At 42.4% G+C, this 56,310-nt stretch carries 71 protein-coding genes and 2 other annotated features (1 of these 73 only partly in view); of the genes, 1 reads left to right on the forward strand and 70 read right to left on the reverse strand.

Features of this window, described 5'->3' with window-relative positions; genetic code table 11:
• Window positions 1-245: 245 nt before the first annotated feature.
• Window positions 246-851: a KinB-signaling pathway activation protein gene (locus tag M3206_RS15510; RefSeq protein WP_251313445.1), complete on the reverse strand. Its 606-nt coding sequence runs from the start codon at window positions 849-851 to the stop codon at window positions 246-248.
• Between the two features lie 147 nt (window positions 852-998).
• On the opposite strand from M3206_RS15510, the gene gerD reads away from it, so the two are divergent.
• The gene (gene gerD, locus M3206_RS15515) at window positions 999-1,622 is read left to right on the forward strand and encodes a spore germination lipoprotein GerD (protein WP_251313446.1); all 624 of its coding nucleotides are present in this window, start codon (window positions 999-1,001) and stop codon (window positions 1,620-1,622) included.
• Between the two features lie 58 nt (window positions 1,623-1,680).
• Here the strand turns inward: gerD and M3206_RS15520 are convergent, their stop codons facing one another.
• From M3206_RS15520 to M3206_RS15860, 69 genes are all read right to left on the reverse strand, one after another.
• Window positions 1,681-2,724, reverse strand: coding sequence for an Mrp/NBP35 family ATP-binding protein (locus M3206_RS15520; RefSeq protein ID WP_251313447.1), 1,044 nt, complete (start codon window positions 2,722-2,724; stop codon window positions 1,681-1,683).
• Window positions 2,725-2,822: 98 nt separating this feature from the next.
• Entirely contained in the window at window positions 2,823-3,548 is a 726-nt protein-coding gene (cwlD, locus tag M3206_RS15525; RefSeq protein ID WP_251313448.1) for an N-acetylmuramoyl-L-alanine amidase CwlD, read from the reverse strand.
• 73 nt (window positions 3,549-3,621) lie between these two features.
• Entirely contained in the window at window positions 3,622-4,062 is a 441-nt protein-coding gene (locus M3206_RS15530; protein WP_251313449.1) for a DUF2521 family protein, read from the reverse strand.
• Between the two features lie 167 nt (window positions 4,063-4,229).
• Window positions 4,230-4,622, reverse strand: a complete 393-nt coding sequence (rpsI, locus tag M3206_RS15535; RefSeq protein WP_066237857.1) for a 30S ribosomal protein S9 — start codon at window positions 4,620-4,622, stop codon at window positions 4,230-4,232.
• A gap of 17 nt (window positions 4,623-4,639) precedes the next feature.
• Complete coding sequence (rplM, locus tag M3206_RS15540; RefSeq protein WP_066285587.1) at window positions 4,640-5,077, reverse strand: 50S ribosomal protein L13; 438 nt, start codon at window positions 5,075-5,077, stop codon at window positions 4,640-4,642.
• A gap of 150 nt (window positions 5,078-5,227) precedes the next feature.
• Complete coding sequence (gene truA, locus M3206_RS15545; protein WP_251313450.1) at window positions 5,228-5,980, reverse strand: tRNA pseudouridine(38-40) synthase TruA; 753 nt, start codon at window positions 5,978-5,980, stop codon at window positions 5,228-5,230.
• An 11-nt stretch (window positions 5,981-5,991) separates the two neighbouring features.
• Complete coding sequence (locus M3206_RS15550) at window positions 5,992-6,789, reverse strand: energy-coupling factor transporter transmembrane component T family protein (RefSeq protein WP_251313451.1); 798 nt, start codon at window positions 6,787-6,789, stop codon at window positions 5,992-5,994.
• Window position 6,790: 1 nt separating this feature from the next.
• Window positions 6,791-7,657: an energy-coupling factor ABC transporter ATP-binding protein gene (locus M3206_RS15555; protein ID WP_251313452.1), complete on the reverse strand. Its 867-nt coding sequence runs from the start codon at window positions 7,655-7,657 to the stop codon at window positions 6,791-6,793.
• Window positions 7,642-8,472: an energy-coupling factor ABC transporter ATP-binding protein gene (locus tag M3206_RS15560; protein WP_251313453.1), complete on the reverse strand. Its 831-nt coding sequence runs from the start codon at window positions 8,470-8,472 to the stop codon at window positions 7,642-7,644. The genes M3206_RS15555 and M3206_RS15560 overlap by 16 nt, the downstream gene beginning before the upstream one ends.
• A gap of 258 nt (window positions 8,473-8,730) precedes the next feature.
• Entirely contained in the window at window positions 8,731-9,093 is a 363-nt protein-coding gene (gene rplQ, locus M3206_RS15565) for a 50S ribosomal protein L17 (protein ID WP_251313454.1), read from the reverse strand.
• Between the two features lie 58 nt (window positions 9,094-9,151).
• Window positions 9,152-10,096 carry a DNA-directed RNA polymerase subunit alpha gene (locus M3206_RS15570; protein ID WP_251313455.1) on the reverse strand — a complete coding sequence of 315 codons (945 nt, stop codon included), beginning with the start codon at window positions 10,094-10,096 and terminating at the stop codon, window positions 9,152-9,154.
• Between the two features lie 143 nt (window positions 10,097-10,239).
• Window positions 10,240-10,635, reverse strand: coding sequence for a 30S ribosomal protein S11 (gene rpsK, locus M3206_RS15575; RefSeq protein WP_251313456.1), 396 nt, complete (start codon window positions 10,633-10,635; stop codon window positions 10,240-10,242).
• A gap of 20 nt (window positions 10,636-10,655) precedes the next feature.
• Window positions 10,656-11,021, reverse strand: a complete 366-nt coding sequence (gene rpsM / locus M3206_RS15580) for a 30S ribosomal protein S13 (RefSeq protein WP_077365532.1) — start codon at window positions 11,019-11,021, stop codon at window positions 10,656-10,658.
• A gap of 21 nt (window positions 11,022-11,042) precedes the next feature.
• Window positions 11,043-11,156: a 50S ribosomal protein L36 gene (rpmJ, locus tag M3206_RS15585; protein ID WP_007203526.1), complete on the reverse strand. Its 114-nt coding sequence runs from the start codon at window positions 11,154-11,156 to the stop codon at window positions 11,043-11,045.
• Window positions 11,157-11,191: 35 nt separating this feature from the next.
• Window positions 11,192-11,410 carry a translation initiation factor IF-1 gene (gene infA / locus M3206_RS15590; RefSeq protein ID WP_066237890.1) on the reverse strand — a complete coding sequence of 73 codons (219 nt, stop codon included), beginning with the start codon at window positions 11,408-11,410 and terminating at the stop codon, window positions 11,192-11,194.
• Window positions 11,403-11,726: a KOW domain-containing RNA-binding protein gene (locus M3206_RS15595; RefSeq protein WP_251313457.1), complete on the reverse strand. Its 324-nt coding sequence runs from the start codon at window positions 11,724-11,726 to the stop codon at window positions 11,403-11,405. The genes infA and M3206_RS15595 overlap by 8 nt, the downstream gene beginning before the upstream one ends.
• A gap of 15 nt (window positions 11,727-11,741) precedes the next feature.
• Window positions 11,742-12,488 carry a type I methionyl aminopeptidase gene (map, locus tag M3206_RS15600; RefSeq protein WP_251313458.1) on the reverse strand — a complete coding sequence of 249 codons (747 nt, stop codon included), beginning with the start codon at window positions 12,486-12,488 and terminating at the stop codon, window positions 11,742-11,744.
• Window positions 12,485-13,138 (reverse strand): adenylate kinase, encoded by a 654-nt coding sequence (locus M3206_RS15605; protein WP_251313459.1) that lies wholly within the window; start codon window positions 13,136-13,138, stop codon window positions 12,485-12,487. The genes map and M3206_RS15605 overlap by 4 nt, the downstream gene beginning before the upstream one ends.
• A gap of 69 nt (window positions 13,139-13,207) precedes the next feature.
• A complete protein-coding gene (gene secY, locus M3206_RS15610; RefSeq protein ID WP_251313460.1) occupies window positions 13,208-14,509 on the reverse strand; it encodes a preprotein translocase subunit SecY in 1,302 nt (433 codons plus the stop codon).
• On the reverse strand, window positions 14,509-14,949 hold the full coding sequence (rplO, locus tag M3206_RS15615) for a 50S ribosomal protein L15 (RefSeq protein ID WP_066285559.1): 441 nt from the start codon (window positions 14,947-14,949) through the stop codon (window positions 14,509-14,511). Before rplO ends, secY begins: the two co-directional genes overlap by 1 nt.
• A 30-nt stretch (window positions 14,950-14,979) precedes the next feature.
• Entirely contained in the window at window positions 14,980-15,168 is a 189-nt protein-coding gene (rpmD, locus tag M3206_RS15620; protein WP_251313461.1) for a 50S ribosomal protein L30, read from the reverse strand.
• 14 nt (window positions 15,169-15,182) lie between these two features.
• Window positions 15,183-15,683, reverse strand: a complete 501-nt coding sequence (rpsE, locus tag M3206_RS15625; RefSeq protein WP_251313496.1) for a 30S ribosomal protein S5 — start codon at window positions 15,681-15,683, stop codon at window positions 15,183-15,185.
• A gap of 14 nt (window positions 15,684-15,697) precedes the next feature.
• A complete protein-coding gene (gene rplR, locus M3206_RS15630; protein WP_077365526.1) occupies window positions 15,698-16,060 on the reverse strand; it encodes a 50S ribosomal protein L18 in 363 nt (120 codons plus the stop codon).
• A gap of 31 nt (window positions 16,061-16,091) precedes the next feature.
• Window positions 16,092-16,631, reverse strand: a complete 540-nt coding sequence (gene rplF / locus M3206_RS15635; RefSeq protein WP_251313462.1) for a 50S ribosomal protein L6 — start codon at window positions 16,629-16,631, stop codon at window positions 16,092-16,094.
• Window positions 16,632-16,655: 24 nt separating this feature from the next.
• Complete coding sequence (gene rpsH, locus M3206_RS15640) at window positions 16,656-17,054, reverse strand: 30S ribosomal protein S8 (RefSeq protein WP_066285549.1); 399 nt, start codon at window positions 17,052-17,054, stop codon at window positions 16,656-16,658.
• Between the two features lie 32 nt (window positions 17,055-17,086).
• On the reverse strand, window positions 17,087-17,272 hold the full coding sequence (gene rpsN, locus M3206_RS15645; protein ID WP_066237928.1) for a 30S ribosomal protein S14: 186 nt from the start codon (window positions 17,270-17,272) through the stop codon (window positions 17,087-17,089).
• 24 nt (window positions 17,273-17,296) lie between these two features.
• Window positions 17,297-17,836, reverse strand: coding sequence for a 50S ribosomal protein L5 (rplE, locus tag M3206_RS15650; RefSeq protein ID WP_251313463.1), 540 nt, complete (start codon window positions 17,834-17,836; stop codon window positions 17,297-17,299).
• Window positions 17,837-17,862: 26 nt separating this feature from the next.
• Window positions 17,863-18,174: a 50S ribosomal protein L24 gene (gene rplX, locus M3206_RS15655; RefSeq protein WP_066294477.1), complete on the reverse strand. Its 312-nt coding sequence runs from the start codon at window positions 18,172-18,174 to the stop codon at window positions 17,863-17,865.
• Between the two features lie 56 nt (window positions 18,175-18,230).
• On the reverse strand, window positions 18,231-18,599 hold the full coding sequence (rplN, locus tag M3206_RS15660; protein WP_066285543.1) for a 50S ribosomal protein L14: 369 nt from the start codon (window positions 18,597-18,599) through the stop codon (window positions 18,231-18,233).
• Window positions 18,600-18,644: 45 nt separating this feature from the next.
• Window positions 18,645-18,908: a 30S ribosomal protein S17 gene (gene rpsQ / locus M3206_RS15665; protein ID WP_251313464.1), complete on the reverse strand. Its 264-nt coding sequence runs from the start codon at window positions 18,906-18,908 to the stop codon at window positions 18,645-18,647.
• 22 nt (window positions 18,909-18,930) lie between these two features.
• Window positions 18,931-19,134 carry a 50S ribosomal protein L29 gene (rpmC, locus tag M3206_RS15670; protein WP_188404466.1) on the reverse strand — a complete coding sequence of 68 codons (204 nt, stop codon included), beginning with the start codon at window positions 19,132-19,134 and terminating at the stop codon, window positions 18,931-18,933.
• Window positions 19,124-19,558, reverse strand: coding sequence for a 50S ribosomal protein L16 (rplP, locus tag M3206_RS15675; RefSeq protein ID WP_066237943.1), 435 nt, complete (start codon window positions 19,556-19,558; stop codon window positions 19,124-19,126). Before rplP ends, rpmC begins: the two co-directional genes overlap by 11 nt.
• Before the next feature lie 2 nt (window positions 19,559-19,560).
• Window positions 19,561-20,220, reverse strand: a complete 660-nt coding sequence (rpsC, locus tag M3206_RS15680) for a 30S ribosomal protein S3 (protein WP_077365518.1) — start codon at window positions 20,218-20,220, stop codon at window positions 19,561-19,563.
• Between the two features lie 3 nt (window positions 20,221-20,223).
• Window positions 20,224-20,565 (reverse strand): 50S ribosomal protein L22, encoded by a 342-nt coding sequence (gene rplV / locus M3206_RS15685; RefSeq protein WP_066237948.1) that lies wholly within the window; start codon window positions 20,563-20,565, stop codon window positions 20,224-20,226.
• A 19-nt stretch (window positions 20,566-20,584) separates the two neighbouring features.
• Window positions 20,585-20,863, reverse strand: a complete 279-nt coding sequence (rpsS, locus tag M3206_RS15690) for a 30S ribosomal protein S19 (RefSeq protein WP_066285535.1) — start codon at window positions 20,861-20,863, stop codon at window positions 20,585-20,587.
• A gap of 57 nt (window positions 20,864-20,920) precedes the next feature.
• Window positions 20,921-21,751 carry a 50S ribosomal protein L2 gene (gene rplB, locus M3206_RS15695; RefSeq protein ID WP_251313465.1) on the reverse strand — a complete coding sequence of 277 codons (831 nt, stop codon included), beginning with the start codon at window positions 21,749-21,751 and terminating at the stop codon, window positions 20,921-20,923.
• A 28-nt stretch (window positions 21,752-21,779) separates the two neighbouring features.
• Window positions 21,780-22,067 carry a 50S ribosomal protein L23 gene (rplW, locus tag M3206_RS15700; protein WP_251313466.1) on the reverse strand — a complete coding sequence of 96 codons (288 nt, stop codon included), beginning with the start codon at window positions 22,065-22,067 and terminating at the stop codon, window positions 21,780-21,782.
• Window positions 22,067-22,690, reverse strand: coding sequence for a 50S ribosomal protein L4 (rplD, locus tag M3206_RS15705; protein WP_066285532.1), 624 nt, complete (start codon window positions 22,688-22,690; stop codon window positions 22,067-22,069). The genes rplW and rplD overlap by 1 nt, the downstream gene beginning before the upstream one ends.
• A 17-nt stretch (window positions 22,691-22,707) precedes the next feature.
• Window positions 22,708-23,346 (reverse strand): 50S ribosomal protein L3, encoded by a 639-nt coding sequence (gene rplC, locus M3206_RS15710; RefSeq protein ID WP_251313467.1) that lies wholly within the window; start codon window positions 23,344-23,346, stop codon window positions 22,708-22,710.
• A 53-nt stretch (window positions 23,347-23,399) separates the two neighbouring features.
• On the reverse strand, window positions 23,400-23,708 hold the full coding sequence (gene rpsJ / locus M3206_RS15715; protein ID WP_053356198.1) for a 30S ribosomal protein S10: 309 nt from the start codon (window positions 23,706-23,708) through the stop codon (window positions 23,400-23,402).
• Between the two features lie 746 nt (window positions 23,709-24,454).
• A complete protein-coding gene (gene tuf, locus M3206_RS15720) occupies window positions 24,455-25,645 on the reverse strand; it encodes an elongation factor Tu (RefSeq protein ID WP_251313468.1) in 1,191 nt (396 codons plus the stop codon).
• A gap of 116 nt (window positions 25,646-25,761) precedes the next feature.
• Entirely contained in the window at window positions 25,762-27,840 is a 2,079-nt protein-coding gene (fusA, locus tag M3206_RS15725) for an elongation factor G (protein ID WP_251313469.1), read from the reverse strand.
• Window positions 27,841-27,914: 74 nt separating this feature from the next.
• The gene (rpsG, locus tag M3206_RS15730) at window positions 27,915-28,385 is read right to left on the reverse strand and encodes a 30S ribosomal protein S7 (RefSeq protein WP_251313470.1); all 471 of its coding nucleotides are present in this window, start codon (window positions 28,383-28,385) and stop codon (window positions 27,915-27,917) included.
• A 57-nt stretch (window positions 28,386-28,442) separates the two neighbouring features.
• Window positions 28,443-28,865, reverse strand: coding sequence for a 30S ribosomal protein S12 (rpsL, locus tag M3206_RS15735; protein WP_066237979.1), 423 nt, complete (start codon window positions 28,863-28,865; stop codon window positions 28,443-28,445).
• Between the two features lie 115 nt (window positions 28,866-28,980).
• On the reverse strand, window positions 28,981-29,229 hold the full coding sequence (locus M3206_RS15740) for a 50S ribosomal protein L7ae-like protein (RefSeq protein WP_251313471.1): 249 nt from the start codon (window positions 29,227-29,229) through the stop codon (window positions 28,981-28,983).
• A gap of 84 nt (window positions 29,230-29,313) precedes the next feature.
• Window positions 29,314-32,937 carry a DNA-directed RNA polymerase subunit beta' gene (rpoC, locus tag M3206_RS15745; protein WP_251313472.1) on the reverse strand — a complete coding sequence of 1,208 codons (3,624 nt, stop codon included), beginning with the start codon at window positions 32,935-32,937 and terminating at the stop codon, window positions 29,314-29,316.
• 29 nt (window positions 32,938-32,966) lie between these two features.
• Complete coding sequence (rpoB, locus tag M3206_RS15750) at window positions 32,967-36,509, reverse strand: DNA-directed RNA polymerase subunit beta (protein WP_251313473.1); 3,543 nt, start codon at window positions 36,507-36,509, stop codon at window positions 32,967-32,969.
• Between the two features lie 291 nt (window positions 36,510-36,800).
• A complete protein-coding gene (locus M3206_RS15755; RefSeq protein WP_251313474.1) occupies window positions 36,801-37,403 on the reverse strand; it encodes a class I SAM-dependent methyltransferase in 603 nt (200 codons plus the stop codon).
• A gap of 119 nt (window positions 37,404-37,522) precedes the next feature.
• Window positions 37,523-37,888 carry a 50S ribosomal protein L7/L12 gene (rplL, locus tag M3206_RS15760; RefSeq protein WP_251313475.1) on the reverse strand — a complete coding sequence of 122 codons (366 nt, stop codon included), beginning with the start codon at window positions 37,886-37,888 and terminating at the stop codon, window positions 37,523-37,525.
• Window positions 37,889-37,935: 47 nt separating this feature from the next.
• Window positions 37,936-38,436: a 50S ribosomal protein L10 gene (gene rplJ, locus M3206_RS15765; protein ID WP_251313476.1), complete on the reverse strand. Its 501-nt coding sequence runs from the start codon at window positions 38,434-38,436 to the stop codon at window positions 37,936-37,938.
• Between the two features lie 40 nt (window positions 38,437-38,476).
• Window positions 38,477-38,631 (reverse strand) — a sequence feature (ribosomal protein L10 leader region).
• A gap of 45 nt (window positions 38,632-38,676) precedes the next feature.
• Window positions 38,677-39,378 carry a 50S ribosomal protein L1 gene (gene rplA / locus M3206_RS15770; protein WP_251313477.1) on the reverse strand — a complete coding sequence of 234 codons (702 nt, stop codon included), beginning with the start codon at window positions 39,376-39,378 and terminating at the stop codon, window positions 38,677-38,679.
• A 164-nt stretch (window positions 39,379-39,542) separates the two neighbouring features.
• The gene (gene rplK, locus M3206_RS15775) at window positions 39,543-39,968 is read right to left on the reverse strand and encodes a 50S ribosomal protein L11 (protein WP_066285502.1); all 426 of its coding nucleotides are present in this window, start codon (window positions 39,966-39,968) and stop codon (window positions 39,543-39,545) included.
• A gap of 167 nt (window positions 39,969-40,135) precedes the next feature.
• Window positions 40,136-40,672, reverse strand: a complete 537-nt coding sequence (gene nusG / locus M3206_RS15780) for a transcription termination/antitermination protein NusG (protein WP_251313478.1) — start codon at window positions 40,670-40,672, stop codon at window positions 40,136-40,138.
• A 76-nt stretch (window positions 40,673-40,748) separates the two neighbouring features.
• Window positions 40,749-40,955 (reverse strand): preprotein translocase subunit SecE, encoded by a 207-nt coding sequence (secE, locus tag M3206_RS15785; protein WP_251313479.1) that lies wholly within the window; start codon window positions 40,953-40,955, stop codon window positions 40,749-40,751.
• Window positions 40,956-41,010: 55 nt separating this feature from the next.
• Window positions 41,011-41,160, reverse strand: coding sequence for a 50S ribosomal protein L33 (rpmG, locus tag M3206_RS15790; RefSeq protein ID WP_077365486.1), 150 nt, complete (start codon window positions 41,158-41,160; stop codon window positions 41,011-41,013).
• Window positions 41,161-41,511: 351 nt separating this feature from the next.
• Complete coding sequence (sigH, locus tag M3206_RS15795; protein WP_066285495.1) at window positions 41,512-42,162, reverse strand: RNA polymerase sporulation sigma factor SigH; 651 nt, start codon at window positions 42,160-42,162, stop codon at window positions 41,512-41,514.
• A 79-nt stretch (window positions 42,163-42,241) separates the two neighbouring features.
• Window positions 42,242-42,715: an NYN domain-containing protein gene (locus M3206_RS15800; RefSeq protein WP_251313480.1), complete on the reverse strand. Its 474-nt coding sequence runs from the start codon at window positions 42,713-42,715 to the stop codon at window positions 42,242-42,244.
• Entirely contained in the window at window positions 42,712-43,476 is a 765-nt protein-coding gene (gene rlmB, locus M3206_RS15805) for a 23S rRNA (guanosine(2251)-2'-O)-methyltransferase RlmB (protein WP_251313481.1), read from the reverse strand. The genes M3206_RS15800 and rlmB overlap by 4 nt, the downstream gene beginning before the upstream one ends.
• 17 nt (window positions 43,477-43,493) lie before the next feature.
• The gene (locus M3206_RS15810) at window positions 43,494-43,892 is read right to left on the reverse strand and encodes a Mini-ribonuclease 3 (RefSeq protein ID WP_251313482.1); all 399 of its coding nucleotides are present in this window, start codon (window positions 43,890-43,892) and stop codon (window positions 43,494-43,496) included.
• Entirely contained in the window at window positions 43,893-45,296 is a 1,404-nt protein-coding gene (cysS, locus tag M3206_RS15815) for a cysteine--tRNA ligase (protein ID WP_251313483.1), read from the reverse strand.
• A complete protein-coding gene (gene cysE / locus M3206_RS15820) occupies window positions 45,293-45,943 on the reverse strand; it encodes a serine O-acetyltransferase (RefSeq protein WP_251313484.1) in 651 nt (216 codons plus the stop codon). Before cysE ends, cysS begins: the two co-directional genes overlap by 4 nt.
• A gap of 161 nt (window positions 45,944-46,104) precedes the next feature.
• Window positions 46,105-46,340: a binding site (T-box leader), on the reverse strand.
• Between the two features lie 57 nt (window positions 46,341-46,397).
• Complete coding sequence (gltX, locus tag M3206_RS15825; RefSeq protein WP_251313485.1) at window positions 46,398-47,867, reverse strand: glutamate--tRNA ligase; 1,470 nt, start codon at window positions 47,865-47,867, stop codon at window positions 46,398-46,400.
• 24 nt (window positions 47,868-47,891) lie between these two features.
• Window positions 47,892-48,365: a 2-C-methyl-D-erythritol 2,4-cyclodiphosphate synthase gene (gene ispF / locus M3206_RS15830; RefSeq protein WP_251313486.1), complete on the reverse strand. Its 474-nt coding sequence runs from the start codon at window positions 48,363-48,365 to the stop codon at window positions 47,892-47,894.
• Window positions 48,362-49,057: a 2-C-methyl-D-erythritol 4-phosphate cytidylyltransferase gene (ispD, locus tag M3206_RS15835; RefSeq protein WP_251313487.1), complete on the reverse strand. Its 696-nt coding sequence runs from the start codon at window positions 49,055-49,057 to the stop codon at window positions 48,362-48,364. The genes ispF and ispD overlap by 4 nt, the downstream gene beginning before the upstream one ends.
• A 19-nt stretch (window positions 49,058-49,076) precedes the next feature.
• Window positions 49,077-50,168, reverse strand: coding sequence for a PIN/TRAM domain-containing protein (locus tag M3206_RS15840; RefSeq protein ID WP_251313488.1), 1,092 nt, complete (start codon window positions 50,166-50,168; stop codon window positions 49,077-49,079).
• A gap of 72 nt (window positions 50,169-50,240) precedes the next feature.
• The gene (gene disA, locus M3206_RS15845; protein ID WP_251313489.1) at window positions 50,241-51,314 is read right to left on the reverse strand and encodes a DNA integrity scanning diadenylate cyclase DisA; all 1,074 of its coding nucleotides are present in this window, start codon (window positions 51,312-51,314) and stop codon (window positions 50,241-50,243) included.
• An 8-nt stretch (window positions 51,315-51,322) separates the two neighbouring features.
• Entirely contained in the window at window positions 51,323-52,696 is a 1,374-nt protein-coding gene (gene radA, locus M3206_RS15850) for a DNA repair protein RadA (RefSeq protein ID WP_251313490.1), read from the reverse strand.
• Window positions 52,697-52,980: 284 nt separating this feature from the next.
• Window positions 52,981-55,401: an ATP-dependent protease ATP-binding subunit ClpC gene (gene clpC / locus M3206_RS15855; RefSeq protein ID WP_251313491.1), complete on the reverse strand. Its 2,421-nt coding sequence runs from the start codon at window positions 55,399-55,401 to the stop codon at window positions 52,981-52,983.
• Window positions 55,402-55,416: 15 nt separating this feature from the next.
• On the reverse strand, window positions 55,417-56,310 hold the 3' portion of the coding sequence (locus tag M3206_RS15860) for a protein arginine kinase (protein WP_251313492.1). It continues 177 nt past the right edge of the window; only the last 894 of its 1,071 coding nucleotides appear in the window; the start codon falls outside the window, past its right edge; its stop codon occupies window positions 55,417-55,419.

Raw genomic sequence — 56,310 nt, forward strand, 5'->3', positions numbered from 1 at the left:
AACAGCCCACTTTGTTTCTTTTGAATAAACGTTTTTGCCCATGCAAAAACACCTCCGATTTTCACTTTTAATAAGTGTATCATTTCGAAGGTGTTTTATTGTGTCCCAAATACCTAGGTTAGTCTAAGGTAAAACAGATTTTTTATTTAATCTGTCTACCTAAAGGGGAGCATATCAATTCCGAGGTCATCTACTAGCTGCTTAAAAGGTCCTTTTTATAAACTGTCTATTTTATAGGGTGCAGTTCAAGATGCAATGGGCTTTTTCTGATTGTTCTTCTGCAGCAGTCTGTGCAGCATTAAGATCTGATACGTATTACATAACAGTAACGGAACGAATCCCATCCAAAGAGATAAAGAATTGTTTTCTTTTAGCACCGGCACCCATTCCAGAATGGTTACCACGGTAATAAAGAAAAGCGTTGGGATGAATGCTACGTTAGATGTCTGTTTTACTTTAAAATAGGCGATGATCAATCCATATACTAAAATCGCAAGTGGTATCAGGATATAATTCGTTATACTGTCGCCTTCTTTATAAAATGACGTATATCGTAAATAAAATAAATCAAACAATACGACAGCAATCAGAATAAGCTGCACACCATTCCAAAGGCGATGGCTCTTAAAGATTCCTAAGCCAAAACGATGAACAGTCAAATAAGCAAAAAAGCCCATCTGGCTGAAGACACTGAATAAGGACCCAAAGCCGATCAGTCCAAAAATGTATAATAACAGCTCAAAGGCCGTGCTGTTCTCAGGAAATTTCAAGATAAGCCCTACCGCGATGGCACTAACAATTCCGATTAAAAGTGTGGTTATAAATAAAAAGAGCCAACTTTTGATTTTCACGCTTGTTTTCCCCCTCTAACATGCTCCGTTACGATTGTACCAATGTCCTTTTTAAATTGCCAGTTTTCCTTTAAATAACCAGTATAAATAAATCCCAAAAATCAATCCTAATGTTATATAGCCCATTTGAAAGGAGGAGGAAACCAGTTGAAAAAGATATACATTTTCCTCATTTGTATCATTCTGGCCTCTCTTACGGGCTGTGCACAAAATGAAGCCCAGGGAAGTTCCCAGATGGATTATGAAACAACAAAGAAGATGTTTGTTGATTTACTAAAAACAGATGAAGGAAAAAAAGCAATTAAAGAAGTATTATCCGATAAAGAAATTCAGCAGGAAATGCTTATTGACCAAGAAGTTGTAAAAAAGACGATCGAGCAGCAGCTTCTTTCTGAAAAAGGAGAGAAGTTCTGGCAGAAGCTATTTAAGGACCCTAAGTTTACAGCGACATTTGCAAAAAGCATGAGAAAAGAACACGAAAAATTGATGAAAGATCTTATAAAAGATCCACAGTATCAAGCAGAAGTTATGAAGATTTTGCAAAATCCTCAAATGGCCGAAAAGCTTCTCGGTCTTGTAGATACTCAGCCTGTTCGAAAAGAAATGAAAAAAATTATGCTTGAAACGTTTGAAAGTCCAATTGTTCAGGCACGTGTTGAAGAAATGCTAAAAAAAGTAGCCCACGAAGAAATCGACCAATCCATTTCGAAAAAAGGAAAAGAAGCTTCTGGCGGCAGCCAGGAGGAACAGGAACAATCGAGCGCACAATAAAAGCCTCCCGTTTAGAGAGGCTTTTTTTAGGTTGTTTTTTTCAACCTCTTTTTATACTTTACTTTGTTTTTTCGATGATGGTCTTAGCCATACGGATGTAATGTTCGCCGATTGGATGAGTCTCTTCATACACACTTGGTGCAAAATCATCTTCATTGATTTCAGGCTGACCTAATGGAATCTGCCCAAGTAAAGGAACGTTCAATTCCTCCGCTAATCGCTTACCTCCATCTTTACCAAAAACATACTCTTTTTCGCCTGTGGACTGGCTTTGGAAATAAGCCATGTTCTCAACAATTCCAAGCACTTCATGATTTGTCTTAATCGCCATCGTTCCCGCTCTTGCGGCAACAAACGCGGCAGTAGCATGAGGTGTGGTTACGATTACTTCCTTACATTTTGGAATCATCTTATGAACGTCCAGCGCAACATCCCCTGTCCCAGGTGGCAGATCGAGAAGAACATAATCGAGATCTCCCCATTCTACTTCACTAAAGAAGTTCATCAGCATTTTTCCTAGCATCGGTCCGCGCCAAATGACCGGTGCATTATCCTCTACGAAAAACGCCATGGAAATAACTTTTACCCCAAAACGCTCCACAGGAAAGATTCGATCTCCTTTTACTTTAGGGCGTTCTGTGATTCCCATCATATCCGGGACACTGAATCCATAAATGTCTGCGTCGATCAATCCGACTTTCTTTCCTAACCTAGCAAGCGCTACAGCTAAGTTAACAGAAACGGTTGATTTCCCAACTCCGCCTTTACCACTCGCGATCGCGATAAACTGAGTCTTGCTGTTTTCAGACAGAAGAGTCTGCGGACTAGCTTGCTGTTGGGGCTGGCTTTCTGTCTGAACATCTTCTCTTTTTTCAAATCTTAAACCGACGGACTCAACGCCAGCGTTCTTAAGAACTTGTACGATCTGCTGCTGCAGCTGCATCTGCTCAGGTGTTCCTGTATGCGCTAAGCCAATTTTCAAACCTACATAGCCTTCTTTTATTTTTAGCTGACGGATACTTCCAGAGTCCACCATGCTTTTATGTAAATAAGGGTCTTGAATAGGACTTAACAGTTCGATCACTTTCTCTTCCGTAAGCACATAGACACATCCTTTACCTGTAAACTTCCCTTTCAGTATATCACAACCTTACTGTCACTCCCATGAAAGCGGTTTTTTAAATCCAATAAAAAAACCCCTTAATCATAAGGAGTTTTTGGAGGTGTTTCGTTTGTATAAAACCTGAGCATTCCTTGGTAGATGGAAGCAGCTACTTTTTGCTGGTATGATTTTGTCTTTAACAGTTCACGCTCAGTTGGATTCGATAAAAATCCGACTTCCACTAATGCACCCGGGACTTTTGCTGATCGAAGCAGGTAAAGTCCTTCAATCGATTTAGCAAACCTGTTCGTATTTTCTAGGTTCCGTTTAATCTCATCTTGAATAAATAGAGATACTGCTTCACCCTCTTCTTTTCCAGGATGATAAAAAACTTGAGCCCCTCTCCATCTAGAGGAAGGCAACGAATTTAAATGAATACTGATAAATAAGTCCGCATGACTTTCATTAATGATCTTTTTACGCGCTTTTAAATCTTCCCATTTTCGATGTCTTAACTTCTTCGTTCCTTTATCAGCCAAGTCTTTGTCTGTCTCACGGGTCATGATCACAAGTGCTCCCGCTTCCTGCAGATAATCCCTCAGCATGACAGAGATGTTTAAGGCGATCTCTTTCTCAAGTACTTCACCGTCACCAACGGCACCGCCATCTGCACCGCCATGTCCAGGATCAATGACGATAATTTTTCCGGATAACGGCAAATTCCATGCCCGCCATGAATCATTATCTAAAAAACGATAGGTGAAAATAAAGACAAGGACTGCGCAACCTAAAGCAAATGCGGCTCCCTTCACCCACTTTTTCATGTTTTGTCCCCCTATACAAGCCTTATATCACTATGTATATGGGACAAGAAAGCTGTTTATAACCGATTGGAAATTATTGCAGTTTCATCCTATAACGCTTTTCGCCATTTTTGTATCCTTCCATCCACCAAAGATGTACAAAGCTCTCACAGCAGAGGTGCAGGGATTCCATCATCATCTCAGTGCCCCAGCACCAGAACTGCCAATATTCAAAAAGTCCGTCTGCGATTGCTTTTTGTTTTTCATAAGCACGTTCTTTAATCTTCTCTAAGGTTTCACCATGGTACGCAAACCGGCTGTAACCTGCACCTAAAAGATAGGCGTCGATCGCCATATCAATACATGCGTCTTCGATATCATTTTGATAAAGAAGAGAGTATTGAAAAAACGGCTGGAACAAACGGTGAAATTCCTTCTTTATGTTAGCAAGCGACAAGTCGCGCAGTACCTTCCGCTCGAAATTTTCTTTTTTATAACGCTGTTTTTCTCTAAAGTTGTTTAATACAATAGCCATACTTTCTCCCCTTCCTGCGTTTTACCTCAACGCATTGTTTGTCTGTACCTTTATTTTTCTCAAAGGAAGGTGGAACGACACTGCATAAAAGATGGTAAGGGAAAAGCTGGCATAAAACAAAAACCCCGCTCTCCAAAGAGAACAGGGTTTTGATAAACGTATAAAGATTAACGTTTTGAGAACTGAGGTGCACGACGAGCGCCTTTAAGTCCGTACTTCTTACGCTCTTTCATACGAGCGTCACGAGTAAGGAATCCAGCTGCTTTAAGAGATCCGCGGTACTCAGGATCTGCTTCTAGAAGCGCACGAGAGATACCGTGACGGATAGCTCCTGCTTGTCCAGTGTATCCACCGCCATGAACAGTTACTAATACGTCATACTTATCAGTTGTTTCAGTTGTGTTAAGTGGTTGCTTAACGATAAGCTTTAATGTTTCTAATCCGAAAAATTCGTCTATGTCACGTCCGTTGATAACGATACGGCCTTCACCAGGAACTAATCGTACACGTGCTACGGAGTGCTTACGACGTCCAGTGCCATAATATTGTACTTGTGCCACGTAAATACCCTCCTTTTTTATCCGCGTAACTCGTAGTTTTCAGGTTTTTGTGCTTGATGATTGTGCTCAGCTCCAGCATATACGTGAAGCTTTTTGAACATTTGGCGACCAAGGCTATTCTTTGGAAGCATACCTTTGATTGCTAACTCAAGCATTTGAACCGGACGAGTTGTACGCATTTCTAATGCAGTTCTAGTACGAAGTCCACCTGGGTGTCCAGTGTGGCGGTAATAAATTTTGTCAGTCAATTTCTTACCTGTTAATTCAATCTTTTCTGCGTTGATGATGATCACGTGATCACCAGTGTCAACGTGTGGTGTATAAATAGGCTTATGCTTACCGCGAAGGATAGAAGCAACTTCACTGGATAGACGTCCAAGAGTCTTGCCTTCAGCGTCGATCACAAACCATTTACGTTCTACTTCAGAAGCTTTCGCCATGAAAGTCGTACGCATGTGTTTTCCCTCCTGTATCTTCAATCAATTTCAATTATATTCAATGTGAACATTTCCCAAAATATCTCCGGGGCATGTGGACGATATCTTTAGAAATACCAAATAATATCTTATAATACATGAACAACGATGTCAAGCGTATCCTAAATATTATTCAGGATTCTCTTGGTAATTAACTTGATGCAAGTAAAGTCCATGAGCAGGTGCCGTTTTTCCGGCTAACGCACGGTCTTTAGCTGCGATCATACCACTGATCTCATCAGGTGTTCTTTTGCCTTGTCCCACTTCTAAAAGAGTTCCGACGATGATCCTTACCATGTTGTACAAAAAGCCGCTGCCTTTGATTTTAAAGGTCAGAACCTCATCTTCCTCAAGCAGCTCTAACGAATAGATCGTTCTCACCTTATCTGCCACTTCTGAGCGGGCTGAAGAGAATGATGTAAAGTCGTGAGTTCCAATAAACGACACGCAAGCGCTTTGCATAGCCTGGATGTTTAAAGGATACGGATAATGATATAAATGGTTTCTTCTAAAGACATCTGGCTGTTTCCTTACGAGCAGCTTATAATGATACTCTTTGCTTTCTGCTGAGAACCGGGAATGAAATGAATTCGTTACCTCTTCTACACGTTTTATAACAATGTCATTCGGAAGCATAGCATTTAAAGCTTTAACCCAAGCATCACCAGGTATGTTCATTTCAGTATCAAAATGAAACACTTGTCCGACTGCATGCACACCCGCATCCGTCCGGCCAGAGGCTGAGATCTGGACAGCCTCTCCTTTATGCATCTTTTGGAGAACAGACTGAATCGTGCCTTGCACCGTTCTTCCGCTAGGCTGTATTTGGTATCCGGCAAAATCAGTTCCGTCATAAGCTACGGTTACTTTCATACGAGCCATGGTTTTCTCCTTTAACTGCGTAATAAGAATAGCGATAATGTCAGCAAGATCAAGAGAACGATAGCGAATGTATCCCGGTTATGCCACTCTAGAGCTCTTAACCTCGTTCTGCCTTCACCGCCGCGGTATCCTCTTGCTTCCATCGCGAGCGCCAGCTCTTCTGCCCGCTTAAACGAAGAGATAAACAAAGGAACCAGAAGCGGTACAAAAGCCTTTGCTCTTTCTTTTATCGGTCCACTCGTAAAATCAGCACCACGAGCCATCTGGGCCTTCATAATCTTCTCTGTCTCTTGTAAAAGCGTCGGTATAAAACGAAGCGATATTGACATCATCAGAGCAAACTCATGAACAGGCAGCTTCCACTTTTTCAATGGACCTAAAAGATGTTCGAGACCATCTGTTATATCAATCGGTGTCGTAGTTAAAGTCAGCAGCGAGGTCATCAAGACAAGTAATAAAAGTCTCATCGCAATAAAAATCCCTTGGATGACTCCCCCTTCATATATCTCTAACCAGCCCGCTTTATAGAGCACATCTCCTTCTTTTGTTAAAAAGACATGCAAAAGCATCGTAAATACGACAAGGATAAGGATAGGTTTAAGCCCTTTGTATAGATAACGTACTGGCACTTTGGATGCTGAGATCGTGACTGCTGTAAAAGCAATCAAGAGACCGTACGTAATCCAGTTGTTAGCCAAAAAGACGATGAACAGATAAAAGAATGCAGCGATCAGCTTTGAGCGTGAATCCATCCGGTGCAGAGGGGAAGACGCCGGGTAATACTGACCAATAATTACGTTTTGCAGCATACTAGCTCCCCCTCTTCTTGAGAGCTTGTCCAAGACTTTTAGCCAGTTCTTCGATCGTGAAATTCGAAAGTGACAGGTGCTGCCCTGACTTCTCATTCCACTTCAACAGAAATTGAACCGTTTCCGGTACATCCAATCCCGCCTCCTGAAGAGCTTTTCTCTCATTAAAAATTTCCCTTGGCTTTCCATGCAAGTAGAGTTCACCCTTATGCATGACAGCAATCTCATCTGCATACTTGGAGGCATCCTCCATGCTGTGAGTAACAAGCACGGTTGTTAACTTATTCTTTTGATGAAGATCATAAAAAAGTTCCATGATCTCTACACGTCCAGCAGGATCCAATCCTGCAGTGGGTTCATCAAGAATTAACACTTCTGGTTTCATAGCAAGCACTCCAGCGATTGCTACCCTTCTCATCTGGCCGCCACTGAGATCAAACGGAGATTTACTCAAAACCGTTTGCGGCAAACCTACCATCTCAATCACTCTTGAAGCTGTCTTCTTCGCTTCCTCTTCTGACATTCCAAAATTGCGGGGGCCGAACATGATGTCCTTTTCTACTGTTTCCTCAAAAAGCTGATGTTCTGGATATTGAAAGACGATTCCCGCTTTTTTGCGAAGCGGTTTTAGATCTTGCTTCTTTCCGCCAGCTTCTAAAATCGTTTCACCCATTCTTATCGAACCAGCTGAAGGTTTTAACAAACCATTCAAATGCTGAATGAGTGTCGACTTACCAGAACCCGTATGCCCGATGAGTGCGAGGAATGTTTCATGAGGTATATCCAAATTCACATCATGAAGGGCACGCCTTTCAAATGGCGTTCCTTGCATATAACGATGTTCGAGTTGCTTTATGCTAATTTCCATAATGCATCCACCAGCTCTTCCTGCGTTAGATATCCTCTATCCAGCTCGACTCCCTGACGGCGAAGAGCTTCGCTTAATTTTAGTGAAAACGGTAAATCCAGACCAGCAGACTTCAACAGATCACGCTGCTGAAAGATTGCATCTGGTACTCCTTCTGCTGCTTTTTCCCCCATTTTCATGACGACAACTCGGTCTGCACTTAGCGCTTCCTCTAAATCATGAGTGATTGAAATAACAGTTATGCCTTCGTTTTGGTTGAGTTCACGCACTGTCTCCATCACTTCAATTCTACCTATTGGATCAAGCATTGAAGTGGCTTCATCTAATACAATGACAGAAGGCTTCTGTGCTAGAATACCCGCAATCGCGACTCTCTGTTTTTGCCCACCAGATAATTGATGCGGTTCTTGATCTAAGAAAGCTTCCATGCCAACCCGTTGTACACTCTCATTGATTCGCTTGATCATCTCGTCACGAGGTACACCGAAGTTTTCAAGGCCGAACGCAATATCGTCCTTAACGCTTGTCCCTACAAACTGATTATCAGGGTTTTGAAAAACCATTCCTACCTGTCTGCGGATTTCCCAGATGTCATCCTCACGCGAAGTTACGTAGTCTGACACATTAACAGTTCCCTCATGAGGCAGCAACAGACCATTCAGCAATTTAGCCAAAGTAGACTTCCCTGAACCATTATGTCCAACAATTGAAAGCCACTCGCCTTTATATACATCTAAGCTCACGTTTTTCAGCGTAGCCGTCTCTTCTCCCGGATAAAAAAAGGTCACATCCTTAACCGATATAATGTTCTCCATGTGACGTCCTCCTCTAAGCTGCTGCAATTCTAAGCTGCTCTCTGCTCTTACTTAGTTTACTCTTACATTGATCATCCTAAGGGCAGGATTTTCTGGCCACAAACATTCTCCAAAAAGTTTGTTACTGTTTTAAAGGTTTTATTTCTACTTCCCTCTAGTTGATTGAACTCTTACTCATAATCAACAGTGAATTCACTCAAAATAAAAAAGGGCAAGATTGTCATCGAAGACTTGATCCCGCCCTTTAAGTAACGTTAATTATACTAATTCAATGATAACCATTGGTGCACCATCACCACGGCGAGGGCCGATTTTTGCGATGCGAGTGTAACCACCGTTACGCTCAGCATAGCGAGGTGCAAGATCACTGAAAAGTTTTTGAAGAGATCTTTGGCCAGACTCATTGTCTGCTACTTCGTTACGAAGGAACGATGCAGCCTGACGGCGAGCATGAAGGTCTCCACGCTTACCAAGCGTAATCATTTTTTCAGCAAATTTACGAACTTCTTTTGCACGTGCTTCTGTAGTTTCAATACGCTCGTTAATGATTAGATCAGTAGTTAAATCACGAAGCATTGCTTTACGAACCGCAGATACACGACCTAACTTTTGGTATCCCATGCTTGTATTCCCTCCTCTGCGCATTTCTCTCTCGTCTTGAAAAAGCGCGTATTACGAATTAATCGTCAGCGCGTAATGAAAGGCCAAGCTCATCTAGTTTCTCTTGAACTTCTTCAAGAGACTTCTTACCGAGGTTGCGTACTTTCATCATGTCTTCTTCAGACTTATTCGCAAGTTCTTGTACTGTATTAATGCCAGCACGCTTTAGGCAGTTGTAAGAACGAACAGAAAGATCAAGTTCTTCAATCGTCATCTCAAGAACTTTTTCTTTTTGATCTTCTTCTTTTTCCACCATAATTTCAGCGTTCTGAGCCTGATCTGTTAAGCCAACAAAAATGTTTAAATGTTCGCTAATGATCTTCGCACCAAGAGAAACTGCTTCCTCTGGACGAATGCTCCCATCTGTCCATACATCAAGCGTTAGCTTATCATAGTTTGTTACTTGTCCTACACGAGTGTTTTCAACTTGATAATTCACACGAGAAATAGGTGTGTAAATAGAATCAACAGGAATAACACCGATAGGCAGATCTTCGCGTTTATTGCCTTCTGCCTGAACATAACCACGACCACGTTTAGCATTAAGCTTCATTTGGAAATGAGCGCCTTTTGCAAGTGTTGCGATATGAAGTTCCGGATTAAGGATTTCAACATCGCTGTCATGAGTAATGTCACCAGCTGTTACGACACCATCGCCTTGTACGTCGATTTCAAGTGTCTTTTCTTCATCAGAGTAAATCTTCATTGCAAGTTTCTTCAAGTTTAAGATGATTGTAGTAACATCTTCAACTACACCTTCAACTGTTGAGAACTCATGCAATACGCCATTAATCTGAATAGATGTAACTGCTGCACCAGGTAGTGAGGACAACAAGATACGACGCAAGGAGTTGCCTAGTGTAGTCCCGTATCCACGTTCAAGTGGTTCAACAACAAACTTTCCGTATGTGGCATCGTCGCTGATTTCAACCGTCTCAATTCTTGGCTTTTCGATTTCGATCATTCAACTGAACCCTCCTTCAAACGTCGAATCTCGGCTGGATGATCCCAGCCGAAATTCCCCATAGGCATTCCGACTTATCTTTTACCAAAACTTTTACTATAACCATTATAGACAAGTTATGGAATTATATACCGTGTATATCGTTACACACGACGGCGTTTTGGCGGACGGCAACCGTTGTGAGGTACAGGAGTAACATCACGAATAGCTGTTACTTCTAAGCCTACCGCTTGAAGGGCACGGATTGCTGCTTCACGTCCAGCTCCAGGTCCTTTAACGGATACTTCCAACGTCTTCATACCATGTTCCATTGCAGTTTTACCAGCTGTTTCAGCTGCCATTTGTGCTGCGAACGGAGTAGACTTACGAGAACCTTTAAATCCAAGGTGACCAGCAGTCGCCCAAGAGATTGCGTTCCCGTGCGTGTCAGTAATCGTAATAATCGTGTTATTGAATGTAGAACGGATATGTGCTACGCCGACTTCAATATTCTTTTTGACACGACGTTTACGTGTATTAGTCTTACGTGCTTTTGCCATTTAGAGTTTACCTCCTTTACTTACTTTTTCTTATTCGCTACAGTACGACGAGGTCCTTTACGAGTACGGGAGTTGTTCTTCGTGTTTTGACCACGTACTGGTAACCCACGACGATGACGAACACCACGATATGCTCCGATCTCGATTAGACGCTTGATGTTTAATGAAACTTCACGGCGAAGGTCACCCTCCACTTTGTGTCCATCGATGACTTCGCGGATTTTATTTAATTCATCTTCAGTAAGATCACGAACTCGTGTATCTTCAGAAACACCAGCTTCAGCAAGAATTTGCTGTGCTTTTGTTTTACCGATACCGAAGATGTACGTTAATGAGATAACTACTCGCTTATCACGAGGAATATCTACACCTGCAACACGTGCCATAATTTTTGCACCTCCTGTATATTAACCTTGTTTTTGTTTATGTTTCGGATTCTCACAGATCACCATTACAGTGCCTCTGCGGCGAATCACTTTACACTTTTCACATATTGGCTTGACTGATGGTCTTACCTTCATTTTTTATAACCTCCTTATGTCACGGAGTACATTGATTATTTAAAACGATACGTTATACGACCACGTGATAAGTCATACGGAGACAATTCTACGGTTACTTTATCTCCTGGAAGAATTCGAATGTAGTGCATACGAATCTTACCAGAAACGTGCGCTAGAACTTTGTGTCCGTTTTCTAGTTCAACACGAAACATGGCGTTCGGTAAAGGTTCAATAACTGTACCTTCAACCTCGATAACATCATCTTTAGCCATCGACTTGATCTCCCTTCTTCAGAGCAATGACTTTCTCGTCGGAAAACTTCGCTACTGCATAACGCAATTTGCCATTGGTTACACGACCTGTTTCAAGAATGCTTTTAACAACTTCCGGAGAAATAAAATCTAGCAGCTCTATATGGTTCAGGTTTTTTCGCTTGGCGCGATCGAACTTGCGCTTGTCGCCATCGGCCACGAGAACAAAACGTTCATCGAGGATTCCGACTATAACACCCAGCCGATCTGCGTCTCTTCCTTTTAGTATCCGAACCAGCTGTCCTATATTCGGTACCGAATCAGATTCGCTTACCATCTCATCACCTTCACCTTAAATCTTTGTTAAGATTTCAAAGCCTTCCTCCGTAATGACAATTGTATGTTCAAAGTGAGCACACCATTTGCCATCCGTTGTGACAACCGTCCAGTTATCGGATAATGTTCGAACATAGCGAGTTCCCGCATTTATCATCGGTTCTATTGCTAGAACCATGCCCTTTTTCAGTACCGGTCCTTTACCAGGCGGTCCATAATGAGGAATTTGCGGGTCCTCATGCAAGTCCTGGCCTATCCCGTGTCCGACGTATTCGCGAACAACAGAAAAACCTTCACCCTCAGCATACTTCTGTATCTCATGAGAAATGTCAGTTAACCGGGCACCGGCTTTTGCTTTTTCGAGTCCTTTATACAAAGACTCTTCGGTTACATCCAGAAGTTTTTGAGCTTCCTCAGAAATCTCTCCAACTCCATAAGTCCAAGCGGAATCCCCATGATATCCGTTGTACTTCGCCCCAATATCTATAGAGATAATGTCGCCATGGTTCAGTACGCGTTTACCTGGTATTCCATGTACAAGTTCCTCATTCACTGAAGCACAGATGCTTCCGCTAAAACCATTATAGTTTTTAAATGAAGGGATTGCACCTTGGCTTCGGATAAACTTATCAGCAATTTTATCCAGTTCCTTAGTAGTTACGCCAGGTTTAATGTGTTTTTTTAACTCTTGATGAGTTAAGGCAACGATGCGACCTGCCTCCCGCATGATTTCAATCTCTCGCGGTGTTTTGCAGATAATCATTTCGCCAATCCCCCAATAAGTTGGTCAATGTCTTGAAAGACTTTGTCGATATCCTGATCACCATTAATGTTTTTCAGGTAACCTCTATCACCATAAAAATCAAGCAGTGGTTTAGCCTGCTTCATGTTTACATTTAAACGGTTTCGAACGGTCTCTTCATTATCATCTTGACGTTGAATAAGCGTACCGCCGTCTTTATCACATACTCCTTCAACCTTTGGTGGGTTGAATATTACATGATACGTGCTTCCGCATGTTTGGCAAATCCGACGACCTGTTAATCGCTGCATTAACTTATCCGAATCTACTGAAATGTTTAGAACATAATCAATTTCTCGGGAAAGCTCTTTAGTGATCTCTTCCAGGGCTTCCGCTTGGGCTACTGTCCGAGGGAATCCATCTAGTAAAAATCCTTTTTCGCAGTCCTTTTTAGAAAGTCGGTCACGTACGATGCCGATTGTAACTTCGTCAGGAACGAGGTTACCCGCATCCATGTACGATTTTGCCTCAAGTCCAAGAGGAGTCTCCTCTTTAATTGCTGCTCGGAACATATCTCCAGTAGAGATATGTGGAATTCCGTACTTCTCAACAATTCTTTCTGCTTGAGTACCCTTGCCTGCTCCGGGTAATCCCATTAAGACTAGATACATCTAATCCCTCCATAAATCACAATCGTCTTTTAAAACAGAGCATGCCGGGAAGAATAATCTTCCACGCCCTTATTTAATGAAGCCTTTGTAGTGCCGCTTGATCAGCTGGCTCTCAATTTGCTTCATGGTGTCTAATGCCACACCTACAACAATCAGCAAGCTTGTTCCACCAATTTGAATGGCTGGCGGAAGATTCAAACCTGGAATTGCTGTAAAGACAACTGGTAGGACTGCAATAGCAGCAAGGAATAGAGATCCAACAAACGTTAATCGATACAGAATTCTTGTAATATAAGTTTGAGTGTTAGTCCCTGGACGAATGCCAGGAATGTATCCACCCTGCTTCTTTAAGTTTTCCGCCATTTGCTCCGGATTCACCTGGATAAACGTATAGAAATACGAGAACCCGATGATTAGGAGCGCATATATAATCATTCCGACTGGTTTCGTGTAGTCAAACGTGTTGATAATCCAAGTCGTAACATCATTCTGTCCGAAGAAGCCAGCAACAGTTCTTGGCGTGATAATCAAGGAAATCGCGAAGATAACCGGGATAACACCTGCTGCGTTAACTTTGATCGGAAGATGAGTCGACTGGCCGCCAACAGGCTTTGTTCCAACGACCCGCTTTGCATACTGAATCGGGATTTTCCGAACACCTTGTTGAATAAAGATAACACCCATAATGATGAGTACAATCGCAAGTGCAAGTAGTACGATCGTAACGATGTGCATAAACATCTGATCGTTACCGCCTTTGAATTGCGTTGTGAAAAGCTGGTTAACTGCTGTAGGAATAGCTGCGACAATCCCCGCAAAAATTAGAACTGATATTCCGTTTCCAATCCCCTTGAGGGTAATCTGCTCACCTAACCACATTAAGAATGCAGTACCTGCAGTTAAAACTAACGCGATAAATAGATACGTAGTTGTGCTAGGGTTTTGAATAAGTCCTGGAAAAAGGTTGTTAAAACCGATAGACATACCGATTGCTTGGATAAAACCAAGCACGATCGTTCCATAACGTGTGAACTGAGCTAATTTCTTTCGCCCTACTTCACCCTGCTTACTCCATTCCGTAAATTTCGGTACAACGTCCATCTGCAAAAGCTGCACGATGATCGATGCTGTAATGTACGGCATGATACCCATAGCGAAAATGGAGAAGTTTTGTAACGCTCCACCGCCAAACGTATTTAAAAAACCAAAAATGTTAGCACTGTCGCCTGTACTGAATTTCAATACATCGCGATTTACACCAGGTACTGGTATGAATGTTCCTAGGCGGAACACGACCAGCATCGCAAGTGTAAACAATATTTTGTTTCTCAGATCACCCACACGCATAATGTTGGAGATTGTCTGGAACATTAGATCACCTCAGTTTTTCCGCCCGCTGCTTCAATTGCTTCTTTAGCAGAAACAGAGAATTTGTGCGCCTTAACTGTAAGCTTAACTTCTAACTTGCCATTACCCAATACTTTAATACCGTTTTTAAGATTGCTTACTACTCCTGTTTCAAGAAGAAGTTCAGGAGTTACCTCTGTGCCCTCTTCAAAACGAACAAGCTTCTCAAGATTTACAACTGCATACTCTTTACGAGTAGGGTTTGTGAATCCACGTTTCGGTAAACGACGTGCAAGTGGATTTTGTCCACCCTCGAATCCTGGTCTTACTCCACCGCCTGAACGAGAGTTTTGACCTTTGTGTCCACGACCACTTGTTTTACCATTTCCTGATCCGATACCGCGACCAACACGGTTGCGAACTTTACGGGATCCTTCTGATGGCTTCAACTCATGAAGTTTCATCTGAGCACCTCCTCATGATTTATTTATCTATTAAGCGTCTAATTCTTTCACTGTTAAAAGGTGAGACACCTTGTTAACCATACCGCGGATAGCCGCGTTATCTTCGTGTACAACTGTCTGGTGCATTTTGCGCAAACCTAGTGTCTTAACAACAACACGTTGTTTTTCCGGACGGCCGATAACACTACGAGTGAGGGTGATTTCTAATTTCTTAGCCATCTAAAGTTCCCTCCTTAACCTAAAAGCTCTTGTACTGATTTGCCACGAAGTTTCGCAACGTCTTCAGCACGCTTTAAATTTTTCAATCCTTCGATAGTTGCACGAACCATGTTGATTGGGTTGTTAGATCCAAGTGACTTAGAAAGAATGTCACCTACACCAGCAAGCTCCAATACAGCACGTACAGGTCCACCTGCAATTACCCCAGTACCTTCAGATGCAGGCTTTAAGAATACGTTACCTGCTCCAAAACGTCCAACTATTTGGTGAGGAATTGTTGTTTTTACGATCGGTACAGTTACTAAGTTCTTCTTAGCATCTTCAATCGCCTTACGGATCGCTTCTGGTACCTCTTGGGCTTTACCAGTACCGAATCCAACGTGACCGTTTTTGTCACCTACGACAACCACTGCAGCAAAGCGGAAACGACGTCCACCTTTTACTACCTTAGCTACACGGTTAACCGTAACGACGCGTTCTTCAAGTTCAAGTTTGTTAGGGTCGATACGCATCAGGTTCCCTCCTTCGATTAAAATTCTAACCCAGCTTCACGAGCTGCGTCTGCTAATGCTTTAATACGTCCGTGATATAAATATCCGCCTCGGTCAAAAACAACCGATTTGATTCCTTTTTCAACTGCGCGCTTAGCGATTTCTTGACCAATCGCTTTAGCAGCATCCACGTTTCCACCGTTTTCTACATTTACACCTTTATCAAGTGAAGATGCAGATACAATTGTTACACCAGCTTGATCATCGATCAATTGAGCATAGATGTGCTTTGTAGAACGGAATACGTTCAAACGAGGACGTTGTGCTGTTCCGCTTACAACGCGGCGAACACGAGCATGTCTTTTCTTACGAGCGACATTCTTATCTGCTTTCGTGATCATCCTTTGCACTCCTTTCCGCTACCTAACGGTCTTATTTACCAGTCTTACCTTCTTTACGGCGAACGAATTCACCTTCGTAACGAATACCTTTACCTTTGTAAGGTTCAGGTGAACGAACTGAACGGATGTTTGCAGCAACTTCACCTACACGTTGCTTGTCAATACCCTTAACAACTACCTTCGTGTTAGAAGGTACTTCGATGTCGATTCCTTGTTCAGGAACGATTTCAACTGGGTGTGAGTAACCAACGTTAAGTACAAGCTTGTTACCAGATTTGGAAGCACGATATCCAACCCCGATAATTTCAAGAGCTCTTTCATAACCGTTTGTTACACCGATAACCATGTTGTTTAATACGCTGCGAGTAGTACCATGCAATGCACGGTGCTCTTTGTGGTCGCTCGGGCGTTCCACAGTAATTTCGTTATCTTGAACATTAATTTTAATGTCAGCATTGAATTTGCGAGAAAGTTCACCTTTAGGGCCTTTTACAGAAACAGTGTTGTCATTAGCAACATTGATCGTAACGCCACCTGGGACTTCTATCGGTTTGTTACCTACGCGAGACATGATGACACCTCCATTCGCTATTTATTACCAAACGTACGCTAGTACTTCGCCGCCCATTTGTGATTGGCGAGCTTCTTTATCAGTCATAATGCCTTTAGATGTAGATACGATTGCAATTCCAAGTCCTCCAAGAACACGTGGAAGTTCACTTGATTTTGCATAAACACGTAAACCAGGCTTTGAGATACGCTTAAGACCTGAGATTACACGCTCATTGTTAGAACCGTACTTAAGGAAGATACGAATCATTCCTTGTTTGCTATCCTCTACATACTCCACATCGCGAACAAAACCTTCACGCTTTAGGATTTCTGCGATTTCTTTTTTCATATTAGAAGCAGGAAGCTCCAATTTATCGTGACGAACAGTGTTAGCGTTGCGGATGCGAGTAAGCATATCTGCAATTGGATCTGTCATAACCATTACTAGTTACCTCCTTCCCTTTTTTCAGGGTATTACCAGCTGGCTTTTTTAACGCCAGGAATTTGACCTTTGTAAGCAAGTTCTCTGAAACAAATACGGCACAATTTGAACTTGCGGATTACTGAATGAGGACGCCCGCAACGTTCACAGCGCGTGTACTCTTGCACTTGGAACTTTTGCTTGCGTTGTTGCTTAGCAATCATTGACTTCTTTGCCACGGGTAAACCTCCTTTGGCTAAAGGTTATTTTTGGAATGGCATTCCGACTTGTGTTAGAAGCTCACGAGCTTCTTCGTCAGTGTTCGCAGTCGTTACAATAACGATGTCCATTCCGCGAACTTTGTTTACTTTATCATAATCGATCTCAGGGAAGATCAACTGTTCTTTAACACCTAGTGTGTAGTTACCGCGACCGTCGAAAGATTTCTTAGAAACCCCACGGAAGTCACGAACACGTGGAAGTGAAACACTGATCAATTTATCAAGGAAATCATACATACGCTCTCCGCGAAGTGTAACTTTTGATCCGATCGGCATACCTTCACGAAGCTTAAATCCAGCGATGGACTTCTTAGCGCGAGTAATCACAGGCTTTTGACCAGCGATCGCTGTAAGTTCCTCTACTGCTGTATCTAAAACTTTAGAGTTGGAAACTGCTTCACCAACACCCATGTTGATAACGATTTTTTCGATCTTCGGTGCTTGCATTACTGAAGTGTAATTAAATTTTTCCATTAGAGATGGTAAGATCTCTTTTTTATATCGCTCTTGTAGACGGTTCATTATGTGTCCTCCTTTCACTCTGAGACTTATTTATCTAGGGTTTCACCAGATTTTTTGGCCACACGAACTTTTTTCCCATCAACTACATTGTAGCCTACACGAGTAGGGGCACCAGTTTTAGGGTCAAGAGGCATTACGTTAGAAGCATGAATTGGTGCTTCTTGGCTAAGGATTCCGCCTTGCGGGTTAGCCTGAGAAGGTTTTGCGTGTTTCTTAACAACGTTTACGCCTTCAACAAGCACTCGGTTAAGCTTCGGATAAGCTTCAAGGATCACCCCTTGTTTGCCTTTATCCTTGCCTGAAATTACTTGAACTTTATCGCCTTTTTTCACATGCAATGGCATTGTGAGTTGCACCTCCTTACAAGACAATAAGAGCCTTGCTAGTAAATATATTAAAGAACTTCTGGAGCAAGAGAAACGATTTTCATAAATTGCTTATCACGAAGTTCACGTGCTACAGGTCCGAAGATACGAGTTCCTCGAGGACCTTTATCATCCTTTACGATTACAGCCGCGTTCTCATCAAAGCGGATGTAAGATCCGTCATTACGGCGCATACCACGCTTAGAACGTACCACTACCGCTTTAACAACGTCACCTTTCTTAACAACGCCACCTGGTGTTGCGGACTTAACCGAACAAACGATAATGTCACCAATGTTAGCGTACTTACGACCAGAACCACCAAGAACTTTAATGCAAAGTAGCTCTTTCGCACCAGAGTTATCAGCTACTCTTAAACGGGATTCTTGTTGAATCATGCGAATGGACCTCCTTTCGGATATGAGTATAATCCGAACAATTTATTAAATAATTACTGCTTCTTGAACAACTTCTACTAAACGGAATCGCTTATCTTTAGAAAGCGGACGCGTTTCCATAATCTTAACGACGTCACCGATCTTAGCAGTGTTATTTTCATCATGCGCTTTTAACTTTTTAGAGTATTTAACGCGCTTGTTGTATAAAGAGTGTGTCTTGTATGTCTCTACAAGTACTGTAATCGTTTTGTCCATCTTGTCAGAAACAACACGACCAGTGTACACCTTGCGCTGGTTACGTTCACTCATTGTGCGAACCTCCTCTCAAGAATTAACCGTTAGTAATCCCAAGCTCTCTTTCACGTAAAACCGTTTTTGCACGGGCAATTGCTTTACGAACTTCACGAATGCGGGCCGGGTTTTCTAGTTGACCTGTCGCTAGTTGGAAACGAAGGTTAAAAAGCTCTTCTTTAAGTGCTTTTGCTTTTTGTTCAACTTCTGCAGTGGTCAGGTTACGAATTTCATTAGCCTTCATTTGTGTCACCACCCACTTCTTCGCGTTTAACAAACTTACATTTTACAGGAAGCTTGTGTGCTGCAAGACGCAACGCTTCGCGTGCCACTTCTTCAGAGACACCAGCGATTTCAAACATAACTTTTCCTGGCTTAACAACTGCTACCCATCCTTCAGGAGCACCTTTACCGGAACCCATTCGGACTTCTAGAGGCTTTGCAGTGTAAGGCTTAGAAGGGAAAATTTTGATCCATACTTTACCGCCACGCTTCATATAACGAGTCATCGCAATACGAGCAGCTTCGATCTGACGGTTAGTAATCCAGCTAGCTTCTAGAGCTTGTAAACCGAATTCTCCGAAATGAACTTCTGTACCGCCTTTAGCGTTCCCACGCATTTTACCGCGGTGTTCACGACGATATTTAACACGTTTTGGCAATAACATAATTATTTGCCTCCTTCCTCTTTTTTCGTTCCTCTTGTTGGAAGGACCTCACCACGATAAATCCAGATTTTAATTCCTAGCTTACCGTAAGTTGTGTCTGCTTCAGCAGTACCGTAGTCGATATCTGCACGAAGTGTGTGAAGAGGAACAGTACCTTCACTATAATGTTCAGAACGAGCGATATCAGCTCCGCCAAGACGGCCTGATACTTGAGTTTTGATACCTTTCGCACCCATACGCATTGCACGTTGGATCGCCTGCTTCATTGCACGACGGAAAGATACACGGTTTTCAAGTTGACGAGCGATGTTTTCAGCTACTAGCTTAGCATCAACGTCTGCTTGTTTGATTTCAAAGATATTAACATGAACTCGCTTGCCAGTCATATCGTTAAGAGCTTTACGAAGTGCTTCAACTTCAGATCCGCCTTTACCGATAACCATTCCTGGCTTAGCTGTTTTGATTGTGATATTTACACGATTAGCTGCACGTTCGATCTCGATACCAGATACAGCAGCATCTTTTAGACGCTTTTCAATATAAGAACGGATCTTAATGTCTTCATGTAAAAGATTAGCGTAATCCTTTTCTGCGTACCATTTAGAATCCCAGTCACGGATGACGCCAATACGTAGACCTGTTGGATTTACTTTTTGACCCACGTCTTAACCCTCCTTCTTTTCAGAAACAACGATTGTGATGTGGCTAGTACGTTTGTTGATACGGCTTGCACGACCCATAGCACGTGGACGGAATCTCTTAAGAGTAATTCCTTCATCAACGAACGCTTGCTTAATCACTAAGTTGTTCGGTTCCATTTCATAGTTGTGTTCTGCGTTTGCGATAGCAGACTTAAGCACCTTTTCGATAACAGGAGAAGCTGCTTTAGGCGTCAAACGTAGAATCGCAAGTGCTTCACCTACTTGCTTGCCTCGAATCAAGTCGATAACGATACGAGCTTTACGAGGAGCAATACGCACTTGTTTAGCAATTGCTTTTGCTTCCATTTTGTGTACCTCCCCTCAATTAACGTCTAGTTTTCTTATCATCAGCTGCATGGCCTTTGTAAGTACGAGTAGGTGCGAATTCACCTAGCTTGTGTCCGACCATATCTTCAGTTACATATACCGGCACGTGCTTACGACCATCATAAACAGCGATTGTGTGACCGATGAAGTCAGGGAAAATCGTAGAACGACGAGACCAAGTTTTAACTACTTTCTTGTCGTTAGATTCATTAAGTGCCTCGACCTTTTTCATCAAGTGGTCATCTACAAAAGGCCCTTTTTTCAAACTGCGACCCATTTGAGAACCTCCCTTTGTGTTTGCGCTACGGCTCGATTGAACCGTAGGACAATCACATTATTTTTTGCGACGACGTACAATGTACTTGTCAGTTTGGCTGTTTTTCTTACGAGTTTTATATCCAAGAGTTGGTTTACCCCATGGAGACATTGGTGATTTACGTCCGATTGGAGCGCGTCCTTCACCACCACCGTGTGGGTGATCGTTAGGGTTCATTACAGAACCACGAACTGTTGGGCGGATACCCTTCCAACGAGAACGACCTGCTTTACCAACGCTTACTAGTTCATGCTCTAAGTTACCAACTTGACCGAGCGTTGCACGGCAAGTAAGCAAGATCATGCGAACTTCACCAGAACCTAGACGAACTAGCGCGTACTTTTCTTCTTTACCTAGAAGTTGAGCTTCAGCACCAGCTGAACGAGCTAATTGTCCACCTTTACCAGGCTTAAGTTCGATGTTATGAATTGTAGAACCTACAGGAATGTTTGCTAACGGTAAAGCATTACCTACCTTGATGTCAGCTTCAGGACCAGACATGATCTCTTGTCCAACCTTAATTCCTTTAGGAGCTAGGATATAACGCTTTTCACCATCTGCGTAATGGATTAGAGCGATGTTTGCTGTACGGTTTGGATCGTACTCGATTGTAGCAACGCGTCCTAGTATTCCATCTTTGTTACGTTTGAAATCGATAATACGATACTTACGCTTGTGTCCACCACCTTGGTGACGAACAGTTAGTCTACCTTGGTTGTTACGCCCAGCTTTTTTGCTAAGAGGAGCAAGCAAGGATTTTTCTGGCTGGTCAGTCGTGATTTCAGCAAAGTCAAGCTGAGACATGTTACGACGACCGTTAGTTGTCGGTTTAAACTTTTTGATACCCATTGTAATTTCCCTCCTTTACGAGTTCTTTTTAAACTCCTTCAAAAAAGTCGAGTTCTTTGCTATCTGGAGTTAGTGTAACTACTGCTTTTTTACGTTTAGCTGTATAACCAGTATGACGGCCTACACGCTTGAACTTACCTTTGTAGTTTGCAGTGTTAACTGATTGTACTTCTACGCCAAAGATTTCTTCTAGTGCACCTTTGATTTGAGTCTTAGTAGCACGAGGATTTACTTCGAACGTGTATTTTTTGTCAGCCATTATTTCAGTAGAACGCTCTGTAATAACGGGGCGCTTAATCACATCACGAGCTTCCATTATGCGAGCACCTCCCCTACTTTTTCCACAGCGTCTTTAGTCATAAGAAGCTTGTCGTGATTTAACACGTCAAGAACACTAACGCCGTTTGCCGTAACAACTGTTACGCCAGGGATGTTACGTGCAGATAATGCAACAGCGTCATTGTAATCAGCCGTTACAACTAATGCTTTACGATCTGCGGATAGATTTGCAAGCACTTGCTTCATTTCCTTTGTTTTAGGAGCATCAAATGCAAGTCCTTCTAAAACGATCAAGTCGTTATCTAGAACCTTAGAAGATAGCGCTGATTTAATAGCTAAGCGACGAACCTTCTTAGGTAATTTGTAAGAATAGCTTCTTGGTGTTGGTCCAAAAACCACTCCACCGCCAACCCATTGTGGAGAACGGATAGATCCTTGACGAGCACGTCCAGTACCTTTCTGTTTCCATGGCTTGCGTCCACCACCAGCAACTTCGGAACGGTTCTTTACATCATGTGTTCCTTGGCGCTGTGATGCTTGCTGCATAATAACAGCGTCGAAAAGCACGCTTTTATTTGGTTCAATACCGAAAACGGAATCGTTTAATTCGATATCGCCAGCTTGAGTACCATCTTGTTTAAATAATGCTACTTTTGGCATCAGATTGTCCTCCTTCCTTATTTAGCATCCTTTGCTTTAACAGCAGAGTTAATTGTAACGTAGCTCTTTTTCGCTCCAGGTACGTTACCTTTGATCAATAGAAGATTACGTTCTGTATCAACTCTTACAACTTCTAAGTTTTGTACAGTTACTGTATCTCCGCCAGTACGTCCAGGTAATGCTTTCCCTTTGAAAACACGGTTAGGGTCAACTGCACCCATTGAACCAGGACGACGGTGGTAACGGGAACCGTGGCTCATTGGCCCGCGTGATTGCCCGTGACGTTTGATAACACCTTGGAATCCTTTTCCTTTAGATGTACCAGTAACGTCTACAGCGTCACCTTCTGCAAAAATATCTACCTTGACTTCCTGACCAACTTCGTATCCCGCTGCATCAACATTGCGGAATTCCTTAACGTAGCGCTTAGGGCTCGTGCTAGCTTTAGCAGCATGACCTGCTTGCGGCTTGTTAGTACGAGATTCTTTTCTATCGTCAAATCCAAGCTGGATAGCTTCATAGCCATCGCTTTCTACGGATTTCTTTTGAAGAACAACGTTAGGAGTTACTTCTACTACAGTAACTGGGATAAGATCTCCGTTTTCAGCGAAAACTTGAGTCATACCAATTTTTTTACCTAAGATTCCTTTGGTCATTCGTCACACCTCCTATTAATAAGTAAAATAAATTATATAAAGCAAACGTGAAATTATAGTTTAATTTCGATGTCTACACCAGACGGTAGATCCAAACGCATTAATGAATCAACAGTTTGTGGTGTTGGCTCGATAATGTCGATCAAGCGCTTATGAGTACGCATTTCGAACTGCTCACGAGAGTCCTTGTACTTATGAACCGCACGAAGGATCGTGTAGATCGCTTTCTCAGTAGGTAGTGGGATTGGACCTGATACCTTTGCTCCTGAACGCTTAGCAGTTTCAACGATTTTTTCAGCAGATTGATCAAGAATTCTGTGATCATACGCCTTTAAACGGATACGAATCTTTTGCTTTGCCATTATTTTCCCTCCTTTATTCGCCTATTTTGATAAACAGACATTGCTCCACGGAAATTCAACCTGATGTCACCAGCCATGGCAAAGGGGCCTGGTGTGTCAGCAACCTTCCGAATCATCGCAGTGAATGACCAACATTACTCATTATAGAGAAAAACAATACCTAATGCAAGTTTTATTTGCATTTATTTATTGTTAATCGCACTTTTCCTATTATAGAGACTTTATGCACGGATTTCAACTTCCTTTTTCTTCTTTTATTCATATGAATGTGTTTCTTCTATATAAAGAATTGTTTTATATGTGAAGCTGCCGATGGAGTGCTAGATAAAGGATTTGTGCTTGTTGTGGTTGATCTGCTGGATTTGTGTTTTATTAAAACAGATGTGTTTCTTCTATATATATAGGAAGGATTTATTGACTGAGAGATGGATGCTTACTTAGACTTTAGGATTGTTGGGGTATAGTTACAATTTGTCGACTCGTGGTTATCTTTTATATTTCGTGGGATTCTTTTATTTTTTCGTGGGATTGTGTCTTACTATCGAGGGATTTTCTTAATTAACGTGAGATTAATGATAAATCATTAAAATTATGGAGTTAATACTACACAATCATACTTACTTTGATTATTGGTTTACTAATTTTTATTTCCTCATTCGAATTGTATTTCTTTGATAGCATATAAATATGTAAAGAAAAAGCACTCTCCATTTGGAGGGTGCTTTTTCTATAGAAGCAGTCAAAGACTACTCTTGGATTGTTGCAACTACACCTGCACCAACTGTACGTCCACCTTCACGAATAGAGAACTTAGTTCCTTCTTCGATAGCGATTGGAGCGATTAGTTCTACAGTCATCTCAACGTTATCTCCAGGCATTACCATTTCAACGCCTTCAGGAAGTTGGATGATACCAGTTACGTCAGTTGTACGGAAGTAGAACTGAGGACGGTAGTTAGAGAAGAATGGAGTGTGACGTCCACCCTCTTCTTTTGAAAGAACGTATACTTCTGATTTGAACTTAGTGTGAGCTTTAACAGTACCTGGCTTAGCAAGAACTTGTCCACGCTCAACATCGTCACGGGAAACCCCACGAAGAAGTGCACCAATGTTGTCACCAGCTTCAGCATAGTCAAGAAGCTTACGGAACATTTCAACACCTGTTACAGTTGTTGATTTTGGCTCTTCAGTAAGACCTAGGATCTCAACTACGTCACCAACTTTAACTTGTCCACGCTCAACACGTCCAGTAGCAACCGTACCACGACCAGTGATTGAGAATACATCCTCAACTGGCATCATGAATGGCTTTTCAGTGTCACGTGGAGGAGTTGGGATGTAGCTATCTACAGCGTCCATAAGTTCATAGATTTTAGCTTCCCAATCAGCATCTCCTTCAAGAGCTTTAAGAGCAGAACCTTTGATTACAGGAACATCGTCTCCAGGGAAATCGTACTCAGAAAGAAGGTCACGAACTTCCATTTCAACTAGTTCTAATAATTCTTCGTCATCAACCATGTCACACTTGTTCAAGAATACAACAAGGTAAGGTACACCTACTTGACGAGAAAGAAGGATGTGCTCACGAGTTTGTGGCATTGGGCCGTCAGCAGCAGATACTACTAGGATCCCACCATCCATTTGTGCTGCACCAGTGATCATGTTCTTAACATAGTCAGCATGTCCTGGGCAGTCAACGTGTGCATAGTGACGAGTGTCAGTTTCGTACTCAACGTGTGCAGTTGAGATTGTGATACCACGCTCGCGCTCTTCTGGAGCACCGTCGATTTGGTCATAAGCCATCGCTACACCTTTACCGTTTTTCTTTGCAAGAACAGTAGAGATAGCAGCTGTTAAAGTTGTTTTACCATGGTCAACGTGACCGATAGTACCAATGTTAGCATGCGTTTTGGAACGATCGAATTTCTCTTTAGCCATGAGAAAGATTCCTCCTTAAATATGTTTACATATAGTAGATTTTTTTATTTAAAACAAGCAGTTTGTACCGCCCATTTTAGATTACATGAATTTGGTGTTACTTACAACCGGGGAGATTAAGCTCCAGTTGCTTTTTTAATGATTTCTTCTGAAATCGACTTCGGTACTTCTTCGTAGTGGTCGAAGTGCATAGAGTAAGTACCACGGCCTTGTGTACGAGAACGCAAACTAGTTGCATAACCGAACATCTCAGCAAGTGGAACCATCGCCTTAACGATCTGTGCGTTACCGCGAGCTTCCATACCTTCAACACGTCCACGACGTGAAGTTACGTCACCCATAATGTCTCCCATGTACTCTTCAGGAACCGTTACTTCAACTTTCATGATCGGCTCAAGAATTGCAGGGTCACATTTTGCTTTTGCGTTCTTAAGTGCCATTGAACCGGCAATCTTAAACGCCATTTCGTTGGAGTCAACATCATGGTATGATCCATCAACGATAGTAGCTTTAAGGTCCAATAATGGGAATCCAGCAAGCATACCGTTTTTCATGGATTCTTCAATACCAGCTTGTACAGCAGGGATGTATTCACGAGGAACTACCCCACCAACGATTTTGTTTTCAAATACGAATCCAGATCCTTCTTCACCTGGCTCGAATTCAATCCAAACGTGACCGTATTGTCCACGACCACCAGACTGACGAACGAATTTACCTTCAACTTTTGCTGCTTGGCGAATTGTTTCACGGTAAGCAACCTGAGGAGCACCCACGTTAGCGTCTACCTTGAATTCGCGGCGCATACGGTCAACTAGGATATCAAGGTGAAGTTCACCCATACCTGCAATGATCGTTTGTCCAGTTTCTTCGTTTGTTTCAGTACGGAATGTTGGATCTTCTTCAGCAAGCTTAGCAAGCGCCATACCCATCTTGTCTTGGTCTGCTTTAGACTTCGGCTCGATAGATAGTGAGATAACCGGCTCAGGGAATACCATGGATTCTAAGATAACAAGGCTCTTTTCCTCACATAGTGTATCACCAGTTGTAGTATCTTTAAGACCTACAGCAGCTGCGATATCTCCAGCGTATACAGTAGAGATCTCTTCACGGGAGTTTGCGTGCATTTGAAGAATACGTCCAATACGCTCGCGCTTTCCTTTAGTAGAGTTCTGTACGTAGGATCCAGAGTTTAGAGTACCAGAGTAAACACGGAAGAAAGTTAACTTACCAACATAAGGGTCAGTCATAACTTTAAATGCAAGTGCAGAGAACGGAGCATCGTCACTTGATTCGCGAGTTACTTCTTCTTCTGAATCTGGTAATGTACCTTTGATTGCAGGTACATCTAATGGTGATGGAAGATAGTCAAGAACAGAGTCAAGCATTAGCTGAACACCTTTGTTCTTAAACGCAGATCCACAGATTACTGGGTAGAACTCAACGTTACAAGTACCTTGACGAATACCCGCTTTAAGTTCTTCTTTTGTAATCTCTTCACCTTCTAAGTACTTCATCATCATTTCTTCGTCTAGCTCAGCTACCGCTTCAATAAGTTTTCCACGGTATTCTTCAGCTAAAGGCATGTGTTCTTCCGGGATGTCACGAACTTCGATATCAGTACCAAGGTCGTTTCCGTAGAATACAGCTTTCATTTCAACTAAGTCGATGATCGCTTCGAATTGGTCTTCCGCACCGATCGGTAATTGGATCGGATGTGCGTTAGCACCAAGACGTTCATGGATCGTTTTTACGGAGTATAAGAAATCCGCACCAATCTTATCCATTTTGTTTACGAATACTACACGGGGAACCCCATAAGTAGTCGCTTGACGCCATACAGTTTCTGTTTGTGGTTCTACACCTGATTGAGCATCAAGTACAGCAACCGCTCCGTCTAATACACGTAATGAACGTTCTACTTCAACTGTAAAGTCTACGTGTCCTGGTGTATCAATGATGTTGATACGATGACCTTTCCATTGAGCAGTTGTCGCAGCGGAAGTAATCGTGATTCCGCGCTCTTGTTCCTGCTCCATCCAGTCCATTTGTGAAGCCCCTTCATGAGTTTCACCGATTTTGTGGATACGGCCAGTATAATAAAGTACACGTTCAGTAGTCGTTGTTTTACCAGCATCGATGTGAGCCATGATACCGATATTACGAGTATTTTGTAAGGAGAATTCTCTAGCCATGAATTTCTCTCCTTCCTTATGCAAAGGAATTTTTATAGTGTATTAGAGACAGTCCGAGAACTGCCCCTATGATTTTACCAACGGTAGTGAGCAAACGCTTTGTTCGCTTCAGCCATTTTGTGCATATCTTCACGCTTCTTAACAGAAGCACCAGTGTTGTTTGCAGCATCCATGATCTCGTTCGCAAGACGTTCTTCCATTGTCTTTTCTCCGCGAAGACGAGAGTAGTTCGTTAAATAACGAAGTCCTAAAGTTGTACGACGCTCAGGGCGAACTTCAACCGGTACTTGGTAGTTAGCACCACCAACACGGCGTGCACGTACTTCAAGAACTGGCATGATATTTTTAAGAGCTTGTTCAAACACTTCCATAGGATCTTGGTTCGTACGTTCTTTAATGATATCGAACGCATTGTACAAGATTGTTTGAGCTACCCCTCTCTTACCGTCAATCATAATTTTGTTGATTAGACGAGTTACAAGCTTAGACTTGTAAATTGGATCAGGTAACACATCACGACGAGCAACAGGTCCTTTACGTGGCATGTGGTCCCCTCCTTTCCTGTAGTTGTAATTTATTTCGAAAATCCATGAAAATCCATATTATTTCTTAGCTTCTTTTGGACGTTTCGTTCCGTATTTAGAACGACCTTGCATACGGTTAGTAACACCAGCTGTATCCAAAGCACCACGAACGATGTGGTAACGTACCCCCGGTAAATCTTTTACACGTCCTCCACGGATAAGAACAACACTGTGCTCTTGAAGGTTGTGGCCGATACCAGGAATGTAAGCTGTAACTTCGATTCCGTTAGTTAAACGAACACGAGCATACTTACGTAGCGCCGAGTTCGGCTTCTTAGGAGTCATAGTACCAACACGTGTACAAACTCCACGCTTTTGCGGAGATGAAACGTTAGTTTGGGACTTCTTGAAGCTGTTGTAACCTTTGTTCAATGCAGGTGAGTCAGATTTCTTAGTTTTAGAAACACGACCTTTGCGAACGAGTTGGTTAATTGTAGGCATTTTAGTTCCTCCTCTCTTGTCTTGTAATACCACCGACCCAGGTGGTTCATTTTAGGACAAAAGAAAGTTTTTGCGAGCGGAGCGTTAAGCAATGCTCATCGCAAAAACAGATATTTTATCCTTTTATCGCAACAGTTGCGGCCCCGACATCTATACCGCATGCTTTTCCAAGCTTTTTCATGGAATCAACCTTTACGATTGGAACTAGCTTTTCCTCGGCAATCTGCAAGACTTTGCTCGTCACCCGAAAATCGGCATCTTCCGCAACGACCAGCTCTTTGACCTCGCCGTTTTGTAAAGCTTTGATTGTTTGCTTAGTACCTACGATAATTTCAGAAGCCTGTGTCACTTTTTCATAAGACATACGAATATCCTCCAAAGTAACAATTCTTAGGAGCACATCCGTAATAATATCACCGATGCACTCCCGATGTCAACATTTCATTTATTAATCTTGAGAAACAAGTTCTGTTGGCAGCTCAGCCTCTTCACCGTTCTCTTCTTCAACTACCGGTGAGTTCATACCGATGTTTCTGTAACGGTTCATCCCCGTTCCAGCTGGAATCAGCTTACCGATAATAACGTTTTCCTTAAGACCAAGTAATTCATCACGCTTACCTTTGATCGCAGCGTCTGTAAGAACTCTTGTTGTCTCTTGGAAAGATGCAGCAGATAAGAACGATTCAGTTTCAAGTGATGCTTTTGTGATACCCAGAAGAACTGGACGTCCTGTAGCAGGAGTTCCGCCTTCAAGTAGAACACTTCGGTTAACATCCGTAAAGTTATGGATGTCCATAAGAGCACCCGGAAGCACTTGAGAATCACCGGAATCAATGATGCGCACTTTACGAAGCATTTGGCGTACCATTACTTCTACGTGCTTATCTCCGATTTCTACCCCTTGCATACGGTAAACTTTCTGTACCTCACGCAATAGGTATTCCTGAACGCCTTCTGCGCCGCGGACTTTGATTAATTCTTTCGGATCAATCGAACCTTCAGTCAATACTTGACCTGCAACGACCTTATCACCTTCAGCAACCTTAATACGAGCGCCAAATGGAATAGTATAAGATCTTGATTCAATTTCACCTTGAACGATTACTTCACGCTTATCTTTATTGTCGTTTACGCTGACAACCGTTCCTTCAAGCTCAGAAATAACAGCTTGACCTTTCGGGTTACGTGCTTCGAACAATTCTTGGATACGCGGAAGACCTTGTGTGATATCGTCTCCTGCTACTCCCCCGGTATGGAAGGTACGCATTGTAAGCTGTGTACCTGGTTCACCGATGGATTGTGCAGCGATGATTCCAACAGACTCCCCAACTTCGACGTCAGAGCCTGTCGCAAGGTTACGTCCATAACATTTTTTACATACACCGTGACGTGTGTCACAAGTAAATACAGATCGAATGGTTACAGCTTTTACGCCTACTTCTTCGATTTGAGCAGCCATATCTTCTGTAATCAATTGGTTAACATCTGCAAGGATTTCTTTTGTTTCAGGATGGTACACTTTTTTATAAGCTGTACGTCCAATTAAACGCTCGTGAAGCGGTTCGATAACTTCGTTGCCTTCTTTAATCGCTGCAACTTCTAAGCCGCGGTCAGTTCCGCAGTCATCTTCACGCACAATAACATCTTGGGCAACGTCAACAAGTCGACGAGTAAGGTAACCTGAGTCAGCTGTTTTAAGAGCTGTATCGGCAAGACCTTTACGGGCTCCGTGAGTAGAGATAAAGTACTCGAGTACTGTTAGTCCTTCACGGAAACTTGATTTGATCGGAAGCTCAATGATTTTACCAGCCGGGTTGGCCATCAGACCACGCATACCAGCAAGCTGTGTAAAGTTAGATGCGTTACCACGGGCACCGGAGTCACTCATCATAAAGATCGGGTTGCGCTTATCAAGTGTACCCATCAATTTATTCTGAATTTCGTCTTTCGCGGAACTCCAGATATTGATGACACGCTCGTAACGCTCGTCTTCTGTGATCAAACCACGTCTGAATTGCTTCGTAACGTTCGTTACTTTTTCTTCAGCAGCTGAAAGGATCACTTGCTTTTCAGGTAATACGACAATGTCAGAAACACCGATTGTAATACCAGCACGGGTTGAATATTTAAATCCTAAGTCTTTCATGCGGTCAAGCATTTTAGACGTTTCTGTAATCTTAAAGCGTTTGAAGACTTCAGCGATTATTTTTCCAAGAATACCTTTCTTGAAAGGAACAATCTCATCATGCTTTTGAATTTCTTCTTTTACATTAGAAGCCGGATCTAAGAGATACTTTTCAGGTGTTTTCACTTGAAGGTTCGTCGTTGTCGGCTCATTGATGTAAGGGAATGACGGTGGCAGGATCTCGTTAAACAACAATTTACCTACAGTTGTCATAAGAAGCTTGGATTGCTGTTCTTCAGTGAACGATTCTTTATTAAGACTCGATACCGGCACCGCGATTCTCGTGTGCAGATGAACATATCCGTTTTCGTAAGCGATGATCGCTTCGTTAATGTCTTTAAACACTGAACCTTCACCAATAGCTCCTGCACGTTCTAAAGTTAGGTAATAGTTACCTAATACCATATCCTGTGAAGGTGTTACTACCGGCTTACCATCTTTCGGGTTCAAGATGTTTTGTGCAGCAAGCATTAGGATGCGAGCTTCTGCTTGTGCTTCTGCTGATAAAGGTACGTGGACCGCCATTTGGTCACCATCGAAGTCAGCGTTATAAGCTGTACATACGAGCGGGTGAAGACGAATCGCGCGTCCTTCAACTAGAGTTGGTTCAAATGCTTGAATACCAAGTCTGTGAAGTGTAGGAGCACGGTTTAGCAATACTGGATGTTCACGGATAACTTCTTCTAAAACATCCCAGACTTCAGGCTGAACACGTTCAACCTTACGTTTAGCACTCTTGATATTATGAGCAAGACCTTTTGATACGAGCTCTTTCATAACAAACGGCTTGAATAATTCAAGTGCCATCTCTTTTGGAAGACCGCATTGATACATCTTCAAGTTCGGACCTACAACAATAACCGAACGACCAGAGTAGTCAACACGCTTACCAAGTAAGTTTTGACGGAAACGACCTTGCTTCCCTTTCAGCATGTGTGAAAGTGATTTAAGCGGACGGTTTCCTGGTCCAGTAACAGGACGGCCACGACGGCCATTATCGATTAAAGCATCAACTGCTTCTTGAAGCATACGTTTTTCATTTTGAACGATAATGTTAGGAGCACCTAAGTCTAATAGACGCTTCAAACGGTTGTTACGATTGATAACACGACGGTAAAGGTCGTTAAGGTCAGACGTAGCAAAACGTCCACCATCAAGTTGAACCATCGGACGCAATTCCGGCGGGATTACAGGAAGTACTTCAAGGATCATCCAGTCAGCTTGGTTACCTGAGTGACGGAATGCTTCTAAAACTTCCAGACGTTTAATCGCACGCGTACGGCGTTGTCCTTGTGCTGTTTTAAGCTCTTCTTTCAGCATATCAACTTCTTTTTCAGCATCAATATCTTCTAGAAGACGCTTGATTGCTTCTGCACCCATTTGGGCAGTAAATCCTTTACCATACTTTTCACGGTATGTGCGGTATTCCTTTTCAGAAAGCAATTGTTTCTTTTCAAGCGGAGTATCGCCTGTATCTGTAACAACGTAAGAAGCAAAGTAGATAACTTCCTCTAATGCTCTTGGAGACATATCCAAAACAAGACCCATACGGCTTGGGATTCCTTTGAAATACCAAATATGGGAAACCGGAGCAGCAAGTTCGATGTGACCCATACGGTCACGTCGAACTTTAGCTCTAGTTACTTCAACACCACAGCGGTCACAAACGACACCTTTGTAACGGACGCGCTTATACTTTCCGCAATGACACTCCCAGTCTTTTGTAGGACCGAAAATTCTTTCACAGAACAAGCCGTCTTTTTCAGGCTTAAGTGTACGGTAGTTGATTGTTTCAGGTTTCTTAACTTCCCCTCTTGACCACGACCGGATTTTGTCCGGTGAAGCAAGACCAATTTTCATATATTCAAAATTATTTACGTCTATCAAGGAGCGTACCTCCCTTTTGATATCCTGGTTTAGTCATTCGCAGTGTAAGACTCAAGATTTAGATTTAGTTTTTCGCTTGCCTGATCGTCTTCATCATCAAGCTCTCTCATTTCGATCTCCTGATCATCTCCAGAACAGATCTTAACATCCATTCCAAGTGATTGAAGCTCTTTAATTAATACTTTAAATGATTCTGGAACACCTGGTTCAGGAACGTTTTCACCTTTAACGATGGCTTCATACGTTTTCACACGGCCGACAACATCATCGGATTTAACCGTAAGAATTTCCTGAAGTGTATAAGCTGCGCCATATGCTTCAAGCGCCCATACTTCCATCTCCCCGAAACGCTGGCCTCCGAACTGTGCTTTACCGCCAAGAGGCTGCTGTGTAACAAGTGAGTATGGTCCAGTCGAACGAGCATGAAGCTTATCATCAACCATGTGAGCAAGTTTGATCATATACATGACACCTACTGATACACGGTTATCGAAAGCCGTTCCCGTTCGTCCATCATAAAGTACAGTTTTACCATCGCGAGCCATGCCGGCTTCTTCGATCGTAGACCAAACATCTTCTTCACGCGCACCATCGAATACCGGTGTTGCGACATGAATACCGAGCTGGCGTGCTGCCATTCCAAGATGAAGTTCCAATACCTGACCGATGTTCATACGGGAAGGTACCCCAAGTGGGTTTAACATGATGTCAACTGGTGTTCCATCTGGAAGGTAAGGCATATCTTCTTCAGGCATAATTTTAGAAATTACACCTTTGTTTCCGTGACGGCCGGCCATCTTATCCCCTTCGTGAATCTTACGTTTTTGCACGATATATGCACGAACAAGCTGATTCACACCAGGAGGAAGTTCATCGCCGTCTTCACGGTTAAACACTTTAACATCCAGGATAATTCCATCGCCGCCATGAGGGACACGCAATGAAGTATCACGAACTTCACGAGCTTTTTCACCGAAGATCGCATGTAGTAGGCGTTCTTCCGCAGTCAATTCTGTAACCCCTTTAGGTGTTACTTTACCAACTAGGATATCTCCGTCTTTTACTTCTGCACCAACACGGATAATTCCGCGCTCATCCAGGTTGCGAAGTGCATCTTCTCCGACGTTTGGAATATCACGAGTGATTTCTTCCGGTCCAAGCTTCGTATCACGTGCTTCTGATTCATATTCTTCAATATGGATCGACGTGTATACATCGTCTTTTACAAGACGCTCGCTCATGATGACAGCGTCCTCGTAGTTGTAACCTTCCCATGTCATGAAGGCAACAAGTACGTTGCGTCCTAAAGCAAGTTCACCTTTCTCCATTGAAGGACCATCCGCTAGGATCTCCCCTTTTGTTACTCGGTCACCCGCGCTTACGATCGGACGCTGGTTATAACAAGTTCCTTGATTGGAACGGATAAACTTAAGCATGTTGTAAGTGTCAAGGTCGCCAGAAACTTCCTTGCCATCTACTTCTTTAATGCGGCGTACTTGTACTTGTTTAGCTGTAACACGCTCAACGATTCCCTCGTGCTTACATATAACTGCAGCTCCAGAGTCTTTCGCTGAAACGTGCTCCATTCCTGTACCTACGATAGGTGATTCAGGAACAAGCAATGGTACGGCCTGACGTTGCATGTTCGCTCCCATTAGGGCGCGGTTGGAGTCATCGTTTTCCAAGAACGGAATACATGCTGTCGCAGCAGATACAACCTGTTTCGGCGATACATCCATGTAGTCGATGCGGTCGCGCTTAACAACTGTGTTGTCACCACGGAAACGTGCAATAACGTCTTCGTTAAGGAACTCTCCATCCTCACCTAGAAGTGAGTTTGCCTGTGCAACAACGTACAAGTCTTCTTCATCGGCAGTCAGGTAATCGATACGGCTCGTTACACGGCCTGTTTCAGGATCAACACGGCGGTATGGTGTTTCAATAAAACCATACTGGTTGACTTTCGCATAAGAGGAAAGTGAGTTGATCAACCCAATGTTCGGACCTTCCGGCGTCTCAATCGGACACATACGCCCATAGTGAGAGTAGTGAACGTCACGAACTTCAAAGCCTGCACGTTCACGTGTAAGACCACCTGGCCCTAGTGCAGAAAGACGACGCTTATGCGTCAGTTCAGCAAGCGGGTTCGTTTGATCCATGAACTGTGAAAGCTGTGAGCTTCCGAAGAACTCTTTAATAGATGCAATAACTGGACGAATATTGATTAGAGCTTGTGGTGTGATCGCGTTTGTGTCTTGGATAGACATACGTTCACGTACTACACGCTCCATTCTGGAAAGTCCGATTCTGAATTGGTTTTGCAGAAGCTCTCCAACAGAACGCAGACGACGGTTTCCAAGATGGTCAATATCATCGGTACTTCCTACTTGATGCAACAAGTTGAAGAAGTAGTTAATAGAAGCAATAATGTCTGAAACGGTGATGTTTTTAACATCTTTGTCAACAAGACCGTTACCGATAACATTAATGACTCTTTCACCTTCTTGATCATCTGGTGCATAAATTTTAATAGATTGTAGAGCGATGTCCTGATCTTCAGCAACTCCGCCCGCTGGGGTAACCGTTTTGAAGCCTGTTCCGCTTTCTAACGCAGGAATAATTTTATCTAGCGTTCTACGGTCAAGCACGGTACCCTCTTCAGCGATTACTTCACCAGTTTCTGGATCCACAAGTGTTTCAGCCAGTTTCTGATTGAACAATCTATTTTTTATATGAAGTTTCTTATTGATTTTGTAGCGTCCAACATTCGCCAAGTCATAGCGCTTCGGATCAAAGAAACGAGAATCTAATAAACTTTTGGCATTATCTACTGTTGGCGGCTCTCCCGGACGAAGACGCTCATAGATTTCGAGAAGGGCTTTTTCTGTTCCTTCTGTATTATCCTTATCAAGCGTGTTGCGCAGATACTCGTCTTCACCGAGTAAATCAATGATTTCTTGATCAGACCCAAACCCTAAAGCACGAAGCAATACGGTAATCGGGATTTTTCTTGTACGGTCAATACGTACATAAACTACGTCCTTAGCATCGGTTTCAAACTCCAGCCAAGCACCGCGGTTTGGAATGACAGTTGCGGTAAAACCTTTTTTACCGTTTTTGTCTATTTTCTCGCTATAGTAAACACTTGGTGAACGAACGAGCTGTGATACAATTACACGCTCTGCCCCGTTGATCACAAAGGTTCCCGTATCTGTCATTAACGGGAAATCTCCCATAAATACTTCTTGCTCTTTTACTTCGCCCGTCTCTTTATTGATCAGACGCACTTTCACACGAAGCGGAGCAGCGTAAGTAACATCGCGCTCTTTTGATTCATCTACAGGATACTTCGGCTCACCTAAGTTATAATCAATAAACTCTAAAACGAGGTTCCCTGTAAAATCTTCAATTGGCGAAATGTCTCGGAACATTTCACGTAACCCCTCATCAAGAAACCATTGATAGGAAGCGGTTTGAATTTCAATTAAGTTTGGTAATTCAAGCACTTCGCTAATTCTTGCATAACTTCTTCGTTGGCGGTGGCGTCCAAACTGAACTAGTTGACCTGTCAACTGCTTCACCCCTCAAATCCAGCGTTTTTTTCGTGTTTTTTATTTCTATCTAACATTCTAGTAAGAAGGTTAGAAAACAAAAAGAAAAAGGGTTTCATAAATTAAAACCGCAGTTTTCCTATTTTGATAAAAGCTGATTATATAATTTTGTCCAACTTTTTCACATTCTATACGTCTAAACATGAGTAAAAAACGTTGATATATCAACGTTTTTTCGCTTACCACGAAAAATAAGCAGGAAAATGCGAATCCATTGGCATTTTATAATACTATCATACGGGTTTTCCCAAGTCAAACTTTTATTGCACGCAAAATATAATAACCTTTTTTCTTAGCGGCTGTTTCAACTTGCCCGAACAATGCTTCTATTTTATCCATTGCAGAAGGTGCCCCTTGCTTCTTTTGAATAACCACCCATAACTCGCCTCCGTTACGGAGTTTTTTATGAGCTTCTTCAAAAATCTGATGAACTACAGCCTTCCCTGCCCTGATCGGCGGGTTGGTGAGAACTGCCGCAAAGTCCGCATCTTCAACTTCTGAAAATAAATAGCTTTTATAAATTTTAACGTTGCCTATTTTGTTTTGCTCCGCATTAAGCTTCGCAAGTTCTACTGCACGTTCATTGATATCAATCATCTGTACGGTTCGATCAGGTTCAGCTTTCGCAATGGAAAGTCCGATCGGACCATATCCGCAGCCTACATCTATATAATCACCAGGCACTTCTGGAGAAAGAAAGGAATCTATTAAAAGACGGCTTCCGAAATCTACTTCCTTTTTCGAGAAAACGCCAGAGTCGGTCGTAAACTTGAACCTTTCATCTTTTAGGTCAAATTCCCACGTTACCCTCTTACTCTCTGTTCCAGGTGTTTCTGAATAGTAGTGATTTTTCATCTTAAACAACTCTCCTTACCATCTGATAAAGACAGTATTCCCGTTCCACACATATATCGTACGTTTAAACAATAAAACAAGCAAAAAGGTCCGCCGACGGGCGAACCTTTTCTTTTGAATTACTTAACTTCAACAGCAGCTCCAACTTCTTCAAGCTTAGCTTTGATTTCTTCAGCTTCGTCTTTAGATACGCCTTCTTTAACTGGCTTTGGAGCACCGTCAACAAGTTCTTTCGCTTCTTTAAGTCCAAGACCTGTAAGTTCACGAACCACTTTGATAACTTTAATTTTTGAAGCTCCACCGCTTTCAAGAATTACGTCGAATTCAGTCTTTTCAGCTGCAGCGTCTCCACCAGCAGCTCCACCAGCTACAGCTACAGGAGCAGCAGCAGTTACACCAAACTCTTCTTCGATTGCTTTAACTAGATCGTTAAGCTCTAAAACAGTCATTGTTTTTAGGCTTTCAATGATTTGTTCTTTAGACATTATAATTTCCTCCTTATGGAATGTTTAATATTGGATGAAGAATCAGCTTACGCGCCTTGTTCTTCTTTTTGTTCAGCAACAGCCTTAGTAGCCAACGCAAAGTTGCGGATAGGTGCTTGAAGCACGCTGAGTACCATGGAAAGAAGACCATCTCTTGAAGGAAGTTCAGCAAGAGCTTTAACTTCTTCTAGAGAAGCGATGCGTCCTTCGATTACACCAGCTTTGATTTCAAGAGCCTCATGCGTCTTAGCGAAGTCATTAAGGATCTTAGCAGGAGCTACAACATCGTCATTTGAGAATGCGATCGCTGTAGGGCCAGTTAAGTGTTCTGATAATTCGTTTAGGTTATTTTCTTCAGCAGCGCGGACTACCATAGAGTTCTTGTAAACCTTAAACTCGATACCAGCGTCACGCAAAGACTTACGAAGTTCCGTAACCTCAGCAACAGTAAGTCCACGGTAATCAACAAGAATTGTTGATTGGCTATTTTTTAGCTTTTCAGCGATCGTAGACACTACTTGCTTTTTTGTTTCTAAAATGCTGCTCATTATTACACCTCCTGTAAAATGATTGCATCACCGCAGGTTTTGTTTCAAAAACAAAGCCCCCATGTCGAGACATGGAGGCGTGAGTATCTAAAAGTCATAAGTAACATACTAATGAGCTTATCGATGCTTCACCTCGGCAGGAAATGTTTTAAGCCTGTCGGCTCCTGCTGTCTACGGCATTCATCTGATGCATTTGTGTTTAACAGTATATAATATAACGGTTTAAAACCCGTTTGTCAACTATCGTTTTACAGAGAAAGAAGTTGGATTAACTTTGATCCCAGGTCCCATAGTAGAAGAGATAGCTACATTCTTCATGTAAGTTCCCTTTGCAGCTGCAGGTTTCACTTTTAACAATGTTTCGATGATTGTTGAAAGGTTTTCTGCAAGCTTCTCAGCTTCGAAAGATACTTTACCGATTGGAACGTGTACGTTACCAGTTTTATCAACACGGTATTCTACTTTACCAGCTTTGATTTCATTAACCGCTTTTTCTACTTCAAATGTAACAGTTCCTGTTTTAGGGTTTGGCATTAAGCCTTTAGGTCCTAAAACACGTCCAAGTTTACCAACTTCAGCCATCATGTCTGGAGTTGCAACGATCACGTCGAACTCAAACCAGCCTTGTTGGATTTTGTTGATGTAATCAGAATCTCCAACGTAATCTGCTCCAGCAGCTTCTGCTTCCTTCGCTTTTTCGCCTTTAGCGAAAACTAATACACGTTGAGTTTTACCAGTTCCGTTCGGAAGCACTACTGCTCCACGGATTTGCTGGTCAGCTTTCTTAGTATCTACTCCTAAACGAACTGCAACTTCAACAGACTCGTCAAATTTAGCAGGAGCAGCTTTTTTAACTAGCTCAATAGCCTCTGCAGGCTCATATGCTTTTGCGCGGTCTACTAATTTAGCCGCTTCTTGGTACTTCTTACCTTTGTTTGCCATTTTGTTTGTCCTCCTTATGTGGTTTAGCGGATATTCCTCCCACTTGTTGTACTCGCATTCACCGAGTACAACTCACGCGCTTTGCATGAATAAAGGTTGCGAACCGTTGGAACGGCAGGATCTCATCCATTTACTCGCAACCCTATCATACATTAGACATGGAATTAGTCTTCGATAACAATTCCCATGCTGCGTGCTGTACCTTCAACCATACGCATTGCAGCTTCTACGCTAGCAGCGTTAAGGTCAGGCATTTTTGATTCTGCGATTTCGCGAACTTTATCACGCTTTACAGTCGCAACTTTTTTCTTGTTTGGCTCACCTGAACCTGACTCGATTCCCGCAGCTTTCTTTAAAAGAACAGCAGCCGGAGGAGTTTTAGTGATGAATGTAAATGAACGGTCTTCGAAAACCGTGATTTCAACCGGAATGATTAAACCAGCTTGATCAGCAGTACGAGCGTTGAATTCTTTACAGAATCCCATGATGTTTACCCCAGCTTGTCCTAGTGCAGGTCCAACTGGCGGTGCCGGGTTTGCTTTACCAGCAGGGATTTGTAATTTCACCATTTTAATAACCTTTTTAGCCACGCGACACACCTCCTTAAGTCCGTGATGTGGTATTATGGGCCGAAACCCTCCCACTCAAAAATACGCTTCCCCTCCTAAAAGAGAAGAAGCAGTTGATTAGAAATATCAAACATAAAAAATTCTATCACCTTTTCAAGGTGATTACAAGTCTTTTTCCATTATTGCTATTAAGATAACTTGCCGACTTGGTTAAAGTCTAGTTCAACAGGTGTTTCACGACCAAACATGTTAACGTGTACCTTCAGCTTGCGTTTCGTTGCATCGATCTCTTCAATCGTTCCAACAAAGTCAGCAAAAGGACCTTCTTTTACTTTAACAGATTCCTTAATTTCGAAATCCACTTCAACACGCGGCGCTTCCATGCCCATACCTTTTAGAATGTGTTCAACTTCCTCTGGCAATAAAGCCGTTGGTTTTGAACCCGCTCCAGCAGAACCGACAAATCCAGTTACACCCGGTGTATTACGTACAACGTACCAAGAATCATCTGTCATGATCATTTCTGTTAATACATAACCAGGGAACACTTTTTTCATGCTTGTTTTTGTCTTACCGTTCTTTGTTTCGGTTTCTTCTTCTACAGGTACAAGTACACGGAAAATTTTATCTGTCATCCCCATAGATTCTACACGTTTTTCCAAGTTTGCTTTTACCTTGTTTTCATAACCTGAATAGGTATGAACTACGTACCAATTTTTTTCCATACGATGGGACCCGTGTCCTTTCCCTCCTAAAATGGATAATACTCTAGCATTCTATCCAAAAGAAGATGTATCTAATCTAACCTAAAATAAGCTCTACGATTTGTGAAATACCTAGATCCACAATCCAGAAGAACAAAGCCATAATAACTACAGTTGAGAGTACAATCCCCGTGTAGCGAAAAAGTTCTTTTCGCTTAGGCCAGCTTACGCGTTTCATTTCCTTATTAACATCAGAAAGAAACTTCCCTGGTGATTTCTTTGTCTTTTCTGCAACATCCGCCATCTTCATAAACCCCCATGCCTTTAATCATTAAACATTTATAAAAAAGCTTGCTCGCTTACTTTGTTTCCTGGTGAATGGTATGAGCGTTGCAGTAACTGCAAAACTTCTTAACCTCGACTCTTTCAGGATTGTTTTGCTGGTTCTTCATCGTTGTATAGTTCCGTTTTGAGCATTGCTTACAGGCTAAAAAAACTTTTTTTCTCATGCTAAATAAACACCTTTCGCGCGGCAAACCCACTCATCCACGTTACAATGTTACTTTTAAAACATTAACATAGGGGTAAACGCTTGTCAATAAAGGGAAAAAGCTAAAAAAGTCCTTCTAGATGACAGGGCTTTCAGCTTGGTGATTGTAAATTTGGCATGTTTTGAGCGAAATGAGAGTCATTTTGAGCGCAGCGTGAAGATTTTGAGTGTAACTCAGAAATCTTGAGCGAACGTGTAACAAATATAAAAACACGTACCGTGAACTTAATTGATTTGCATGCTGTCAAAGCTATAAGGGTCAGACCCGCTTGAACAAAACAAAAAGCAGAGGGTCGCCCCACCTGCTTTTTTATGAAGTAATTTCTCTTAATTCTAGATATCGTTCTAATTTCCGCTTCACTCTTTGCAATGCGTTATCAATCGATTTCACATGTCTATCGAGATCAACCGAAATTTCTTGATAAGACCTGCCGTCGAGATACAACATAAGAACCTTGCGTTCTAAGTCACTTAAAATCTCGCCCATCTTCACTTCAATATCATCAAATTCTTCCTGGTTGATAATGAGCTCTTCCGGGTCAGTAACTTTTGTACCGCAAATAACATCCATTAACGTACGATCGGACTCCTCATCATAAATAGGCTTGTCCAAAGACACATATGAATTCAGCGGAATATGCTTTTGTCTCGTTGCTGTTTTGATAGCGGTGATCATTTGCCTCGTAATACAGAGTTCGGCAAAAGCTTTAAAGGATGACAGCTTGTCCTCTTTAAAATCACGGATAGCTTTATAAAGTCCAATCATACCTTCTTGGATAATATCTTCACGGTCTGCACCGATTAAGAAGTATGATCTCGCTTTAGCACGAACAAAGTTTTTGTATTTATTGATTAGATACTCTAACGCTGCGCTGTCTCCCTCATGAACCAGTTCCACAAGGCTTTCATCTTCCATTAGCTCGTAATCGCTTACTGACAGTTCCTTGAGATCTATGTTCACGACAATCCCCCCGACCAGGTTTTTACCGGCAAAATATAGCAATATTATACTTTATAGTTCACAAAAGCGTCAACATTCCTTATTTTTGCCCTCTTCTCCATCTTTCAAATATTTCGGCAATTTCATCCGAAAGATGTATGGAGGAAGAGCTTTGTCGTCGTTTTCTCTCGCCTACAGAGACATGAATCATTTTTTGAACTTCATCCATTTCGTTCTTTAACTCTCGGGCAGATTTTCTTAATGCACCCTTGCCAAATATCTGCCATTGTTCTGTGGAATCTGAAGTCGCCACATAGATACGGGTATCAATCGCTTTTAATTCCCCAACCAGCCGTTCAATCCGTTCATCCGTTATCTTTTTTTCAATGCCGGGTGACAGGTGGGCATCAAATACAACGATAATTTGATACCCTGTCGAACCCTGATACTCTGCCATATATTCAATCAACAGATCTCGTGCTTTACCAAAATCGGAAGTTTTTAAGTCCCGTAGTTCGGGCCACGCGCCAATGATGTTGTACCCATCAACAATCAAATAATGGCGTGTTCTCATTTTTTCATTTCTAGTGGATTTCGGCCGCGGTAGACCTCGTACATTAATAGACTAGCTGCAACGGATGCGTTGAGTGATGTTACCTTGCCTTTCATCGGCAGTCTGACTAGAAAGTCACATGTTTCTGAAACGAGTCTTCCCATCCCTTTTCCTTCACTTCCGATGACAAGACCTAAAGGCATGTCCCATTTAGCTTGTCGATAATCTTGTTTGCCTTTCATGTCTGCTCCGGCAAACCACATACCTCTATCCTTCAGGTCCTTCATCGTCTGTACAAGGTTTGTTACACGAACTACAGGGATATATTCAATGGCACCTGTTGATGCTTTTGCAACAGTTGCTGTTAAACCTACAGATCGCCTTTTAGGAATGATGATTCCATGGGCGCCAACTGCATCAGCTGTTCTCATGATTGAACCCAAGTTATGCGGGTCTTCTAGTTCATCTAATAGGATAAAGAAAGGCTCTTCACCACGTTCCTCGGCCACCTTGAACAAATCATCGATATCCGCGTAAGTGTAAGCCGCTACACCTGCGATCACTCCTTGATGATTTCCGCCTCCGCTAAGGGAATCCAGCTTTTGTTTTGGCACATATTGAACGAGCACATTTTGTTTTTTAGCCATAGAAACAATCGTGCTAACTGGACCTTTTTGTGAACCCTCACCTACAAAAATTTTATTAATATCACGGCCGGAGCGCAGTACCTCCATCACCGGATTTCTGCCTATTATCAGTTCTTGCTCTTTTTCTTCACTCATCTTCAGCCTTCCCCCTCTCAATCTTTTTTGTCTGGTAAAACGGTTTTCATAATTTCTTGCAGGCGTTCATGTTCATTCAGCAAATATAAATAACCGATAATCGCCTCAAAACTCGTTGCATGTCTATACGTCTGGACGTCCGTATTTTTCGGAACCGTCCCTTGATTCGCATTGCGTCCTCGTTTGATGACGGCAACTTCCTCTTCGGTAAAAAAGCTTTGTTCGAGCAATTGTACGACCATGCCTGCCTGGGCTTTAGCAGATACATACTTTGTTGCCGAAACGTGAAGCTTATTTGGTTTAACCTGCCCATTGCGTATGAGATGTTCACGCACGAACTGCTCCATTACAGCATCACCCATATAGGCAAGCGTGGTCCCATTCAGTTGTTTAATGTCTGCATCAGATAGTTTCATTTATTTAACTCTTTTCCACCGTACACCTTGTGCGGTATCTTCAAGAATGATGTTCTGCTCTTTTAACAGATCACGAATTTCGTCAGCACGGGAGAAGTTCTTTTCTTTACGCGCTTGATTCCTTTCTGCGATCAATGACTCGATCTGTTCGTCTAAAAGCTCTTCTTCTTTTTGAAGGGTCAGTCCTAACACGCCTGCAAGCTCATCGAATAAGTGGATAAACTCTGTAATTACAGCTTTTGACGTGTTTTTTTCCTGCAAGTAAACGTTCGCTTCTTTCGAAAAATCGAACAGGATAGAAATCGCGTTAGCTGTATTAAAGTCATCATCCATATCCGCGATAAACTTCGCTCTTGTGTCATCGATCACTTTTGTCCACTTTTCATTATCTTCAGCCAAGTCTGCTGTAACAGTAAGGCGGTGTTTTAAGTTTTCATAAGCTGTTCTGATCCGGTTCAAGCTAGTTTCTGCCACTTCCAAAAGTTCTTGGCTGAAGTTGATCGGATTGCGGTAATGTACAGCCAGCATGAAGAAACGGATTACTTCCGGATCTTGCTCTCGGATAAGATCATGAACAAGGACGAAATTGCCTAGCGATTTAGACATCTTCTCATTGTTAATATTAATATACCCATTATGCATCCAATATTTAGCCATCGGAGCTTCATTCAATGCTTCTGATTGTGCGATCTCATTCTCGTGATGCGGAAACGCAAGGTCCTGTCCGCCTCCATGGATATCGATGGAATCACCCAGGTATTTTTTTGCCATCGCGGAGCACTCGATATGCCAGCCAGGACGGCCTTTACCCCAAGGACTTTCCCAGTAGATCTCTCCCTCTTTTGCTGCTTTCCAAAGCGCAAAATCAAGCGGGTCTTCTTTTTTTTCTCCAACCTCAATTCTTGCACCGGATTTCAGGTCATCGATAGATTGGTGAGAAAGCTTCCCGTAGCCGTCAAAAGAACGTGTTTTAAAATAAACGTCGCCGCCTGCTTCATAGGCAAACCCTTTTTTAATCAGATTCTTGATAAATTCAATGATCTCGGGCATCGTCTCCGTTACACGCGGATGTGCATCTGCTTTTTGAACGCCAAGCGCGCACGTATCTTCGTGATAAGCATTTATGAATTTTTCAGCGATCGTTGGAACATCACTGCCCATTTCTTTTGCTGCTTTTATCAGCTTGTCATCCACATCTGTAAAATTGGAGATGAACTGAACATCATACCCTCTGTATTCTAAATATCTTCTGACTGTATCAAATACGATGGCAGGACGCGCATTGCCGATATGGATGTAATTGTATACAGTAGGTCCGCACACATACATTTTTACTTTGCCTTCCTCTAGAGGCATGAACGGTTCTTTTTGGCGTGTCATCGTGTTAAAAATTTTAATGCTCATTTCGCTTCACTCCCTCTTTTCATTCTTTCCAATTCTTCTTGTAACTTCCTCATCTCAATCTGCATTTCTCTGAACTTATCCGCTACAGGGTCCGGCAGATCACGGTGGTCTAATTCACAACCCACTTTGATACCGTCTTTAATAACGACCTTCCCTGGGATACCGACTACAGTTGCGTTAGGCGGTACGTTCTGTAAAACGACAGAACCCGCTCCAACTTTTGAGTTTTTTCCGATTGTGATGTTTCCTAAGACTTTTGCGCCCGTCGCTACGAGAACATGGTCCTCGATCGTTGGATGCCGTTTTCCTTTTTCTTTTCCGGTCCCGCCAAGTGTAACCCCTTGATAGATTGTCACATCATCACCGATGATACACGTCTCACCGATCACGACTCCCATACCATGATCGATAAAGAATCTTCTTCCGATCTGTGCGCCAGGATGGATTTCAATCCCGGTGAAAAACCGGCTGATCTGAGAAATCAATCGAGCTAAAAATAGCAGATTACGCTTAAAAAGTTTATGTGCCAGCCTGTGTGCCCATATCGCATGCAATCCTGAATACGTTAAGATGACTTCCAATGAACTTCTCGCAGCTGGATCTTTTTCAAATACAACACGAATGTCTTCCTTTATGGTTGAAAACATGCTTCTCAACCTCCTTGCAAAAAATTAAAAAACACCTAACCCAACATGTAAGTGGCTGATTTCCACTCCAGTACTTGCTTTAGGGGAGGGCCTATGGCAACCTTCTAGCGGCAACATGTTAGGAAAGGATTCCAAATAAAAAACGCCTCTGTGCCGAATGACACAGAGACGCTGAATTAGACGCGGTTCCACTCTGTTTAACAGGTAAACATAAACTGTTTTATAACCTGTTCCCTTGATCTCCATAACGGGGAGCTGCCGCCTGTACCTACTACTGTTTCAGCACAGGACTCCGAGGGGCACTTCAGCAGGCATTTTTCATAAACCACTTTCAGCCGATGATGGTTCTCTCTAACATGAAAAGGCGCCAGCCTACTTTCCTCATCTACGTTTTCATCTTAAAAGACTAAGTTTCTTTTACTATATTATAATCTTTGCAAAATGTGTACTTTTATTACTTATTAATTTTTGCAATGACAACATTTAGGCGCTTAACGATAACGTCTTTCCCTAAAAGAGATACGGCTGCAGGAAGGTCAGGGCCATGCGTCTGTCCAGTTGTGGCAACGCGGATCGGCATGAACAAGTTCTTTCCTTTTTGCCCAGTTTCCTTTTGAACAGCTTTCATCATTGCTTTAATGTCTGCCGCTTCAAACGATTCAGTATTTTCAACCTGACTTAAGAAAGCTTCCATTACTGATGGAACACCTTCGCCTTGAAGAACTTCTAAGGCTTCTCCTTCGTACTCAATCTCTTCCTTGAAGAAAAGTTCAGTCAGTTCTACGATTTCAGCACCATAACTCATTTTTTCCTGGTGAAGAGCAACAAGGCGTGTTACCCAATCTAGCTCACTTTCACTAGGATTCTCTGAGATTCTTCCAGCTTTTATTAAGTGAGGGATGCAAAGGTCGACGATTCGTTCAACAGTCTGCTTCTTCATATATTGATTGTTCAGCCATTCAAGTTTTTGTGTATCGAAAACAGCCGGTGCTTTTGACAAGCGGCTCGGATCAAAAATCTCAATAAACTCTTCACGGCTGAAGATTTCTTCTTCTCCGCCTGGTGACCAACCTAATAAAGCGATAAAGTTAAACAGCGCTTCAGGAAGATAACCTAATTCCTTATACTGCTCAATAAACTGAACGATAGACTCGTCTCGCTTGCTTAGCTTTTTTCTGTTCTCGTTTACGATTAATGTCGTGTGGCCGAACTTAGGATGATCAAAGCCGAGTGCGTCGTAGATCAAAAGCTGCTTTGGCGTATTTGAAATATGGTCATCTCCTCTTAATACATGAGAGATCGCCATTTCATGATCATCGATAACTACCGCATAGTTATACGTTGGAATGCCGTCTTTTTTAACGATAACAAAATCTCCAAACCCGCTTGATTCAAAGGAAACTTCTCCTTTAACCATATCATCGAACGTGATCGTACGGTCTTGAGGAACTAAGAAACGAATGCTTGGCTTTCGTCCTTCCGCTTCTAATGCAGCACGCTCTTCATCCGAAAGGTTACGGCAGCGGCCATTATAAACGGGTGTTTCCCCTTTAGCCATCTGTTCTTCACGTGAAGCTTCAAGTTCTTCTTCCGTACAATAACATTTATAAGCCAGGTCCTTTGAAAGAAGGTCATCCGTATATTTTTGGTAAAGATCTAAACGCTCCATCTGACGATAAGGACCATAATCTCCTCCAACATCAACACTTTCGTCCCAATCCATGCCAAGCCATTTCAGGTGGTTCAGCTGACTTTCTTCTCCACCCTGAATGTTTCGCTTTTGGTCCGTGTCTTCAATTCTGATAATAAACTTTCCGCCTGTGTGGCGTGCATATAAATAATTAAAGAGAGCTGCACGTGCATTTCCAATATGTAAATGTCCTGTTGGACTTGGTGCATAGCGTACTCGTACTTCATTTGCCATCCTGTTCACCTCAAAAAAGTTTTCTTATTTCTCGATTAAAACAACCGCTTGAGCGGCAATCCCTTCTTCTCTACCGACAAATCCTAATTTTTCTGTTGTAGTCGCCTTTACATTGACCTGGTCGACATCCACGTTAAAAATACCGGCAATTCCGCTTCTCATCTCTTCAATGTGAGGAAGCATCTTAGGTCTTTGAGCAATTATCGTACAATCTATATTACATAAACGATACCCATTTTTCTCTACTAACTTCCAAGAATCTAGTAATAAACGTTTAGAATCGGCATCCTTATAGGCAGGATCCGTATCTGGGAAATGTTTGCCGATATCCCCTTCACCTGCAGCACCAAGCAATGCATCGGTTATCGCATGCAAAAGAACATCTGCATCCGAATGTCCTAAAAGTCCTTTTTCGTAAGGTATCGTAACTCCGCCAATAATTAAAGGCCGACCTTCACAAAATGCGTGAACATCAAAGCCTTGGCCGATGCGCATCATGCTTTTTCCCCCTGTCTATCCAGCAAGATGGCTTGTCCAAACAACAAGTCATCAGACGTAGTTAATTTTATATTATGATAGTCTCCCATTACAAGAGCAACCGTATGTCCAATTCGTTCCACCAGGCTTGCGTCATCCGTTCCAAGATAGTTCTCAGCAGCAGCTTTTTCATGAGCCTCTATTACGATAGAAAGACGAAAAGCTTGTGGGGTTTGAACAGCCCACAAGCTGGAACGATCAATCGTTTCTACCACTTGATTTTGCACAGCCCGCTTTACCGTATCTTTGACAGGGACAGCTAAAACAGCTGAACCTGTTTCAGATGCACGTTCTACGAGCTGGCTGATGTGATGTTGCGTAATAAAAGGTCGAGCAGCATCATGTATGAGGACAAGCTCTATATCATTCGGAACACTTTTCAGACCCTCATAGACACTTTGCTGCCGTTCTTTTCCGCCTGGAACGATTTGGCGCACTTTTGTATATTGGAAGGTTTGTACAAAATCCTGCATCTGGTATAATTCCCGCTCACTGCCGACAAGGATGATACCCGAACAAGCGGGGTCTTTTTCAAAAACATCAACAGTATGTTTGAGAACCGGTTCTCCTAAAAGTTCGATCCATTGCTTTGAGATCCCAGCGTTCATTCTTTTGCCCTGTCCGGCTGCAGGAATGACTGTCCAATAATTCACGTGCTTTCCCCACCGTTCATTACAATGCTTTTTCTAACAGCTTTTTTTTAGCAAAAATCATGCGGCCCGCTGATGTTTGAAGAACAGATGTAACCACCACATCGATTGTTTTTCCGACATAGTCTCGTCCATCCTCAACAACAATCATCGTGCCATCATCCAGATAGCCAACACCTTGATTTTGCTCTTTTCCATCTTTGATCACTTGAACAACCAGTTCTTCACCAGGAAGAACGACCGGTTTTACCGCATTGGCAAGATCATTAATATTAAGAACCGCAACATTCTGAAGTTCACATACTTTATTTAGATTAAAGTCATTCGTCACAACGACGCCTGTTAAAAGCTGTGCGAGCTTTACAAGTTTGCTGTCTACTTCCGAAACTTCTTCAAAGTCACCTTCATAGATTTCCACTTTCATAGACAACTCTTTTTGGATACGGTTTAAGATATCCAAACCTCGGCGTCCTCTGTTACGTTTCAAAACATCAGAAGAATCTGCAATATACTGCAATTCCTCTAAAACGAATCTAGGAATGATCAGTGGCCCTTCCAAAAAACCAGTTTGACAGATATCTGCCACACGGCCATCAATAATCACACTCGTATCGAGGATCTTGTATTTCCCATTAGCTTTTTCCGGTTCTGCTTCCTTCTTCTTTTCTTTTCCTTGGCGGTTCAAAGAGAAGAGCTGAATCAATTCATCTCTCTTTTTAAACCCAACTTGGAATCCAAGGTAACCGAGTAAAAAGGTAATAGCGATCGGCAGAATTGAACTTACAACAACAATATCCATGCTGCTAAGCGGCGACTGAATTAAGAAGGCAACAATCAATCCAATGATAAGTCCCATCGTACCTGATAAGAGATCCGTTGCAGGGGCTTTTACAACCGTTTCCTCTGCCCATCGAATCAGCCCTACTACATAATCTGACAGCCAAAATGTAGATAAAAAGAGTATAAGTGCACCAATTACTGCCCCGACATATGGGGATGTTACTTGTGTAGGCAGATCACCGAAGTTTAGAACACGAATTAAATCTGGAATATATAGATAGCCGAGCATGCCCCCTATCACAATAAAAAATATTTGAATGATTCTTTTTAGCATGCCTGATTCACCTCCCCTAATCATTATTTACAAAATAATCGTTTTGAAACGTAGAAAATGGTAATTTTAATACTAAATATGACGATCGACAAAAAGCTGTTCCTGAATTCGTTTTAATCCTTCTTTTACTTTTCTTGCTCGAATTTCACCAATTCCTTCAACCTCATCCAGTTCTTCTATGGAAGCTCTTAGGATTTGAGGCAGATTTTCAAAAGCATCTGTTAAGTTTTCGATAATAACAGATGGAAGTCTTGGTATCTTCGCAAGAATACGGTATCCCCGTGGATGAATGGTTTCATCTTGCATATTCATACCCGCTGAGAAACCTAAAAGTTTCATAATAACGGATTCATCGAATAATTCTTCACTTGAGAGTTTATTAAGTTGACGAAGGATCGCATACGGATCGCTATCTTCATCTTTCATATAATCTTTGATCAGCAGCAATGCTTCTTCTTCAATGTTGGAGACAAGCTCTTCCATCTGGATCCTGATCAGTCTTCCTTCAACTCCAAGTTCATTAACATATTTAATTATCTCATTTTTTATGCGTAAAACCATCTCAATTCTGTGAATTACTTGTGTAACTTCCTGGAAAGTCACAAGTTCTTCAAATTCTAGTGCACCTAAATTGGTTACACTCTGGTCAAACACAACTTTATATTTTTCAAGCGTCTGTATCGCCTGGTTCGCTTTTGTTAATATGACGCCGATCTCTTTTAAAGAATAACGAATCATTCCTTGGTAGAGCGTGATAACATTACGTCGCTGTGAAATAGAAATGACAAGATTACCTGTCTGACGCGCTACACGTTCTGCCGTTCTATGTCTGATCCCTGTCTCTGTTGAAGGAATAACGGTATCCGGTATAAGCTGCGTGTTCGCATATAAGATTTTCCCTGCATCTTCATTTAAAATGATCGCTCCGTCCATTTTGGCAAGCTCATAAAGAGAAGCAGGTGAATACTTACAGTTAATAGAAAAACCGCCATCGACAATTTCTTTGATTTTATCATTATAGCCAACTACAATCAGTCCGCCTGTATTTGCGCGCAATACGTTATCGATGCCTTCCCGAAGCGGTGTTCCGGGGGCAACAAGCTGCAGCATCTGACTAATAATCGCTTCTTTTATCGCATGATCCATAATAAGCTTTACCCTCCTAACGCTGCTTGTAATGCCTCATAAACGGTAGATACACCCACGACTTTAATTCCTTTTGGAACCGTCCAGCCGCCGATATTTTTATCAGGAATTATAGCACGCGTAAATCCTAGCTTTGCTGCTTCATGTACTCGTTGTTCAATACGGGAAACTCTTCGCACTTCCCCCGTCAGTCCAATTTCTCCGATCATAACGTCCGTTGGTTTGGTCGGTGCATCTCTAAAGCTCGATGCAATGCTGATCGCAACGGCGAGATCGATGGCAGGTTCATCAAGCCTTACTCCACCGGCTACATTCAAATAAGCATCTTGGTTCTGAAGCAGTAGTCCGACTCTTTTTTCCAAAACGGCCATCAGCAGCGATACACGGTTATGATCGATTCCAGTAGCCATCCTTCTAGGGTTTCCAAAACTGGTCGGAGAAATGAGCGCCTGGAGCTCAACAAGCATCGGTCTTGTTCCTTCTAGTGAAGCTACAACGGTAGAACCTGCAGCCCCTTTTGAACGTTCTTCCAAGAAAATTTCAGAAGGATTCAATACTTCTTCTAATCCTTCCTCCTTCATTTCGAACACACCAATCTCGTTCGTTGAGCCAAAACGATTCTTAACAGCTCTTAAGATACGAAACGTATGATGGCGTTCACCTTCAAAATATAAAACCGCATCAACCATGTGTTCCAGAAGTCGCGGTCCGGCAATTGCACCTTCCTTTGTAACATGTCCAACGATAAATATTGCAATTCCTTTTGTCTTTGCCATTCTCATCAAATGTGAGGTACATTCTCGTACTTGTGACACACTTCCTGGCGCTGAAGTAACTTCAGAACGATAAACCGTTTGAATGGAATCAATGATCATAACAGATGGCATAATGTCAGCCATTGACTGCTCGATCAGGTCCAAATCCGTCTCAGCTAAAACAAATAAATCTTTTGCCTCTATTTCAAGCCGATCTGCTCTTAACTTTGTTTGTTTAACAGATTCTTCACCAGATATGTAGAGAACACGTTCTCCTTTTTGAGCAAGCTGTGCTGAGGCCTGAAGGAGAAGTGTTGATTTTCCAATTCCCGGATCCCCGCCGACTAAAACTAAAGAGCCTGGAACAATCCCTCCGCCTAATACACGGTTAAGCTCCTGATAGTTTGTAGGAATACGAGGTTCCTGCTCACTTTTCACCTCTACGATCGATTGTGGTTTTTGCTTAAGTTTCGAATCGGCAGAACTTAATCCTCTTACGCTCTTTTCGGGACGGATCGTTTCTTCCACCATCGTATTCCAAGCTTGGCATCCTGGACATTTACCCATCCATTTTGGAGACTCATAACCACAATCCTGGCACATAAAGATTGATTTTACTTTGGCCATCAAAAAAACTCCTCTTTAAAACTTCACACCTTAAAACATGCATTTATTCAATCCGAAGCTTTTATATATGAAACAGTTAAATTGCTATAAAATAAAAATTTCACTCAATCATATCATAACATAAAACCTAACAACTCTTTCCATTTTAGGCTCCGCGAAAAACGGCGAAACGTAAGAATTATTTCGACAAAAAACCGGACGACATGACTGCCTTCCGGTTTTTTTTGCAAGATTTTCTATTTTACTCGTTTTCACCGGATAAAACCGGCCCTTTCATTCAAATATTAGACGGTTTCAACAACAAAATCGTTTTCTTCAACGTCAATTTTAACCGTCTGACCTTTGTTGATATTTCCTTTAAGCAGCTCCTCAGATAATCGATCCTCGATCTTTCTCTGAAGGGCTCTTCTTAATGGACGAGCTCCATAATCAGGATCATAGCCCTCATCTGTAATCTTCTCTAGCGCAGCCTGTGTAAGTTCGATCTCGATGCCTTGTTCACTTAGACGCTTCTTCAAGGAATCTGCCATGAGACTTACGATTCGTAATAGGTGCTCTTTCTCTAGAGAATGGAAGACGATGATCTCATCAATACGGTTTAAGAACTCTGGACGGAATGCACGTTTTAGTTCATCCATGACTTTAGACTTCATGTCGTTGTATTTCTGATTTTCATTGTGAACAGCGAAACCTAGTGAACGGTTACGCTTCAGCGTGCTCGCCCCAACGTTTGATGTCATGATGACAACTGTATTGCGGAAGTCCACTGTACGTCCTTTAGAATCTGTCAGACGCCCATCTTCAAGGACTTGAAGTAAGATATTGAATACTTCTGGATGTGCTTTTTCAATCTCATCCAGCAAGATAACGGAGTATGGTTTTCTTCTTACTTTTTCCGTTAACTGACCGCCCTCTTCATGCCCTACATAACCTGGAGGAGACCCGACAAGTCTTGAAGTCGTATGCTTCTCCATGTACTCAGACATATCGATACGGATAATGGCATCTTCATCTCCGAAAAGTGTTTCAGCAACAGCTCTTGCAAGCTCAGTTTTACCAACACCAGTCGGTCCTAAGAAGATGAATGAACCAATCGGACGCTTAGGATCTTTCAAACCAGCACGAGCTCTTCGGATTGCTTTTGAAATCGCCGTTACTGCTTCTGACTGTCCGATTACACGGTTATGAAGAATTTCTTCCATCTTCAAGAGACGGTCTGTTTCTTCCTCTGCAAGTTTAGAAACAGGTACTCCCGTCCATGACGATACCACTTGTGCGATATCCTCAGGAGTGACTTCTGTATTTTCTTTGCCTTGTTTTTCTTTCCACACGTCCTTCGTTTTTTCTAGCTCTTCACGTAGACGCTGTTCAGAATCGCGAAGAGAAGCCGCCTTTTCAAACTCCTGGCTTTGAACCGCTGCATCCTTTTCTTTACGGACCTCTTCCAGCTTTTGTTCAAGCTCTTTTAAATTTGGCGGAGCCGTATAAGAACGAAGACGAACTTTGGATGCCGCCTCGTCAATTAAGTCGATCGCTTTATCCGGCAAGAAACGGTCCGAGATATAGCGGTCAGATAAGGATACAGATGCCTCAATCGCCTCGTCCGTGATAGTTACACGGTGATGAGCTTCATAGCGATCACGAAGTCCTTGAAGGATCTGAATGCTTTCATCCTTCGTTGGCTCATTGACCGTAATCGGCTGGAAACGACGCTCTAACGCTGCATCTTTTTCTATATATTTTCTATATTCATCAAGGGTTGTAGCACCGATACATTGTAGTTCTCCACGGGCAAGAGCAGGTTTTAAAATGTTAGATGCATCGATCGCTCCTTCTGCTCCTCCTGCACCGATCAAAGTGTGAAGTTCATCTATGAAAAGAATGATATTGCCGGCTTGGCGGATTTCATCCATTACTTTTTTCAGACGGTCTTCAAATTCACCTCTGTATTTTGTACCTGCAACAACCGTACCCATATCAAGTGTCATCACTCGCTTATCGCGAAGTGTTTCAGGCACCTCATTATTAATGATCTGCTGTGCTAATCCTTCTGCGATCGCCGTTTTACCAACACCAGGCTCACCGATAAGCACAGGGTTGTTTTTCGTACGACGGCTTAACACTTCGATAACACGCTGAATTTCCTTCGCACGCCCGATAACAGGGTCTAGGGATCCATCACGCGCCACAGCTGTCAGATCACGAGCTAGGCTGTCTAGAGTCGGTGTATTGGCGCTTGCAGAAGAACCTCTGTGGCTTGAAGAAGATTCATTGCTTCCTAACAACTGAAGCACTTGTTGACGTGCTTTGTTAAGACTTACACCAAGGTTGTTCAATACTCTTGCTGCTACGCCTTCGCCTTCACGAATTAATCCTAATAAAATATGTTCTGTTCCAACATAGGAGTGTCCTAATTTACGAGCTTCATCCATAGAAAGCTCAATAACCTTTTTAGCACGCGGTGTATAATGAATCGTTTGAACAGCTTCCTGTCCACGGCCGATTAACGTCTCCACTTCTTTCTGAATCTTTTCAGGTCCAAGGCCAAGTACTTGAAGAGCTTTTGCCGCAATACCTTCACCTTCCCTGATCAATCCTAATAAAATATGTTCAGTTCCCACATTGTTATGACCCAATCGAATTGCTTCTTCTTGTGCTAACGCTAATACTTTTTGTGCTCGCTCTGTAAAACGGCCAAACATCATACCCTTTCACGCTCCTTATCGGTTTTCTAATTTTATTCTTTCTCTGATTAAAGTGGCTCTTCTTATGTCGCGTTCTTCTGGGGTTAGAACTACACCTGCATATTGTTGAAGAAAACCTGGTTGTGTAAGTATCATAAGTTCATTCAAGATTGTTTTTGAAATGCCAGGCAAGATCTCTAAATCGATACCAAGCCTCACATCTGATAAGCATTTTGCCGCTTCTTTCGATTGGATAATCCTGCTGTTCTCCAACGTTCCCAATGAACGGTATAGCTTATCTTCAAGCTGGAGTTTCAAACCTTCCTGCAGCTGTTTTCTTGCCGCACGCTCTTGCTGGATAACCTGCATGACAACACCAGCTAGATCTTCTATTATATCCTCTTCCGACTTGCCCAGTGTCATCTGATTTGAAATCTGAAAAATATTCCCTTGTGCTTCTGTTCCCTCACCATATATTCCTCTTACGGCTAATCCAAGCTGGTTAATTGCCGGAATAATACGGCTTATTTTCTTTGTTAGAACTAAAGCCGGGAGATGCATCATGACCGAGGCTCTGAGTCCTGTACCAACGTTAGTCGGACAGCTCGTTAGATAACCTCGCTTTTCGTCAAACGCATAATCTGTATGACTCTCAATAAAATCATCAATCACATTTGCTTTATGAAGCACTTCTTTGAGTTGAAAGCCTGTTGCTAAGCATTGAATACGGATATGGTCTTCCTCATTAAGCATGATACTGATGGATTCATCCTGATTCAGAAGCACTGCCCCGTATTTTGCCTTTTCAGCAAGATTTGGACTGATGAGGTGTTTCTCAACAAGTACCCGTTTTTCAATTGGTTTTAGCTGTTCCATGACCAGCATTTCCAAATGTCCTGCTCCTGCTACATCTCTTTCAGTATTTATGAA

This window comes from Fictibacillus phosphorivorans, from assembly GCF_023715845.1.
Lineage (GTDB): Bacteria > Bacillota > Bacilli > Bacillales > Fictibacillaceae > Fictibacillus > Fictibacillus phosphorivorans_D.

Excerpts from the sequence above, each read along its gene's own strand:
- secE (WP_251313479.1), bottom strand. The coding sequence starts at position 40,955 with ATGGCGGATGTTGCAGAAAAGACAAAGAAATCACCAGGGAAGTTTCTT.
- M3206_RS15755 (WP_251313474.1), bottom strand. The coding sequence starts at position 37,403 with ATGAAAAATCACTACTATTCAGAAACACCTGGAACAGAGAGTAAGAGG.
- truA (WP_251313450.1), bottom strand. The coding sequence starts at position 5,980 with ATGGCTCGTATGAAAGTAACCGTAGCTTATGACGGAACTGATTTTGCC.
- M3206_RS15570 (WP_251313455.1), bottom strand. The coding sequence starts at position 10,096 with ATGATCGAAATCGAAAAGCCAAGAATTGAGACGGTTGAAATCAGCGAC.
- rplQ (WP_251313454.1), bottom strand. The coding sequence starts at position 9,093 with ATGGGATACCAAAAGTTAGGTCGTGTATCTGCGGTTCGTAAAGCAATG.
- rpsQ (WP_251313464.1), bottom strand. The coding sequence starts at position 18,908 with ATGAGTGAACGTAACCAGCGCAAGGTGTACACTGGTCGTGTTGTTTCT.
- rplP (WP_066237943.1), bottom strand. The coding sequence starts at position 19,558 with ATGTTATTGCCAAAACGTGTTAAATATCGTCGTGAACACCGCGGTAAA.
- rpsH (WP_066285549.1), bottom strand. The coding sequence starts at position 17,054 with ATGGTTATGACAGATCCAATTGCAGATATGCTTACTCGCATCCGCAAC.
- disA (WP_251313489.1), bottom strand. The coding sequence starts at position 51,314 with ATGGATCATGCGATAAAAGAAGCGATTATTAGTCAGATGCTGCAGCTT.
- M3206_RS15840 (WP_251313488.1), bottom strand. The coding sequence starts at position 50,168 with ATGCTAAAAAGAATCATTCAAATATTTTTTATTGTGATAGGGGGCATG.
- M3206_RS15555 (WP_251313452.1), bottom strand. The coding sequence starts at position 7,657 with ATGGAAATTAGCATAAAGCAACTCGAACATCGTTATATGCAAGGAACG.
- rplB (WP_251313465.1), bottom strand. The coding sequence starts at position 21,751 with ATGGGTATCAAAAAGTTTAAACCGACAACTAACGGTCGTCGTAACATG.
- M3206_RS15605 (WP_251313459.1), bottom strand. The coding sequence starts at position 13,138 with ATGTATCTAGTCTTAATGGGATTACCCGGAGCAGGCAAGGGTACTCAA.
- rpsJ (WP_053356198.1), bottom strand. The coding sequence starts at position 23,708 with ATGGCAAAGCAAAAGATTCGTATCCGTTTAAAGGCGTATGATCACAGA.
- rpsM (WP_077365532.1), bottom strand. The coding sequence starts at position 11,021 with ATGGCACGTGTTGCAGGTGTAGATATTCCTCGTGATAAGCGAGTAGTT.
- rplW (WP_251313466.1), bottom strand. The coding sequence starts at position 22,067 with ATGGAAGCTCGTGATGTGATTAAGCGCCCCGTTATTACAGAGCGTTCT.
- rpmJ (WP_007203526.1), bottom strand. The coding sequence starts at position 11,156 with ATGAAGGTAAGACCATCAGTCAAGCCAATATGTGAAAAGTGTAAAGTG.
- tuf (WP_251313468.1), bottom strand. The coding sequence starts at position 25,645 with ATGGCTAAAGAGAAATTCGATCGTTCCAAAACGCATGCTAACATTGGT.
- rplD (WP_066285532.1), bottom strand. The coding sequence starts at position 22,690 with ATGCCAAAAGTAGCATTATTTAAACAAGATGGTACTCAAGCTGGCGAT.
- rplM (WP_066285587.1), bottom strand. The coding sequence starts at position 5,077 with ATGCGTACGACTTTCATGGCGAAAGCTTCTGAAGTAGAACGTAAATGG.
- rpsG (WP_251313470.1), bottom strand. The coding sequence starts at position 28,385 with ATGCCACGTAAAGGACCTGTTGCTCGTCGTGATGTGTTACCTGATCCA.
- rplL (WP_251313475.1), bottom strand. The coding sequence starts at position 37,888 with ATGTCTAAAGAACAAATCATTGAAAGCCTAAAAACAATGACTGTTTTA.
- radA (WP_251313490.1), bottom strand. The coding sequence starts at position 52,696 with ATGGCCAAAGTAAAATCAATCTTTATGTGCCAGGATTGTGGTTATGAG.
- rplF (WP_251313462.1), bottom strand. The coding sequence starts at position 16,631 with ATGTCTCGCGTAGGTAACAAACCGATAGAAGTCCCAGGTGGCGTTACG.
- secY (WP_251313460.1), bottom strand. The coding sequence starts at position 14,509 with ATGTTCCAGACAATCTCCAACATTATGCGTGTGGGTGATCTGAGAAAC.
- fusA (WP_251313469.1), bottom strand. The coding sequence starts at position 27,840 with ATGGCTAGAGAATTCTCCTTACAAAATACTCGTAATATCGGTATCATG.
- rplN (WP_066285543.1), bottom strand. The coding sequence starts at position 18,599 with ATGATTCAACAAGAATCCCGTTTAAGAGTAGCTGATAACTCTGGTGCG.
- rlmB (WP_251313481.1), bottom strand. The coding sequence starts at position 43,476 with ATGAGTGAAGAAAAAGAGCAAGAACTGATAATAGGCAGAAATCCGGTG.
- infA (WP_066237890.1), bottom strand. The coding sequence starts at position 11,410 with ATGGCTAAAGATGATGTTATCGAGGTTGAAGGTACAGTTATTGAACCT.
- rpsK (WP_251313456.1), bottom strand. The coding sequence starts at position 10,635 with ATGGCAAAAGCACGTAAGACTAATACACGTAAACGTCGTGTCAAAAAG.
- rplE (WP_251313463.1), bottom strand. The coding sequence starts at position 17,836 with ATGAACCGTCTACAAGAGCGATATAAAAAAGAGATCTTACCATCTCTA.
- M3206_RS15550 (WP_251313451.1), bottom strand. The coding sequence starts at position 6,789 with ATGCTGCAAAACGTAATTATTGGTCAGTATTACCCGGCGTCTTCCCCT.
- ispF (WP_251313486.1), bottom strand. The coding sequence starts at position 48,365 with ATGATGCGCATCGGCCAAGGCTTTGATGTTCACGCATTTTGTGAAGGT.
- rpmG (WP_077365486.1), bottom strand. The coding sequence starts at position 41,160 with ATGAGAAAAAAAGTTTTTTTAGCCTGTAAGCAATGCTCAAAACGGAAC.
- M3206_RS15740 (WP_251313471.1), bottom strand. The coding sequence starts at position 29,229 with ATGTCTTATGAAAAAGTGACACAGGCTTCTGAAATTATCGTAGGTACT.
- cysS (WP_251313483.1), bottom strand. The coding sequence starts at position 45,296 with ATGAGCATTAAAATTTTTAACACGATGACACGCCAAAAAGAACCGTTC.
- M3206_RS15560 (WP_251313453.1), bottom strand. The coding sequence starts at position 8,472 with ATGGAGAACATTATATCGGTTAAGGATGTGACCTTTTTTTATCCGGGA.
- rpsL (WP_066237979.1), bottom strand. The coding sequence starts at position 28,865 with ATGCCTACAATTAACCAACTCGTTCGCAAAGGTCGTGTTTCTAAAACT.
- rpmC (WP_188404466.1), bottom strand. The coding sequence starts at position 19,134 with ATGAAGGCTAATGAAATTCGTAACCTGACCACTGCAGAAGTTGAACAA.
- rplJ (WP_251313476.1), bottom strand. The coding sequence starts at position 38,436 with ATGAGCAGCATTTTAGAAACAAAAAAGCAAGTAGTGTCTACGATCGCT.
- M3206_RS15595 (WP_251313457.1), bottom strand. The coding sequence starts at position 11,726 with ATGGTAAGCGAATCTGATTCGGTACCGAATATAGGACAGCTGGTTCGG.
- M3206_RS15800 (WP_251313480.1), bottom strand. The coding sequence starts at position 42,715 with ATGAGAACACGCCATTATTTGATTGTTGATGGGTACAACATCATTGGC.
- M3206_RS15810 (WP_251313482.1), bottom strand. The coding sequence starts at position 43,892 with ATGAAACTATCTGATGCAGACATTAAACAACTGAATGGGACCACGCTT.
- rpmD (WP_251313461.1), bottom strand. The coding sequence starts at position 15,168 with ATGGCTAAGAAATTAGAAATCACCCTCACTCGTAGTGTTATCGGCCGT.
- rplO (WP_066285559.1), bottom strand. The coding sequence starts at position 14,949 with ATGAAACTTCATGAGTTGAAGCCATCAGAAGGATCCCGTAAAGTTCGC.
- gltX (WP_251313485.1), bottom strand. The coding sequence starts at position 47,867 with ATGGCAAATGAAGTACGAGTACGCTATGCACCAAGTCCAACAGGACAT.
- rplV (WP_066237948.1), bottom strand. The coding sequence starts at position 20,565 with ATGGAAGCAAAAGCAATTGCTAAACAAGTGCGTATTGCTCCTCGTAAA.
- map (WP_251313458.1), bottom strand. The coding sequence starts at position 12,488 with ATGATTATCTGCAAAACACCGCGAGAGATTGAAATCATGCGGGAGGCA.
- cysE (WP_251313484.1), bottom strand. The coding sequence starts at position 45,943 with ATGTTTTCAACCATAAAGGAAGACATTCGTGTTGTATTTGAAAAAGAT.
- rplA (WP_251313477.1), bottom strand. The coding sequence starts at position 39,378 with ATGGCAAACAAAGGTAAGAAGTACCAAGAAGCGGCTAAATTAGTAGAC.
- rpsS (WP_066285535.1), bottom strand. The coding sequence starts at position 20,863 with ATGGGTCGCAGTTTGAAAAAAGGGCCTTTTGTAGATGACCACTTGATG.
- rplC (WP_251313467.1), bottom strand. The coding sequence starts at position 23,346 with ATGACCAAAGGAATCTTAGGTAAAAAAATTGGTATGACTCAAGTTTTC.
- rplR (WP_077365526.1), bottom strand. The coding sequence starts at position 16,060 with ATGATCACGAAAGCAGATAAGAATGTCGCTCGTAAGAAAAGACATGCT.
- clpC (WP_251313491.1), bottom strand. The coding sequence starts at position 55,401 with ATGATGTTTGGCCGTTTTACAGAGCGAGCACAAAAAGTATTAGCGTTA.
- M3206_RS15530 (WP_251313449.1), bottom strand. The coding sequence starts at position 4,062 with ATGGCTATTGTATTAAACAACTTTAGAGAAAAACAGCGTTATAAAAAA.
- cwlD (WP_251313448.1), bottom strand. The coding sequence starts at position 3,548 with ATGAAAAAGTGGGTGAAGGGAGCCGCATTTGCTTTAGGTTGCGCAGTC.
- nusG (WP_251313478.1), bottom strand. The coding sequence starts at position 40,672 with ATGGAAAAAAATTGGTACGTAGTTCATACCTATTCAGGTTATGAAAAC.